General features: G+C 62.4%; 23 protein-coding genes and 1 pseudogene (2 of these 24 only partly in view). 5 read left to right on the plus strand and 19 right to left on the minus strand.

The window, feature by feature from the left end; genetic code table 11:
- Positions 1 to 2597 carry the 3' portion of a hypothetical protein gene (locus tag CS390_RS12910; protein ID WP_099774841.1) on the plus strand. It extends 919 nt beyond the left edge of the window, so only the last 2597 of its 3516 coding nucleotides appear in the window; its start codon lies beyond the left edge, outside the window; the stop codon is at positions 2595 to 2597.
- Positions 2598 to 2708: 111 nt separating this feature from the next.
- Positions 2709 to 3467 (plus strand): hypothetical protein, encoded by a 759-nt coding sequence (locus tag CS390_RS12915; protein ID WP_065761038.1) that lies wholly within the window; start codon positions 2709 to 2711, stop codon positions 3465 to 3467.
- Positions 3468 to 3550: 83 nt separating this feature from the next.
- On the opposite strand, the gene CS390_RS12920 is transcribed toward CS390_RS12915, so the two are convergent.
- Positions 3551 to 4990, minus strand: coding sequence for a tetratricopeptide repeat protein (locus CS390_RS12920; RefSeq protein ID WP_099774843.1), 1440 nt, complete (start codon positions 4988 to 4990; stop codon positions 3551 to 3553).
- Between the two features lie 2 nt (positions 4991 to 4992).
- Positions 4993 to 5577, minus strand: a complete 585-nt coding sequence (locus CS390_RS12925; RefSeq protein WP_065761040.1) for a hypothetical protein — start codon at positions 5575 to 5577, stop codon at positions 4993 to 4995.
- A 234-nt stretch (positions 5578 to 5811) separates the two neighbouring features.
- On the opposite strand from CS390_RS12925, the gene CS390_RS12930 reads away from it, so the two are divergent.
- The 3 genes from CS390_RS12930 to fhuB are packed head-to-tail and all read left to right on the plus strand — an operon-like array spanning position 5812 to position 9483.
- The gene (locus CS390_RS12930) at positions 5812 to 6579 is read left to right on the plus strand and encodes an ATP-binding cassette domain-containing protein (protein WP_065761041.1); all 768 of its coding nucleotides are present in this window, start codon (positions 5812 to 5814) and stop codon (positions 6577 to 6579) included.
- Between the two features lie 16 nt (positions 6580 to 6595).
- Positions 6596 to 7507 (plus strand): ABC transporter substrate-binding protein, encoded by a 912-nt coding sequence (locus CS390_RS12935; protein WP_157767140.1) that lies wholly within the window; start codon positions 6596 to 6598, stop codon positions 7505 to 7507.
- Positions 7504 to 9483, plus strand: coding sequence for a Fe(3+)-hydroxamate ABC transporter permease FhuB (fhuB, locus tag CS390_RS12940; RefSeq protein ID WP_099774847.1), 1980 nt, complete (start codon positions 7504 to 7506; stop codon positions 9481 to 9483). Before CS390_RS12935 ends, fhuB begins: the two co-directional genes overlap by 4 nt.
- A 9-nt stretch (positions 9484 to 9492) precedes the next feature.
- Here fhuB and fhuF read toward each other — a convergent pair whose 3' ends face one another.
- From fhuF to tssM, 17 genes and pseudogenes are all read right to left on the minus strand, one after another.
- Positions 9493 to 10263, minus strand: a complete 771-nt coding sequence (gene fhuF / locus CS390_RS12945) for a siderophore-iron reductase FhuF (RefSeq protein ID WP_099774849.1) — start codon at positions 10261 to 10263, stop codon at positions 9493 to 9495.
- Positions 10264 to 10312: 49 nt separating this feature from the next.
- Complete coding sequence (locus tag CS390_RS12950) at positions 10313 to 10810, minus strand: sigma-70 family RNA polymerase sigma factor (protein ID WP_065761045.1); 498 nt, start codon at positions 10808 to 10810, stop codon at positions 10313 to 10315.
- A gap of 232 nt (positions 10811 to 11042) precedes the next feature.
- Entirely contained in the window at positions 11043 to 19571 is an 8529-nt protein-coding gene (locus CS390_RS12955; protein WP_099774851.1) for a non-ribosomal peptide synthetase, read from the minus strand.
- Positions 19572 to 19586: 15 nt separating this feature from the next.
- The gene (locus tag CS390_RS12960; protein WP_099774853.1) at positions 19587 to 30527 is read right to left on the minus strand and encodes a non-ribosomal peptide synthetase; all 10941 of its coding nucleotides are present in this window, start codon (positions 30525 to 30527) and stop codon (positions 19587 to 19589) included.
- A 2-nt stretch (positions 30528 to 30529) separates the two neighbouring features.
- Positions 30530 to 43414: a non-ribosomal peptide synthetase gene (locus CS390_RS12965; protein WP_099774855.1), complete on the minus strand. Its 12885-nt coding sequence runs from the start codon at positions 43412 to 43414 to the stop codon at positions 30530 to 30532.
- 87 nt (positions 43415 to 43501) lie between these two features.
- Positions 43502 to 44479: a TauD/TfdA family dioxygenase gene (locus CS390_RS12970; RefSeq protein WP_099776674.1), complete on the minus strand. Its 978-nt coding sequence runs from the start codon at positions 44477 to 44479 to the stop codon at positions 43502 to 43504.
- A gap of 53 nt (positions 44480 to 44532) precedes the next feature.
- Positions 44533 to 45249, minus strand: coding sequence for a thioesterase II family protein (locus CS390_RS12975; RefSeq protein WP_099774857.1), 717 nt, complete (start codon positions 45247 to 45249; stop codon positions 44533 to 44535).
- A 118-nt stretch (positions 45250 to 45367) separates the two neighbouring features.
- Positions 45368 to 47770 carry a penicillin acylase family protein gene (locus CS390_RS12980; RefSeq protein ID WP_099774859.1) on the minus strand — a complete coding sequence of 801 codons (2403 nt, stop codon included), beginning with the start codon at positions 47768 to 47770 and terminating at the stop codon, positions 45368 to 45370.
- Between the two features lie 44 nt (positions 47771 to 47814).
- Positions 47815 to 49482 carry a multidrug ABC transporter permease/ATP-binding protein gene (locus CS390_RS12985; RefSeq protein WP_099774861.1) on the minus strand — a complete coding sequence of 556 codons (1668 nt, stop codon included), beginning with the start codon at positions 49480 to 49482 and terminating at the stop codon, positions 47815 to 47817.
- Positions 49479 to 51131, minus strand: coding sequence for a multidrug ABC transporter permease/ATP-binding protein (locus CS390_RS12990; RefSeq protein ID WP_099774863.1), 1653 nt, complete (start codon positions 51129 to 51131; stop codon positions 49479 to 49481). The genes CS390_RS12985 and CS390_RS12990 overlap by 4 nt, the downstream gene beginning before the upstream one ends.
- A gap of 65 nt (positions 51132 to 51196) precedes the next feature.
- Entirely contained in the window at positions 51197 to 52516 is a 1320-nt protein-coding gene (locus tag CS390_RS12995; RefSeq protein WP_099774865.1) for a lysine N(6)-hydroxylase/L-ornithine N(5)-oxygenase family protein, read from the minus strand.
- 114 nt (positions 52517 to 52630) lie between these two features.
- The gene (locus tag CS390_RS13000) at positions 52631 to 52834 is read right to left on the minus strand and encodes an MbtH family NRPS accessory protein (protein WP_099774866.1); all 204 of its coding nucleotides are present in this window, start codon (positions 52832 to 52834) and stop codon (positions 52631 to 52633) included.
- 103 nt (positions 52835 to 52937) lie between these two features.
- The gene (locus tag CS390_RS13005) at positions 52938 to 53978 is read right to left on the minus strand and encodes a GNAT family N-acetyltransferase (protein ID WP_099774868.1); all 1041 of its coding nucleotides are present in this window, start codon (positions 53976 to 53978) and stop codon (positions 52938 to 52940) included.
- A gap of 69 nt (positions 53979 to 54047) precedes the next feature.
- Positions 54048 to 56288: a TonB-dependent siderophore receptor gene (locus tag CS390_RS13010; RefSeq protein WP_099774870.1), complete on the minus strand. Its 2241-nt coding sequence runs from the start codon at positions 56286 to 56288 to the stop codon at positions 54048 to 54050.
- Positions 56289 to 56559: 271 nt separating this feature from the next.
- Positions 56560 to 56691: pseudogene (locus CS390_RS13015) on the minus strand (IS5/IS1182 family transposase); the annotation flags it as partial.
- Between the two features lie 3 nt (positions 56692 to 56694).
- Positions 56695 to 57297, minus strand: coding sequence for a hypothetical protein (locus CS390_RS24970; protein WP_157767141.1), 603 nt, complete (start codon positions 57295 to 57297; stop codon positions 56695 to 56697).
- 83 nt (positions 57298 to 57380) lie between these two features.
- Positions 57381 to 57671 carry the end of a type VI secretion system membrane subunit TssM gene (gene tssM, locus CS390_RS13025; RefSeq protein ID WP_099774874.1) on the minus strand. 2997 nt of this gene lie beyond the right edge of the window, so 291 of the gene's 3288 nt are visible here — the last part of the coding sequence; its start codon lies beyond the right edge, outside the window; its stop codon occupies positions 57381 to 57383.

Here is a 57671-nt window from a genome sequence, read left to right on the forward strand (position 1 = left end):
AGACCCTATCAATCGGCGATCTGTTCAGACAGTGCCTGGGTATCAAGCAGCCGCCCACCTCGCTGATAGACATCACCTTCAAGGCCGGCAGCCAACTCTATTACTGCGCAACCGCAGGCTCCGCGCCGCTGAGCCTGAATACGTTCGCCTGCCCGGCGTCGGGAGGGACAGGCGTGGTGCCCGTCGCACCACCGGCCAGCAGCATTCCGTACCTGCCCGGTTTCAATATTCAGGCTGTTTTTGACCTGACGCTCGTCAGCACCCTCGAAGTGATCGGTAACATTCAGATTGCCAAGGATGGCATTACTGCGTCCATTGCCCTGACCAAACCCATCGACATCTATATTCTGACCATCGCTGCACCGAAGGCGACCAGCGCCACAGGCGGGCCGACGCTGTACATTTCCACGGTCGGCGATAAAGCGTCCATGGGGTTCGCCGGCAGTCTGTGGTTCATGCAAGCGTCATTTGGCGTCGATATCACCGTGGCGGCAAGCAAGAACCAAAGCGGCAACCTGCAGATCGATGGAACGCTCACCGCCCTCTCCGATTACGCCCCCTTCCTGCCCAAGAACACGTCATTGGGGGTGCGCTACAGCAAGGATGGCGGGTTCCAGATTACCCACTGGCCAAACTTTGAATACCTGACCAAGGCCATCGACTTCATCAAGACCCTGCAGAAGCTGTCAAGTGAAGGCAAGCCTGGCTGCGGCCAACTGGCAGATTTCGCTTTCAATACGCTGCTCAAGTCCAGCTTCACCATCAGCGTGTCGTTCAGTACGCAGAGTAACGGCGTAAGCTTGCAACTTGACGGCAATTACACCCTTTTGATCGCCGACACCGCCCTCACTGCTGTGGCGATCCCCTTTCCCGGCATCGTTTCGATCCCCCTGCCCAACACTGCCAAGCTCTCTGAACTAGGCGCTTACATCGATAAAGCGCTTGAACAAGCGGCAGAGTCGTTCGTGCAGGGGCTACTCAAAAACAGCGAAGCCATTGCCACGCTGATCGCCCTGACAGCCGGCAAGGCGGCCGCCTCCTACGCCGCCACACTGGCGTGCCAACATCTGATCGAAGGTGCGGCCGCCGACGCAGTAGCGAGCACCGCAGCGGCGGCACTGGCGGCTGCCGAAGCCGCTGCCGCCGGTGCGGCGGGTGCTGCCGCCGCCGTAGCCGGTACGGTAACGGCTGTCGTGGCGATCCTGAACGGCACTGGCACTGGCACTGGCACTGGCACTGGCACTGGCACTGGCACTGGCACTGGCACTCAGAGTGCTCCTACCCATCCCGCCGTCAATATCAACAACACGGTGGTGACACTGACGTGGGGCGGAGGCCAGGGTAACAGTGGCTATCATGCACAACTGCTCGACAGTGCCGCAAAAGTTCTGCTTGACCAGCCCGGGCTGGCCATCGAGGCACGCCAGACCACTTTCGAGTTCGCCTCCAGTTGGCCTACCGGCACGTACAAGGCCCAGGTGCAGGGCACCAATGCGTCATCCGCCAGCGCCTGGGTTGAGGCGCCGTTTCAGCGCCTGCCGACACCCGCGGACCTGGCCGCTCATCCCGACGACAGCCTCACGCCCCCGAACACTGGCGTAACCTTGAGCTGGACGGCTGTGCAGAATGCCCTGTCATACGTGCTTTCCAGTACCCATGCAGGCAGCACCTGGACGCCGGATCAAACGCTCCAGCCGACGACGCCGGGGCAGGCGCCGCCCACTCGCTGCAATGTGTTGTTCGATACGGTCGCGCCGGCTGGCGACTTCAGCTTCACCCTTGTCGCCCACGGCAACTCTGCCACGGTGCCCAGCCTGCCGACCGAGGCTCTGGTGCTGACTCGCCTCGGCACGCCGGAGAACCTTCAGGCAACAAGCACAGGCGTCACCGCGACCCTTCGTTGGCAGCCAGTCACCGGTGCCTCCGGCTATCAAGCGCTGATCACCGACGCAGACAGCGCCCTTCAGGTCAGCCTGCTGAACGCGAGCACCCAGGGCGACAACCTGATTGCGTTACTGACGCTCAAGGGTGCCCCTGGAAAGTCGCTCGTCTACCAATTGGCCGTGCAGGCGCTACCCGTTGCGGGTCAGTCGAATGTCATTGCCGGGGCACCTTCGAACGCGGTAAACGTTACGATCACAGCGTTTTCGAGCGCCGCCGACATGGCCAAGGCCCTTATCGCCGAAGCAGTCGAGGGGGGGCGATGCGGCCAATTGCTGCTAGACGCGTTCCCGAACCTGAGCCTGGACACCCTGGCCAGCGCCATGGCCCAGGCCGGTTATGCAGCCGCCGACACCAGCAAAGGACTGCTCAGCGCCTGGCCAGACACACCGCCGGCTGCGTTGGCAGCGGCGTTGACCCAGGCCTATCCGGACCCGGTTCAAATCGCGCGGGATATGCGCCGTCAGGGAGCCCCTGGCGCAGATTGCGCTCAGGCCCTGATCAAGGCGTACCCTGTCCTGACCGCCAAGGAGATGGCAAGCGCCATGGCGCAAGCCGGGTATCTGGCCGATGACACGTCAAGCGGATTGAAGGCGGCCTTCCCTGCCCTGTCGCCACTGGAGATGTCCGTCGCGCTAGTGAGTGCTTATCACTGAGGCAAAGAGCATGCGGTCACGCAAAGTGTGCTGATCGCCCCAAGGTCGGGTGGCATTCGACCGCCCTGTACAAACGCACGACCTGCATTATCACTACAAAGGAGCGTCACCATGATGATGGACGTACAAGACATAGTCAGCCTCTTGGCCCCCTTGAAGCAGCAAGGCATGAGCCCGCTTCAGGCGGTGAATGCCCTGCTGTCGCAAGCATCGGCGGGCGACGGTTCGGTTGCGTTGGTAGTGCCCCATGAGGCGATCATCGCCAGCAGTGAAGCCGTCGCACGCGCCCTGACCCAGGTATTCGCGCCACTGAGTCCCGCAGAACTGGCCATGATCCTGCATGAAAGCTACCCCGCACTGTCGGCCCTCGACATCGGCAACGTCATACTTGCCGCCGAGGTTTTTCCAGACACGCCGGCAGCAGTGATGTTAAGCGCCCTGACCGGCGCCGGGTTCGATGCGAACACCGCAGCCGATGCGGTGAATGTGCTTTACCCCATCACAGTCTCGGTGCAATCCAATCAGCCCTGGCAAGCCACCGGGTTGCATGTCACAGGTCGCCAGGACACACAAATCAGCGCACAGGGCTCATGGACCGCCAACCCCGCAACCGGCATGGTGGGCCCCGCTGGCAACCGCGCATTCATCGCCAAACCCGGGTATACCCTGCCCGGTGCACCGGAAGGTGCGTTGGTCGCCAGGATTGGCGACAATGCGCCTTTCCTGGTAGGCACCCTGGGCCAGGCACCGGTCGGGCAGTCCGGGCAGATGCACCTGTGTATCAATGATGACGTCAATGGGATCTATGGCGCTGGGCTGAAGGATAACCACGGGACACTCGAGGTACATATCGTTACCCAACCCAGCTAGTACACAGCCACCAGGCAGCCGTTGCAGATAATCGGGCGGCTGTCTGGCAAACACCCGAGTGGGCTGATCGGGAGCCTGCGCGGTCATTCTGTGCCTGAGCGTTCCCGCTCGCCATAGAGCAAGGTTATGTTGACTCTTTTGTCAGCATAACCCGGTCGGAATCTGATCGGCGCCGTCGCATGAAACAGGTCCGAGTTGAAGATGATTGCCCGGTTGCAGCGATACGGTATGACAACAGGCTTCGCACCTGCGTCTCTCAAAAAGGCCGAGATCCTGTCCCCTTGTCGGTTGTAGGCCTCGAAATCCCAATCCATTGGTGCTTCCACATCATAGATCAGCAGCCCACCAGACGCCTGATCCAGATTCGCCTCATCTGGCGTAATCCAGAAGTTCACGTTCACCGCTGCAAAATCCGCATGAGGGTGCGTTGCAGGTTGGTCATGCCGGTACTTGAACCCCCACATCTGCAACAGCGGATGCCGGCGACCAATCACATTCGGGAATGCCTGCTGGATCTCTTCGGCAATCTGCAACAACAACGGGCAATTGAAGCCGTCCCTGAAGAACGCGCCCAGGCGGTCATAGGCATACCTGTTGGCATGCCAGACGGTGGATTCCAGGCAGAACGTCTGCAACTCCGAGAGTGCTTTCGGCGTCAGGAAATCATCGATTACCACGATACCCAGCGTGCTTGCCAGATAGGCCTTCTCAGCGTCCAGGTTTACCCCAGTGCGCGACAACGCGTTTTCAGGCAGCCTCGCCGCCGGATAATGATGAACGATGCGCCCGTAAGTGCTCTTCATGTGCACAGCGTCACCCACGCGCTGCCTCAACACAGCGTCGTTTTCGTTAAAACACTGAACCGCCTGGCCATAGCAGTCGATGATGCCATCGAAGACCTCGCCCAGCAGGCCGTGACTGCGTAAATACCGGTACTGTTCGAGGTCATGCTGCAGCTTGCCCGTCGATAACCTTGGCTCGGGTATCGTTACCAAGGGCGGATGGGCTGGCATCGGGTGATAAACACTGGCCCGGGTGACTGCGGCATACCGGGTCGCCCAGTAGCCCGCATCGACGAGATCGTTGGCCTTCAATGCCGTGCTGATCAGGTTGTCCAGTATTTCCGGGTCATGCGGGTAGCGCTCGACCAGCACCCGCCACATTGCCCTTGCTTCGTCGAACTTGCCAATGTGGACATACAAATGGGCAAGCAGGTAGGCAAGGTTCGCACGCGCCAGTTCAAATCTGGGGTCACGTTGCAAAGCCGTCTTGTAGCTGGCCAGAGCTTCTTCATTCTTGCCTTGCGCCTGCAAGGCCCAGCCCAGGTTGTTATGAGCCATAGGCCAGTCTGGCTGCTGTTTCGCAACAGCCCTGAAACAGACCTCGGCATCCTCGTAGCGAAGAGAGAGGCACAGCCGGTGCCCCTCTTCGATCTGTGCGAGCCCGTCACCGGCTGCAGGCTGCTCATGCGCAGCCCGACCAGTACCCACCGCTGTGCCATAGCGAGGTGTTTGTGGCGCCAATGCTAGACAAACCCTCGAAACTGCTCCAGATACAAGCTCAGTTGCCTGGCATCGTCTATCGCTTCGTTGACGGTGCTTTCTACTGCGTCATTCCACGCGTGTATTTGCTCCCTGGCGGTATGGGTGTCGTCAAGCGCGGCCCAACTGGACTCTTGAACCTCAGTAACATCGAGCGCCCTTCGCTGACCATTTTCAGAAGCATTGAGCACAAAGTCATAGTTGAACAGAAAGCTGCTTTCTATCAGTTTCGCCAGCATGCCGGTGCATCCAATAAACCCGACATAAACCTCGCCGTCGGTCGTGGCGATCGGAACCCCGGTGGTGGTCACTATCCCGCCAGGCGTCCTCATTTTGCTGATCTGGCCACCGGGCTGACTGTGCTCCTTGAGGCGAGTCTCCAGCGTGCGGGATGTATAGCCGCAATAGACCGGGAAGCACGCGCCGTCCGCGGTCGACGTGACGAAATAGAGAATATAGAGGCCAGCGCTTGTTACTGCCGGGGTATAGGTTCTGGTCATCTTGTAGGATGAGCCGCCATAGGCACGGATAATACCGGTTATGACCCGACTGTCCTGTTCTGCGTTCATGTGCACGTCCTTGTAGCCAGGGGTAGGAAATCATTCGTACAAGAGCATAGCTGACGATTATCCAGCGGCCAGTTCCGCCTCTTTCTGCGCCCTGCGTCAGGGCTGTGGTCGCGGCGACTCCTCACGAGCAGGTGCTCGATGAAAAGACAAATAATTGATAACCATTACCATTAGTGTTACTTTCAGCAGCCCTACTTCACGCGCCCTGACTGCCGGGGCTATTGCGAAAACACGATGTTTGAACTGCAATCGGTCAGCTTCAGTGTTCCCGGACGAACCCTGCTGCACCCGCTGAACCTGAGAATCCCCCACGGCCGCATGGTCGGCCTGATCGGGCATAACGGCTCGGGGAAGTCGACATTGATCAAGCTGCTGGCCCGTCAGCAACTGCCAGCCGAAGGGCAGATCACGCTGGACGGCAAACCCCTGTCAGGCTGGCAGAACCGTGAATTCGCGCGACAGGTCGCTTACCTGCCGCAGCAACTGCCACCTGCCGACAACCTCACCGTGCGAGAACTCGTCAGCCTTGGCCGCTACCCGTGGCACGGCGCCCTGGGGCGTTTTGGCAAAGAGGATCGCGAGCAGGTACAACGCGCCCTGGAGCTCACCCACACGCTCGTCTTTGCCGAGCGCATGGTCGACCATTTGTCCGGCGGCGAACGTCAACGTGTCTGGCTGGCGATGCTGCTTGCGCAAAACAGCCGCTACCTGCTCCTGGATGAACCCACCTCGGCCCTGGATATCGCCCATCAGGTAGAAGTGCTCGCGCTGGTCAAGAACCTGAGCGTTCAGTTAGGGCTTGGCGTGCTGGTGGTGCTCCACGACGTCAACATGGCTGCACGCTATTGCGACCATCTGCTCGCCCTGCATCAGGGGCGCCTGATGGCCGAAGGCAGCCCTGCCGAACTCATGCGCAGCGACACCCTGGAAAACATCTACGGCATCGCCATGGGCGTGCTGCCCCACCCTCAAGGCGGCTCACCCATCAGCTTCGTCTACTGACCCGGAGAGCATCCTGTTGCCTGCCATCGCGCTGCGTGCCGCTCTAACGATTGTGCTCTCTGTGTTGCTACCTGCCGCCTTCGCACAGCCTGTGACCTGGAACGATGATTTTGGTCCCGTCACCTTCAAGCAACCACCACGCCGGGTCGTCGTGCTCGACTGGGGGCTTGTGGAGCAACTGCTGGCCATCGGCGTCACTCCCGTAGGGGTTGGCGAACCAGACGGTTATCGCCGCTGGGTATCGACCCCGACGTTACCGACCAGCGTGGCCGATGTGGGGGCTCGTCGCGAACCTAATCTGGAAGCCATGAGCCAGTTGCGCCCGGACCTGATCCTGGCAACACCCGAGTACGCCTCGATCCTGCCGCTGTTGAACGCGGTGGCGCCGACCATGCTCCTGGCCACGTTCGATGACAGTGGCCAGCCGTTGCAACGCTCGCGGCAGATCACAACGCTGCTTGGGCGCATGCTCGATCACCAAGCGCAGGCGGATGCCCTGCTCAAGCGAGTCGACAATCACTTCGCCGAAGCCCGGGCCGCGCTCGCCGGGCAAGCCCTGGAACCCTTGTACCTGGTCACCTTTCTTGATGAGCGGCACTTGCGCGTCAACGGTGGGCAAGGCCTTTACCAGGCGGTGCTCGATGAGCTCGGTTTACGTAACGCCTGGCGCGGCCCCACCAGTTCCTGGGGGTTTGCGACCATTACCTTGGCGGCACTTGCCACCCCGTCCGATGCACGCCTGGTCCTGTTCGAGCCGTTGCCGGACGCCGCTGCGCTGAATCGCAACCCCATCTGGAAAGCCCTGAGCGCCGTGCGTGAGCAGCGCGTCGACAGCCTTCCTGCCGTCTGGCCCTACGGCGGCGTCAGCAGTGCCGAGCGCCTCGCCCTGCTGCTAAAGCAGCGTTTTGCCCCGAGCGCCCAGCCATGATCCTGCGTTACATCAATCGCCACCCCGCACCGCTACTGACCCTGATGCTACTCGCTGCATTGGCCCTGGCAACCGGCAACCTTGCCACGCACCTGCCCCCTGGCCTGTGGTGGCAAGCCGTCAGCGCCCCCCAGACAGAACAACTCGATCAACTGCTGGTGCATTACAGTTGGCTGCCGCGAATGGCCATGGCCTGGTTGTGTGGCGCAACCCTGGCGCTGACCGGCTGCATACTGCAGCAAGCGTTACGCAACCCATTGGCCGAGCCTGCCACCCTTGGCATTGCTTCAGGCGCGCAACTGGCGTTGAGCATGGCCACCCTGTGGGCACCCGGGCTGCTCGTCCATGGCCGCGAATGGCTGGCGCTGGCCGGTGGCGCGGTGGCGCTGCTGCTGGTGTTCGCCCTGGCCTGGCGCAGAGCCTTCAGCCCGTTGGCACTGATCTTGGGCGGCATTCTTGTGTCGTTGTACTTCGGTGCGGTCAATGCCGGGTTGATGATCATCCACGGCCAGGAGCTGGGGCCGCTGTTTATCTGGGGGGCCGGCTCACTCGTGCAACAGGACTGGCAGCAAGTAGCGTTTTTGCTGCCACGGCTGCTGCCGGCCCTGGGTGTGCTGCTGCTGATTCGTCCGCTGACCCTGCTTGGCCTGGAAGATTCCGGCGCCCGCGCACTGGGCCTTTCACTCAATGGCAGCCGTGTGATTGCCTTGGTGTTGGCCCTGTGGCTCAGCGGCTGCGTGGTGGCCAGCGTCGGCATGATCGGTTTTATTGGCCTTACAGCCCCCAGCCTGTGCAGCATGCTCGGTGCGCGCCGGCTGAAGGATCGACTGTTGTGGTCACCGGTGCTCGGTGCGCTGCTGCTATGGCTCACCGATCTGTTGGTGCAAAGCCTGGAAGGCTTTGACAGCGGCTTCCTGCCCACCGGCGCAGCGACGGCGCTGGCGGGTGCCCCACTGTTGATCTGGCTGGTACAAGGCTTGCGCTTGCGCGGCGATACGCCGCACTCAAGCGCCCACAGCAGCCGCCCCCGGTATTCAAACCGCGTACTGTTGTCGGGCCTGGCGCTGTTGCTGGTCGCCACGGTGATGGTAGCGCTGGCCGTGGGCGATGGCCCGCAAGGCTGGACCTGGAGCCACGGCCCGATGCTTCAGGCGTTGCTGGAATGGCGCACGCCACGGGTGTTCGCCGCACTGGGCTGCGGAGCCTTGCTGGCGCTGGCGGGTTGCCTGATCCAACGCCTCACCGGTAACCCACTGGCAAGCCCGGAACTGCTCGGCATCAGTTCAGGGGCAGCCATGGGCATGTTGCTCGCCTTGATCGCACTGCCCGCTGCCAGCAACGGTACGCTGGTCGGAGCCAGTACCGCAGGCGCCGTGCTCACCTTCGCCGCGTTGCTGGCCTTGAGCCGACGTGACAACTTCTCGCCAACCCAACTGTTGCTGGTGGGCATCGCCGTCGGCGCGTTGTTCGATGCCTTGCTGCAAATACTCCTGGCCAACGGCGACTCACGCGCACAACACATGCTCAACTGGATGGCAGGCTCCACCTACCGCGCCAATGAGCAGACGGCGTGGCTGCTTGGGGGGATGTTGATGCTGTTCGGCGGGCTGTGCCTGATGCTTCATCGCTGGCTGGACATTCTGCCACTGGGTGAGGCCGCAACCCGAGGCTTCGGTGTCAGCCTTCGTGGTAGCCGCCTGGCATTACTGGGCTTGAGTGCGTTGATGACAGCCTGCGCCACGGTGGTCATTGGCCCCTTGAGCTTCATTGGCCTGCTGGCTCCGCACTTGACCCGTATGCTCGGGCTGGTACGGGCACGAGCACAACTGATGGGCGCCATTCTGCTGGGGGCCTTGGTGATGGTCGCGGCAGACTGGCTGGGGCGCAATGTGCTCTACCCTTACCAGATGCCCGCCGGTTTGCTGGCGGCGCTGATCGCGGGGCCCTACCTGATGCTGCAGTTGTGGCGGCGCTGAGCCGTCGGCTCATTCGACGCTCAGGCCGCGCTCAGCCAAGGCATAGCGCAACAACAGCTCATCGCTGATCAGCGGGCAATCGCTACAGCATTCATAACCGGGTAGCCCGTCACGCAGGCAACACTGGCGGCGCTGGCGGATCTGCAGCGGGCCTTGTGGCCCTGGCATCTGCACATAGCGCACCGGCTCGAACAGCCGGTTGCGCTTGCCGTGCGGCCACTCGCGAACCCTGATCAGCGCCTCGCCATGGGCCAGGGTGTCGGTCGGAAAGCCACGCTCGGCCAACACACCGACAATGCTCTCCACATAGTTGCCGGCGTTGCTCCATAGCACCCGGGGCGACAGCTTGACCACGCGTGCCAGTGCATCGATGAAAGGCTCCAGGTTGCCCTCTATCAAGGGTGCAAATCGCTGCCAGGCATCATCAGGCGCTACCCGCTCACCAGGGTTCGGCAATACCAGGCGGGCAGGCAGCCCTTGCGCATCGATGACCACCTCGATGTCGTCCAGCGTGACGGGCAAGTGCCACCCCAGCACCAGGCTTGACGCCACCACCGCAGGCAGCACGATCAGGAAATAGTCCTTGGACCATAAGGAGGCCAAGGCGCGCCGGTCGGCACCGGGATACCCCACGGCATACAGGTCCAGGCACTGTTCAAGCTGCTCGGCTTCAACAAAGCGCCGCCCTGACACCACCGGCTGGTCGCGGGCACTCAGGCTCAGGCCTTCGGCGTATACCGCCAGTTCTCCACAAAACAGAGGGGCCAATACATCGATCAAGAGCTGTACATCCGTGTAAGAGGCGGGCCAAAAGTCATTTCAAAAGGCATTACTGTGCCCGGTTTGCAGGCACAACGCCCAGTCGCTGGCGACAATGACGCAGAGCATCACGCAGGAGAAAATTGATCAGGGTCGGCGAGGCGTCCTCACGGCGTGCGGCTTCGCGCTGGGTATGCCCTTGCAGTTGAGTCATTTCAAAAATGCGCCGGGTGCGCTCGGGCAACTCCAACAAGGCGCGGTGCACCTGCTCAAGCATTGCCCGATGGATAACGGCAGCCTCCGGCGAGGGTTTTGAACACAACAGGACATACGCCTGCTCTTCCCCAACGCTGTGGCAGTTCTCCCAGTGCTGACGCCGCAGGCGGTCGATGGACAGGTTGCGCACCATCCGGTAGAGATAACCCAGCGGATGGGCCACAGGCAGACAAACAGGCTGTTCACACAATTTGAGGTAGATATCCTGAGCAACATCTTCTGCCTGATAACGACAGCCCAGTATGGCGTTGGCTCTGTCGATCAATGCCTGGCGATTGTCCAGAAAAGCCATCAGTAGCTCCGGGTTGTTGTTCGTTCCATGAGTCGTCAAAGCGAAACACCTTCAGGTCAATAAGAAGGGGTGAGTCCGATCGCGAATAATGCTATTACAAACCATTATCATTAGCAATTAATGACAAAGTGTTACTACGCCGCGTTCGAGGCGAATCCGCCTGTGCGCTCATGAAGCCAAAACCACGTGCATGGACCCATCCAGGCACGTGGTTAAGTTGCGCTCAAACCATTCAGGCGCCAGGCAACACCTCAGCCAGGCTGCGCAGGAACGCTGGCTCCCGGACGATTCCGGCATGACTGCCCTCGATCTCCTGCCTGCTTTGCGCCTGCACGCCAATCCCCCGCTCCAATGCGGTCTGCGCAGCCATGGAAACCTCTGCCACTTCGCTTGACCACCAGCACTGCGGTGCCACATCGCAAGGCTTCAATGTGCAGTTAGCCGTCAGACCATTGAGGTGGCGCATCACGGCGAAACCTTGAGCGATATCCCCCTGCTCGATACGCGGCGCATCGCCACGTGATTGTGCGACCGCCCAGGCCAGTACGCCCTCGATCAACTCGGCATCGCTGCAGCCCTCGCGTCGCGCCTCAGCGATACGAGCCTGGACAGCGGCCAGCGGCACATCGCCGAACAACTCCACCAGGTAACGGGCAAAACCGCTGTCCAGGTCGGCGTGCTGCGCCTCACCCGTCGCAGCACCCACGCCAGGAACGAACGGGTCGACCAATCCAAGGAAGGCTACCGGTTCACCGGCCTCACGCAGCAACCGCGCCATCTCCACCGCGAGGGCGCCTCCCAGGGACCAGCCCAGCAGGTGATACGGCCCCTGCGGTTGAACCCGGCGAATCGCCTGTACATAGTCGTGGGCCATCTGCTCCAGAGAGCTGTCGCGCCAGCTCGGCTCTACAAAACTGCGGCACAACAAACCATCAACCTGCCAGGTCGCTTCCAATGCACGCGCCAGGGGGTAGTAACCAAACAGCGTGCCGCCGCCCGGGTGTACACAAAACAGCCGAGGGGCTCCTGCGCTGGCCTGATTGAGAGGCACACGCGGCGACACCTCGGCAGATGCCCCCTGCACCCGTTGCAACAGCTCACTCAAGCGCGGGTACTGCATCAGTTGATCGAGCCGGACCTTCAGGCCCAGTCGGTCTTGCAGTGCAGCGGTCAAGGTCAATGCCAACAGCGAATGGCCTCCGAGGTCGAAGAAGTTATCGTCAAGGCCCACACGCTCTACCTCCAGCACCTGCGCCCAGATACGGGCAACAGCCTGTTCGGTATCAGTCTGCGGCGCCCGATACTCGCGGCCTGCTGCAGCGTCCGGCTCGGGTAGCGCGCGACGGTCGAGCTTGCCGTTGGCGGTCAGTGGCAACGTTGGCAACACCACGATCTGTGCCGGGACCATGTACTCCGGCAGCCGTTCGTGCAGGTGGGCCTTGAGCTCGTCCTGAATCGCCAAGTCCGAGCTGGCGACATAGCCCACCAGCCGGGGGCCACCGGCGCCCTCCTTGACCAGCACCGCCGCTTCGTTGACCTGCGGATGGCTCTGCAACTGCGCTTCGATTTCACCCAGCTCGATGCGGAAGCCGCGAATTTTCACCTGCTGGTCGATACGCCCCAGGTATTCCAGGCTGCCATCGGACAGGCGCCGGGCCAGGTCGCCGCTGCGGTACAGGCGTTGGCTGGCATCGAACGGGCTGGCGATGAAACGTTCGCTGGTCAGTTCCGGGCGGTTCAGGTAGCCACGGGCCAGACCGGCACCACCGACGTACAGCTCACCCGCGATACCTACGGGTTGCGGATTCAGGTTGGCGTCCAGCACGTGCAGGCTGAGGTCGGCCAACGGCCGGCCAATCGGGCTCGGGCCTTTATGGGCAAGGTCTTGCGCGGTGATTTCCCGGTAGGTCACATGCACCGTGGTTTCGGTGATGCCATACATATTGATCAAGCGCGGCTGGCGATCACCGTAGCGCTCGAACCACGGCCGCAGGCTTTCCAGTTCCAGGGCTTCGCCGCCAAAAATCACGTAACGCAGGCTCAACGGCGCCGTGTTTTTCTGCGCCAGCGGGATCAACTGACGGAACGCCGACGGCGTCTGGTTCAACACCGTCACGCCCTCGTCGACCAGCAACGCCAGGAACTCTTCCGGTGACCGGCTGGTGAAATACGGCACGATCACCAAAGTGCCGCCATGCACCAGGGCGCCAAAGATTTCCCACACCGAGAAATCGAAGGCATAGGAATGGAACAGGGTCCAGACGTCGTCTTGGGTGAAACCGAAATCGCCCTGGGTGGCCTGGAACAGCCGCTCGACGTTGCGCTGGGTCAACTGCGCGCCTTTCGGTTGGCCGGTCGAGCCAGAGGTGTAGATCACATAGGCCAGTTGCTCCGGGTCGATGGTCACCTGTGGCGCGCTGCACGGCTCATGGGAAAGGTCCAGGGTGTCCAGCGCCAATATCTGTACCGGCAACTGCAGGTCCAGGCTGGACAGGCTGATGACCTGTTGCAGGCCGGAATCCTCGACCATGTAGGCCAAGCGCTCCACCGGGTAGTCCGGATCCAGCGGCACGTAGGCACCGCCGGCCTTGAGCACGGCCAACAGGGCGACGATCAGTTCCGCTGAACGAGGCAAGGCCACGCCGACCAGCACATCGCTGCCCACACCGAGGCTCACCAAGCGATGGGCCAGTTGATTGGCACGCTGCTCCAGCTCGGCGTAGCAGAAGCTGACGCCATGATGACGGATCGCCACGGCGTCAGGGCGCAGGGCAGCCTGTTCGGCAATACGGGACGATACCGGCACGAACGCCGGGAAATGCTGCTGCACTGCGCTCCACTGGGCCAACTGTCGCAACGCCACGGCATCGTTGAGCGGGATACGCCCCAACGCAACCTCGGCATCCTGGGCCATATTCAGCAAGATCTGCCGCAACTGCCCATCCAGGCGCATCAGTGTAGCTTGATCAAAGCATGAACAGTGGTAGCTGTAGCCGATCTCAAGGCGTTCACCGAGGTTGACGGTCAGGGCCAGCGGGTAGTTGGTCATCTCCAACTGTTCCATGGGGCCAAAGCGTGGGCCGCTGTCCGATGCCTGACGCAATGCCGCATCCACCGGGTAGTTCTCGAACACGATCAGCGTATCGAACAGGCCTTGGCCACCCTGCCCGGCCCAGCCCTGTATCGCGTACAGCGGTGTGTGTTCGTGCTCGCGCAGCGCCAGGTTGTCGGCCTGCAGCTTGCGCAAGTAGTCGCCCACTGCCTGCCCGGCGTCGAGCCGAACCAGTAGCGGCAAAGTATTGATGAACAGCCCCAGCCAGGATTCGGCGCCCTCCAGCTGTGTCGGACGCCCAGCCACGGTGACACCGGTGCACACGCTCTGCAGGCCGGTATAGCGTTGCAGCAACAGCAGCCATGCGCCCTGTACCAAGGTGTTGAGCGTAATCCGCTGGCGCTGGGCGAACGTTTGCAGAGCGGCCGTCTGCTCGACCGTCATTGCCTGTTTCCAGTTGCCCGAGCCCTCGCCGGCTGCAGGCGCGACCATGGTATTGGCCAGCAGGCATGGCTCATCGAGCAGGCTCAAGCGCTCACGCCAGAACGCCTCGCTGACGGTTGCATCCTGAGCCTGCAACCACTGGATGTATTGGCGATAACCGCCAGTGACTGGCCGCAGGCTGTGCGGGTCGGCATAGGCCTGCAGCACCTCACCGATCAGTTGGGCGCTACTCCAGCCATCAAGCAGCAAATGATGGCTGGTCCAGATCAGCCGGTAACGTTCGGGCTCGAAACGGATCAGGGTCAAACGTAGTAAAGGCGCCTCGTCCAGCTCAAAGCCACGGGCGTGATCGGCAGATGCGAATTGCTGCAACAACGACTGCACGTCACCCCGGTCACGGTAGTCAAGTACCTGCAATGGCACCGCGACCTGGCGCCGAACCAGTTGCAGCGGCTCAGGTAGATCACCGCGCCAGACAAAGCCCGTACGCAAGATGCCATGGCGTGCCAGCGCTAAATGCCAGGCGGCGCGAAAACGCTCGACGTCCAGATTGTCGACATCCACACAAAGCTGATTCACATAGGTTCCGGCCTCGGGTGCGTACAACGAATGGAACAGCAGGCCCTGCTGCATCGGTGCCAGCGGGTAGATATCCTCAAGTGCATCAGCGCCCAGCGGCAGGCCATCAAGTTGCGACTGGCTCAAACGCACCAGCGAAAAGTCACTCGGCGTCACGCCGCCAGTTCCGGCCTCCAGACAATGGTCGAGCAGTGCCTGCAAGGTGTCGCGGTAGTCATCCACCAGCGCTTGCATACGGGCAGCGCTATGGCGGGAGGTGTCAAAGCGCCAACTCAGGCTCAGCTCGCCGCCATAGACCTGGCCATTGATTTCCAGGCGCCGAGCCGGGCCGGATTGCGCGCCATGCTCACGACCGGCAGACTCAACGGCCAGTTGCAGCAAGCCGCCTTCAGCAAAGCTGCCATCGAACTGGCCGAGGTAGTTGAAGGTGATGTCAGCCCGCGGCAATGCCTGCATCGCGGCCCGGACCTGTGGCGTACCGAGGTAGCGGAGTGCGCCGAAACCGACGCCCTTGTGAGGTAGATTGCGCAGGGCCTCCTTGCAGCCCTTCAGTGTCGTTGCCGGATCGCTGTGAGCGCCAAGGCGCACCGGGTACAGGCTGGTGAACCAACCGACGGTACGGGTCAGGTCGAGGCCATCAAACAACGCCTCGCGGCCATGGCCTTCCAGATCAACCAGCACGCTAGGCTGCCCGCTCCAGGCGCACAGGGTCCGGGCCAGGGCCGTCAGCAGCAGTTCGTCAATGCGCGTGCGGTACGCCGCGTTCGCGGTTTTCAGCAACTGGGCGGTGCGGGCCTTGTCCAGGGTCAGGGTCAGGCTTTCGATACCGCCGCCGGGGGTGCCGTCCTCCGGGAACTGATCCATGGGCCCCGCAAGCTGCTGTTGCCAGTAGGCCACTTCCGTTTGCAGCACCTCGCCGTGGGCAAAGGCCTCCATGTGTTCGGCCCAGTACTTGTAGGCGCTGGTCTTGGCTGGCAACGGTAACCCGGCGTAGGCCTGCTGCAGATCCTCCAGCAGGATGCGCCACGACACCCCATCAACCACCAGATGATGCACCACCAGTAGCAAGCGGGCCGTCCCATCGGCCAGCCGAATATGCACGGCGCGCAGCAGTGGGCCGTCTTGCAGGTTCAGGCTGGCCTGAGCCTGGTCGCAATGGGCGGTGATGTCTTCCTCCGTGGTGGCTTCACGCTCCCAGAGCACGGTCTGCTGGCTAAAATCACGATGGCATTGAGTCCAGCAGTTCCCCTCCTGTTTCCAGCTCAGACGCAAGGCGTCATGGTGCGCCACCAAGGCCTGCAAGGCACGGCTCAGCGCCTGGCTGTCCAGCGGTTGCGCAGCCTTGAGCAGCACTGACTGGTTCCAGTGGTGCCGCTGCGGAATCGGCTGTTCAAAGAACCAGGCCTGAATCGGCGTCAGCGGCACTGCGCCACTGACCGGGCCCTGATCAATGGCCAGCGCACCTTCCAGCGGTTTGGCCGCACGCGCCAGGGCTTGCAGGGTCTGGTGTTGAAACAGGTCTTTGGGCGTCAGCGCCAAACCGGCCTGCCGCGCACGGCTAACCACCTGGATCGAGACGATGGAGTCGCCACCCAGCTCAAAGAAGTTGTCGTGCAGCCCGACCTGTTCCAGCCCCAGCACCTGTTGCCAGATCACGGCCAGTGCAAGTTCTTCCGGCGTGCTTGGCGCCTGATAAACCTGGCTTTCCCACACTGGCTCCGGCAGGGCCTTGCGGTCCACCTTGCCATTGGGGGTCAGCGGGAAGCGTTGCAGCACCAGGATTTTGCTCGGCACCATGTAGTCCGGCAACGCATCCTTGAGCTGTGCTTTAAGTTCATCGCCCAAGCCATCATCGCGGCTCGACACCACGTAACCCACCAGGCGCTTGTCGTGCAGCAGCACTACCGCCTCACCGACGTCGGCATGGGCCTGCAGTCGCGCTTCGATTTCGCCCAGTTCGATGCGGTAGCCGCGCAGCTTGACCTGTTGGTCGATACGCCCCAGGTATTCCAGATTGCCGTCGGCCAGCCAGCGCACGCGGTCGCCAGAGCGGTACAGCCGGCCACCGGTGGTGAAAAACGGGTCGGGCACAAAGCGCTCGGCGGTCAGGTCTGGGCGCTGGTGATAACCACGGGCCAGCCCTTCGCCGCCAATGTACAGCTCTCCCGCCACGCCCGGTGGCAACAGGTTAAGGTCGGCATCGAGCACGTACAGGGTGCGGTTGCCGACCGCACGGCCGATGGGGGCATAGGGTGTTTCGCACGGTACATCGCCGTCGGCCCGCCACAGGGTCGGGGTGACGATGGTTTCCGTCGGCCCGTAACCGTTGATGATGCGCGGCGCTTTCAGGCCACGGCGCAGCAGCTCGAAGGTCTCCCGCGACACCGCTTCGCCGCCGATGGTGCAGGAGCGCAGCCGCAACGACTGCGGATGCGCCAAGGCCCACTCGGCCAGTTGATGGGCATAGCTGGTGGGGAAATAGGCCACGGTAACGTCTTGGTCCACCAGCGTCTGGTAGCTCTGCTCTGCCGAGATCAGCCCCGGGCCACGCAGCACCAACCGGGCACCGAACATCATCGGCGACAACCACTGCTCCACCGCGCCGTCAAAACTGATCGAGGCAAAATGCAGGGCAATGTCGTCGGCGCTCATGCCGTACAGCTCTGCGGCGGCCCGACAGTGCATGCTCAGGGCACCGTGCTCGACGGTCACGCCCTTGGGTTGGCCGGTAGAGCCAGAGGTGTAGATCATGTAGGCGCGTTGCTGCGGGGTGACCGTCAACACGGGCGCCTGTGTTGGCGCGCGGCTCAGGTCCAGTTGGTCCAGGGCCACGACTTCGACACCTTCCGGCCACGTCAGTGCCAGCGCGGCATCGCTCAGCACCCACTTCAGGCCCGCGTCCTTGACCATGTAGGCCAGGCGCTCGGCCGGGTACTCTGGGTCCAGCGGCACGTAGGCGCCCCCGGCCTTGAGGATCGCCAACGGGGCGAGAATCAGTTCCAGCGAACGGTCCAGCGCGACGCCAACCAGGGTTTCCCGGCCCACGCCCAGGGCGATCAAGCGATGGGCCAGCTGGTTGGCACGCTGTTCCAGCTCAGCGAAGGTCAGCGAGCGATCGCCACACACCAGCGCCACGGCGTCGGGACGCAAGGCGGCTTGCTGGCTGATGGCCTCATGCACCAGCGGCAGGTGTGGCGTAACCTCCGCTGGCTGGCTCCAGGTGTGCAGTTGGCGATGCTCGTCATCGGTCAACCAGTCCAATACCCGCAACGGCTGTTGCGGTTGCTCCATGACTTGGCGCAGCACCGCCTCAAAACGCTGAGCAAAGCGCTCGATACTGGCAGGCAGGAACACATCCACGGCATAGGTGAACGACAGCACAATACGCCCGCTGTCGTCTTCGCTGCTGTCCAGCCCCAGGTCAAACTGGGCGGCGGTTTCCACCTGATCCAAGGCTTCCAGGGTCAGCCCCGGCAGGTGAGCCAATGCGCCAAAGCGCTGCCGCTGATGGTTGAACAGTACCTGGAACAACGGGTTGTGGCTCAGGCTGCGTTCTGGATGCAACGCCTCAACCAATTGTTCGAAGGGCAGGTCCTGATTGGCCTGGGCGCCAAGGGCCCGTTCGCGTACCTGCTCCAGCAGGTCGGCAAAGCCTGCGTGGCTATCGACCACGCAGCGCAGCACCTGAGTGTTGACGAACAGACCGATCAACCCCTCGATTTCCAGCCGATTGCGGTTGGCCGTCGGCACGCCGATACGCAGGTCGCACTGGCCACTGGCCCTGTGCAGGCAGACGGCAAAGGTCGCCAGCAGTACCTGGAAGGTCGTCGAGCCCTGTGCCTGAGCGAACTGGCGCAGGCGTTGACCGAAGGCTTCGTCAAGTACACGCCGCTGCTGGGCACCGCGATAGCTTTGCACCGCCGGGCGCGGGAAGTCCCCCGGTAGCTCCAGCACCGCTGAGGTATCCCCCAACTGAGCCGTCCAGTACTCGAGCTGGCGTTGCAGCTCGCCGGCTTCGAGCCACTCGCGCTGCCATTGCGCATAGTCGGCGTACTGCACCGGCAACCCCGGAAGGTCCAGCGCATGGCCTTGAACACTAGCGCTATAGGCGGCAGCAAACTCATCCACCAACACGTTCATAGACCAGCCATCGGCAATGATGTGGTGCAAGGTCAACAGCAGCGCGTACTCGTCATCGGCCAAGGTCAACAGGGTGACCCGAAGCAACGGACCGTTAGCCAGGTCGAAGGGTTGCAAGGCTTCGGCTTCAACGGCGGCAGCCAGGGCTTCCGGGCCCTGCCCGCGCAAATCAATCGACCTGATGGCCAGGGGCGTCGGCGCATCAATCACCTGCCGTGGCTGTCCATCGGCATCTGCGATAAAACGGGTGCGCAGGCTTTCGTGACGCGCCACTAGCCCATCAAAAGCGTTCTGCAGCGCGTTTTGATCAAGCTGACCGCGCAGGCGCAGCGCGCCCGGAATGTTGTAGGCACTGTTGGCCGGCGCCAGTTGCGTGAGAAACCACAACCGTTGCTGAGCATAAGACAAGGCCAGTGGCAGGGTGCGATCAGCCGGGCTGATAGGCATCTGCGCAAACAGGTCGATACCTTTCTTCTTCAAGAGTGCGGCCAGTGCCTTGCGTTTTTCAGGGGCAAGGTCTTTCAAGGATGCGATCAGGCTTTGCATAAATTCAGTTCTGTCCTATTCCGCCAGCAGGGCTTCAAGTTCTTCAGTCGAAAGACCGTCGAGTTCCGCCAATGCCGCATGGATATCGTCTTGCAGTTCTTGGCGCGCAGCCTCGGCGTAAGGGCGCAATGCCTCGACATAACGGGCGAAGGCCTCAAGCTGTGGGTGTTCGAACAGCTCGCGCACACCAACGTCGAGATCGAACTCACGCTTGAGGCGTGAAACGGTCTGTACCGCCAGCAAGGAATGCCCGCCCCGTTCGAAAAAGTGGTCATCAAGGCCTACACGCTCCACGTCCAGTACCTGCGCCCAGATACGGGCGATGGCCTGTTCGGTATCGGTCTGCGGCGCCCGGTACTCGCGGCCTGCAGCAGCGTCCGGCTCGGGTAGCGCGCGACGGTCGAGCTTGCCGTTGGCGGTCAGTGGCAACGTCGGCAACACCACGATCTGTGCCGGGACCATGTACTCCGGCAGCCGTTCGTGCAGGTGGGCCTTGAGCTCGTCCTGAATCGTCGGCGCCGAGCTGGCGACATAACCCACCAGCCGTGGGCCACCGGCGCCCTCCTTGACCAGCACCGCCGCTTCGTTGACCTGCGGGTGGCTTTGCAACTGCGCTTCTATTTCCCCCAGCTCGATGCGGAAACCGCGAATCTTCACCTGCTGGTCGATACGCCCCAGGTATTCCAGGCTGCCATCGGACAGTCGCCGGGCCAGGTCGCCGCTGCGGTACAGACGTTGGCTGGCATCGAACGGGCTGGCGATGAAACGCTCACTGGTCAGTTCCGGGCGGTTCAGGTAGCCGCGGGCCAAACCGGCACCACCGACGTACAGCTCACCGGCAATGCCGACCGGTTGCGGGTTGAGGGCCGCATCCAGCACGTGCAGGCTGAGGTCGGCCAACGGTCGGCCAATCGGGCTCGGTCCCTTGTGAGCAAGGTCTCGCTCGGTGATTTCGCGGTAGGTCACGTGCACCGTGGTTTCGGTGATGCCGTACATGTTGATCAAGCGCGGCTGGCGATCACCGTAGCGCTCGAACCATGGCCGTAGGCTTTCCAGTTCCAATGCCTCGCCGCCAAAAATCACGTAACGCAGGCTCAGCGGCGCCGTACTTTTCTGCGCCAGAGGGATCAACTGACGGAACGCCGATGGCGTCTGGTTCAGCACCGTCACGCCCTCTTCGCTCAGGAGCTTGAGGAAGTCTTCCGGTGAACGGCTGGTGAAATACGGCACGATCACCAAAGCACCGCCGTGCACCAGGGCGCCAAAAATCTCCCACACCGAGAAATCGAAGGCGTAGGAATGGAACAGGGTCCAGATGTCGTCGTGCTTGAAACCGAAATCGCCCTGGGTGGCCTGGAACAACCGCTCGACGTTGCGCTGGGTTAGCTGCGCGCCTTTCGGCTGGCCGGTCGAGCCCGAGGTGTAGATCACATAGGCCAGTTGTTCCGGGTCGATAGTCACCTGTGGTGCGCTGCATGGCTCTGCAGAAAGGTCCAGGGTGTCCAGCGCCAATGCCTGTACCGGCAACTGCAAGTCCAGGCTGGACAGGCTGATGACCTGGTGCAGGCCGGAATCCTCGACCATGTAGGCCAGCCGCTCCGCCGGGTAGTCCGGATCCAGCGGCACATAGGCACCACCCGCCTTGAGCACAGCCAACAGGGCGACGATCAGTTCAGGCGACCGTGGCAGGGCCACGCCGACCAGTACATCGCTGCCCACACCGAGGCTCACCAAGCGATGGGCCAGTTGATTGGCACGCTGTTCCAGCTCGGCGTAGCAGAGGCTGACGCCCTGATGACGGATCGCCACGGCGTCAGGGCGCAACGCCGCCTGCGCGGCAATACGGGCCGAGATCGGCACGAACGCCGGGAAGTGTTGCTGCACCGCGCTCCAGTGCACCAGTTGTTGACGCGCGGTGACATCATTCAGCTCCAGCCGCCCAAGCGGTTGCGCAGCATCACGGGCCATACCGAGCATCAAGCAGCACAGTTGTGCCATCAGCTGCTGCACGGTTGTGTCATCGAATGCTGCACGGTCATGGCTACAGGAAAACGCCAACGCTTCACCCAGGTTAACGGTCAGGGCCAATGGGTAGTTGGTCATCTCCAATTGATCGACAGGGCCGAACTGCAGGGCCTGGTCCTGATGCTGGCGCAACGCCTGATCCACCGGGTAGTTTTCGAACACCACCAGCGTATCGAACTGCGCTTGCCCGCCTTGCCCGGCCCAGCCCTGTATCACGTACAGCGGCGTGTGTTCATGCTCGCGCATGGCCAGGTTGTCGGTTTGCAGGGCGCGCAAGTAGTCGCCCACCGCCTGTTCGGCGAGCGGCTGCTGAATAACCGGCAATGTGTTGATGAACAGGCCCAGCCAGGACTCGACCCCTTCCAGCTGCGTGGGGCGACCCGCTACGGTGACGCCGGCGCACACATGCTCAAGACCGGTGTAGCGCTGCAGCAAAAGCAACCATGCGCCCTGTACCAAGGTGTTGAGCGTGATCCGCTGGCGCTGTGCAAATTCGCGCAGACGATGTGTTTCGTCTTTGGTAAGCCCCCGTGCGCATGCGCCATAACCGCTTTCCTGGCTCTGGGAGACAGCACTGGCCAACAGGCACGGTTCGTCCAGTGGCGCCAGCCGTGCACGCCAAAAGTGCTCACTGGCCTCAACATTCTGCTCTTGGAGCCAGTCGATGTAGTCACGGAAACCGCCTTTGACCGGTTTCAGTGCCAAGGGATCCGCGTAGTGGCGAAGTACCTCGCCAATCAGTTGGGCGTTGCTCCAGCCATCGAGTAACAGGTGATGGCTGGTCCAGATCAGTCGATGACGCTGGTCGCTAACGCGCACCAGGCACAAGCGCAGCAAGGGTGCGTGCTGCAAATCGAAGCCACGGGCGTGCTCTTCGCGTGCCACCTGTACCAGCGCCTTCTCGTCAACGGCGCGTTCACGCCAGTCGAGCACCTGCATCGGCACCTGTAAATGACGATGAACCACTTGTACCGGCGCAGGCAGGTCTTGCCAGGCAAAGCCCGTGCGCAGGATCGCGTGACGCTCCAGTGCAGCCTGCCAGGCGGCGCGGAAACGCTCGACATCCAGGCCGTCGATATCAACACACAGTTGGTTGATGTAAGTACCGGCGTGCGGTGCAAACAATGAGTGGAACAACAGCCCTTGCTGCATAGGCGACAGCGGGTAGATGTCTTCAATTTGACGTGGCGGGACGGCCAGGCTATCGAGTTGCGCCTGGGTCAGTTGCGCCAGTGGGAAATCACTGGGCGTCACACCGCAGGCCATTGGGCTCATGCAGTGATCAAGCAAGCGGATGAGTTCGCGCTGGTAATCGTCCAACAGCACCTGTAACCGGGCACGACTGAAACGGGCAGCGTCAAAGCGCCAACTCAAGCGCAACTCGCCGGCATACACCTGGCAGTTGATTTCCAGCGCAGCCAATGGGGGCGTACCTGCCCCCTGCTCCACCCCTGCCGATTCACTGGCGGGGTGCAGCAGGTCATCGGCGCCGAAGCTGGTGTCGAACTGCCCCAGGTAGTTGAAGGTGACCTGTGCCGCAGGCAACTCATGCAACTGCTCGGCCCTTGCCAAGTAACGCAGGGCACCATAACCAACACCTTTATGCGGCACCTGACGCAGGGTCTCTTTGCTCGCCTTCAGCGTCGTCGCCAGATCGCTGTGAGCGCCAAGGCGCACCGGGTACAGGCTGGTGAACCAACCGACGGTACGGGTCAGGTCGAGGCCATCAAACAACGCCTCGCGGCCATGCCCTTCCAGATCGATCAGCACGCTGGGCTGCCCACTCCAGTCACACAAGGTACGGGCCAGGGCCGTCAGCAGCAGTTCATCAATGCGCGTGCGGTACGCCGTGTTCGCGGTTTTCAGCAACTGGGCGGTTCGGGCCTTGTCCAGGGTCAGGGTCAGGCTTTCGATACCGCCGCCGGGGGTGCCGTCCTCCGGGAACTGATCCATGGGCCCCGCAAGCTGCTGTTGCCAGTAGGCCACTTCCGTTTGCAGTACCTCACCTTGAGCAAAGGCTTCCATATGTTCGGCCCAGTGCTTGTAGGCGCTGGTCTTGGCCGGCAACGGTAACCCGGCGTAGGCCTGCTGCAAGTCCTCCAGCAGGATGCGCCACGACACGCCATCAACCACCAGGTGATGCACCACCAGAAGCAAGCGGGCCGTTCCATCGGCCAGCCGCATATGCACGGCGCGCAACAGTGGGCCGTCTTGCAGGCTGAGGCTGCCTTGCGCTTCGTCGCAATGGGCGGTGATTTCTGCGGCAGAAGACGCTTCGCGCTCCCACAGCAAGGCCTGCTCGTTCGGGGCTCGATGGTGTTGAACCCAGCGGTTCCCCTCCTGCTGACAGCTCAGGCGCAAGGCATCATGGTGCGCCACCAAGGCCTGCAAGGCGCGGTTCAGCGCCTGGCTGTCCAGCGGTTGCGCGGCCTTGAGCAGCACCGACTGGTTCCAGTGGTGCCGCTGAGGAATCGGCTGTTCAAAGAACCAGGCCTGAATCGGCGTCAGCGGCACTGCGCCACTGACCGGGCCTTGGTCAATGGCCAACCCACCTTCCAGCGGTTTGGCCACACGCGCCAGGGTTTGCAGGGTCTGGTGTTGGAACAGGTCTTTGGGCGTCAGTGCCAAACCGGCCTGCCGCGCACGGCTAACCACCTGGATCGAAACGATAGAGTCGCCACCCAGTTCGAAGAAATTATCGTGCAACCCGACCTGCTCCAGCCCCAGCACCTGTTGCCAGATCACGGCCAGTGCGAGTTCTTCCGGCGTGCCCGGTGCCTGATAAACCAGGCTCTCCCATACCGGCTCCGGCAGGGCCTTGCGGTCCACCTTGCCATTGGGGGTCAGCGGGAAGCGTTCCAGCACCAGGATCTTGCTCGGCACCATGTAGTCCGGCAGTTGCTGCCTCAATTCAGCGAGCAAGGTTTCAGCCAGGCTGTCATCCGCCGCAGCGACCACATAGCCCAGCAGATGCTTGCCATTGACCACTACCAACGCTTCGCGAACCGCAGCATGGGCCAGCAGGCAGGCTTCGATTTCACCCAGTTCGATGCGGTAACCGCGCAACTTGATCTGCTGGTCGATACGGCACAGGTACTCCAGTTGCCCGTCATGACGACGGCACACACGGTCACCAGTACGGTACAGACGGCCACCGGTGTTCGAGAACGGGTCGGGGATAAAACGTTCGGCGGTCAGGTCCGGGCGCTGGTAGTAACCTCGCGCGAGCCCTTCGCCCCCTATATACAACTCGCCGATCACGCCCGTCGGAACCGGGTTGAGGTCGGCATCGAGAATATGCGCCTGACGCGCCCCGACCACATCACCCAATGGCGCATAGGCGCGCGTTGACGGCCGACCATCGGCCTGCCAGAGCATCGGCGTGATGACGCATTCGGTCGGGCCGTAGCCGTTGATCAACTGGCAACCCAGCGTCTGCTGGAGCAGGCTCAGGATTTGCGTTGGCACCGCTTCACCACCCAAGGTGCAGAGGCGAACCGCCAGCTTCCGCGGTTCACTGCGCAGGGTGTCGCCCAACTGCTGGGCATAGGACGGCGGCAGATCAAGCAGGCTGACCCGCTCGCTGTCCAGCACCTGCAACAAACGCTCGATGCCCCATACATCCTGCCCGCGCATCACCACCCGTGCCCCAGCGGCCAGCGGCAGCAACCACTGCTCGGCGGCGGCATCGAAGCCCAGCGAGGCGAACAGCAACATCGCATCATCCGGCGTCACCTGATAGATACCCTGCATCGCCGCCAAGTGACCGGCCAATGCACCATGGCTGACAGCCACGGACTTGGGTTTGCCGCTGGAACCGGAGGTATAGATCAGGTAGGCCAACTGCCCGGAATGCACCGTGACCTGGGGTTGGCTGTTGGATTCATGTTGCAGGTCCATCCGGTCCAGCACGTAGGCGCCAATACCCGTCGGCAGGCTCATCTCGGTCAGCGCTTCAGCCAGCACCCACTCAAGACCGGCTTCATGGGCCATAAGCGTCAGGCGCTCGACCGGCAATTCAGGGTCCAGCGGCAGGTAGGCAGCGCCGGCCTTGAGCACGGCCAGCATGGCGATCAAGGCGCGTGGCGTGCGCTGCAGCAACACGCCCACGGGCTGCTCCGGCTGCAGCCCGTCACGGAGCAAGCGCTGCGCCAACTGGTTGCTGTGCGCATCCAGTTCAGCAAAGCTCATGTGCAAGCGTTTACCGTGCTCATCCCAGACCAGTGCCACCGCATCCGGCCGCTCAACCGCGTGTTGCGCGATGCGCTGATGAATGGGCAGTGCACCGCTGTAGCGGCTGGCGACTGCCGGTAGCTGACGCTCGGCGGGCAGTAGCAGGTCCAGGCCTGCCAGCGGTGCGCGAGGCTGGGCCAGTAGTTGCCCAAGCAAGCGCTCGAAGCGCTCAGCAAGGCGGGCAATGCTCCGTGCTTCGAACAGTTCGACGGCGTAGGTAAAACTCAACTGCAATGAACCGTCCGCCGCCTCCAGGCTGTCCAGAATCAGTTCAAACTGCGCGTTACCCACGCGGTTAGGCAGCACTTCGGCGCTCAAGCCTGGCAACTGCCGTAAACCCTCTGCGATTTCACGCTGATGGTTGAACATCACCTGGAACAACGGCGTACGGCTCAGGCTGCGCTCCGGTTGCAGCGCGTCCACCAGCCGCTCAAAGGGCACGTCCTGGTTCGCCTGGGCTTCAAGGCCAAGGGCATTGACCTGCTGCAGCAGTTGCGCGAAGCCCTCGCGCCCATCGACCTGAATACGCAGCACCTGGGTGTTGACGAAAAAGCCGATCAGGCCTTCGAGTTCCAACCGGTTACGGTTGGCTTGAGGAATACCGATGCGCAGGTCACGCTGGCCACTGTGCCGATACAGCAGCCAGGCATAGGACGCCAGGAGCAGCTGAAACAGCGATGCCCCGTGCTGCCCGGCCAATGCGCGCAAGCGTGTGCCGAAGGCGGGTGGCAAGGTCAGTACATGCTTGGCACCGCGCAGACTCGGCATTGCCGGGCGCGGATGGTCCAGCGGCAACTCCAGCAACGGCTGCTCGCCGCCCAGCCTGTCACACCAGTACGCCAGTTGTTCGGCGACCTGTGGGCCGTCCAGCCGCTGCTGTTGCCACAGCGCGTAGTCGGCATACTGCAGAGAAAGCGCAGGCAAACGCGCGGCGCGGTGCTCCTTGGCGGCGCGATACAGTTCGGCAAACTCGTCGATCACAATGCCCATCGAGGCACCGTCGGTGATGATGTGATGCAGGGTCACCAGCAACACCCAGCGGTCGTCCGCACGTTCCAGCAGGGTAACGCGCAACAATGGCCCATTGCCCAGATCAAACGGGCGCAAGGCTTCACGCCGGGCTTCTTCGAGCACGGCGGTGAACGACTGCCCATGCATCGGTACACGGGTGATGGAAATAGGTCGAGGCTCATCAATCAGCTGCTGCGGTTGGCCAGCGGCGTCGAGCGCAAAGCGTGTGCGCAGGCTTTCATGACGCGCCACCAGCGCGTCGAACGCCTGCTGCAGCGCCTGATGATCAAGCGTGCCCTGCAGTTGCAGCGCAGCCGGAATGTTGTAGGCCGCGCTATCAGGCTCCATCTGCGCGAGGAACCACAGGCGTTGCTGTGCGGCCGATAACGGCAACACCGATGGCCGAGGTGCAACCCTTAACGGTGCCTGCGCCGCAACCTGTTCAGGCAACTGTGCGACAGCGCTGGCAAAGCCGGAAAGGTCAGCGGCTTCAAACAGGCAGCGCAACGGCACTTCACGCTTGAGTTGTCGACGAATGCGGCTGATCACCTGGGTTGCCAACAGCGAATGGCCACCCAGCTCAAAGAAATTGTCGTCCAGCCCTACCCGTTCAACACCCAGCACCTGCGCCCAGATCCCGGCCAGGCTGATCGCAGGCTCGCTGTCGGCGGCTCGCCATGCGCGGGCCTGCCATACCGGCTCAGGCAAGGCCAGCCGGTCGATCTTGCCATTGGGTGTCAGCGGCAGTTGCTCCAGCACCACGATCTGCACGGGCACCATGTACTCGGGCAGGCTGCGACGCAGTTCGGCTTTAAGGGTTTCGGCCAGCGTTTCCCCCGCTGAAGCCGCGACATAACCGACCAGGCGCGTGCCAGCGGCGGCTTCTCGGGCCAGCACCACGGCAGCACGCACCTCGGCGTTGGCCAGCAGTTGCGCTTCGATTTCACCCAATTCAATGCGGAAGCCGCGAACCTTGACCTGATGGTCGATACGTCCGAGGTATTCCAGGACGCCATCGCGCCGCCAGCGCACCAGATCGCCTGTGCGGTACAAACGCGCCCCCGGCTCACCGAACGGGTCTGGCACAAAGCGCTCGGCGGTCAGGTCCGGGCGTTGATGGTAACCACGGGCCAGGCCTGCGCCGCCGATGTACAACTCTCCGGTGATGCCGACTGCAACCGGCTCAAGACGCGCATCGAGTACATAGGTCGAGGTCGCGGCGATGGGCCGGCCAATGGGTTGGTTCGCCGGGCTGACGGCGCGCATCGCTTGCGCGGTGGACCAGATGGTGGTCTCGGTGGGACCGTACAGGTTCCATAGCCGGGCACCGTTACTGCCCAGCGCTTCGGCCAGATCGCGCGGCAAGGCCTCTCCCCCGCAGATCAGGGTGTGGCGCGATGACGGCTGCCACCCGCTTTCCAGCAGGATGCGCCATGTCGCCGGGGTTGCCTGCATGACGTCGGCCTTTTCCAGCGCGGCTTGCAGCGCCAGGCCATCGCGGGCCTGTTCGGCACTGGCCAGCAGCACGCAGGCGCCACGCGTCAGCGGCAGGTACAGCTCCAACGCGGCGATATCGAACGACAGCGAGGTCACCGCCAGCCAGGACTGACCGGCAGCGATGCCCGGTGCCTCGGCCATCGATTGCAGGAAGTTGCTCAATGCGCCATGACGGACCATCACCCCCTTGGGTTTGCCGGTGGAGCCCGAGGTGTAGATGACGTACGCCAACTGCTCCTCAGCCACGGCAATGTTCGGGGCCGTGCTCGGCTCTGCGCCAAGGTCCAGTGTGTCCAGATGCAAGGCCTGGATGCCTTGCGCCACGTTCAGGCGCTCTGCGACCACGGTGCTGGTCAGTAGCAGCTCCAGGCCAGAATCTTCGATCATGTAGGCCAGGCGCCCCGCCGGGAACTCCGGGTCCAGCGGCACATAGGCCGCACCGGCCTTGAGCACGGCGAGTAACGCCACTAGCAGATGGGGTGAACGCTCCAGCGAGACCCCCACCCGCGCATCGGGGCCAACGCCCAGCGCTAGCAGCCGATGCGCCAGACGATTGGCCCGTTGCTCCAACTCGACAAAGCTCAGGGTTGTGCCCTCGGCAACCAGCGCAGGTGCATCCCCCTGGCGTGCGGCGCAGGTTTCAATCAGGCGGTGCACCGCTGTCAGTTCCGGGAAGCTGCGGGTGTTATTGGCCAAGGCCACGATGCTGCGACGCTCGTCCTCGTCGAGCAATGGCACTGCGTCCAGTGCACAATCCGGGGTCTGCGGCAGCACCTGCAACAGGCGCAGGAAGTGTCGCGCGAGCTGCTCAATACTGGCCGCGTCAAACAGGTCAGTGGCGTAGCCGAAGGTCAGCCGCAAGACGCCAGCGCTGTCCTCCTCACTGTCCAGGTTGAGGTCGAACTGCGCGTTACGGCTTTCACGCTCGAACGGCTCGACACGCAGCCCCGGTAACCGAGCCAGGGCATCAAGGTCACGACGCTGATGGTTGAACATCACCTGGAACAGCGGGTTGTGGCTCAAGCTGCGCTCAGGTTGCAACGCTTCGACCAGTTGCTCAAACGGCAGGTCTTGATGTGCCTGTGCCCCAAGGGCGGCTTGCTTGACCTGTTCAAGCAAGTGGGCGAAGCCCTGTTCGCCGTCCACTTCACTGCGCAACACCTGGGTGTTGACGAAGAAACCGATCAACCCTTCACATTCCAGGCGCTGACGGTTGGCGATAGGCACGCCAATACGCAGGTCCCGCTGACCACTGTAGCGATACAACAGGACCTGAAACGCCCCGAGCAGCACCTGAAACAGCGTACAGCCGTGACGCTGGGCAAACTGACGCAGTTCATCGCTGAGCGCGGCCGGTACGACCAGCGCATGTTTGCTGCCACGGTAATCGCGCACTGCCGGGCGTGGGTGGTCGGCGGGCAGTTCGAGCATCGGCTGACGCTCACCCAGTTGTTGCCGCCAGTAGGCCAGTTGGCGATCCTGCTCCCCCGCTTCCAGCCAACTGCGCTGCCACAACGCGTAGTCACGGTACTGGATCGTCAAGGCCGGGAGCTCAGGCTCGCTGCCGGCGCTGAACGCCGCATAGGCCTTGGCGAACTCGTCGATCAGTACCTTCATTGACCAGCCATCGGCGATGATGTGGTGCAGGGTTACCAACAGCACATGCTCGTCATCGGCCAGACGCAGCAGGCCAACCCGCAGCAACGCGTCGTGTTGAAGGTCGAACGGCGTCAGGGCCTCGAGCATGGCCGCGTCTCGCGCAGCGCCTTCACGTTTAGCGGCCGGCAAATCGCACAGGTCCTGCTCGCGGATGTCCAGCGCTTGCTGGTTCAGCACGATCAACTGTGGCTGATCATCGTGACCACGCTGAATACGGCTGCGCAGTGTTTCATGACGCGCAACGATCCGCTCGAACGCACGCTGCAGGGCGGCACGGTCCAGTGTGCCGCTCAGGCGCAGCGAACCGGCGATGTTGTAGGCACTGCTCTGCGGCATCAATTGTGCGAGGAACCACAGGCGTTGCTGCGCGTATGACAGTACCCCACTGTGGGCACCGATCCCCGCAGGGATCGGCAGCAGGTTGAGGTTAAGGTTCTGTTCCCCCAAGCGTTGGAAAAACACCCGACGTTTCTCACCGGGCAGCGCCATGAAGCGCTGTGCCAGTTCTAGCGCGACAGTCTGGTCAAGCATGTTCAGTCAATCTCCAAATCGGTGAGAAGTGCTGCCATCCGGCGTGCGGTGTCGGCGTTCAACGCCTGGCTGTGGCAGGCATCGACCTGCGCGCAGAAACGCGTCAGGGTGGTGGCTTCAAAAAGCTCGCGCAGTGCAACCTGAGTACCCAACTGCTGTTGCACACGGGAAATCACCTGGGTTGCCAGCAGCGAGTGGCCGCCCAGTTCAAAGAAGTCATCGTCCAGGCCGACCCGCTCAACGCCTAACAGTTCGGCCCACAGGCTGGCTACAGCCCGCTCGGTATCGGTCTGCGGCGCCCGGTACTCGCGGCCTGCAGCAGCGTCCGGCTCGGGTAGCGCGCGACGGTCGAGCTTGCCGTTGGCGGTCAGTGGCAACGTCGGCAACACCACGATCTGTGCCGGGACCATGTACTCCGGCAGCCGTTCATGCAGGTGGGCCTTGAGCTCGTCCTGAATCGCCGGCGCCGGGCTGGCGACATAGCCCACCAGCCGGGGGCCACCGGCGCCCTCCTTGACCAGCACCGCCGCTTCGTTGACCTGCGGGTGGCTTTGCAACTGCGCTTCGATTTCACCCAGCTCGATGCGGAAACCGCGGATTTTCACCTGCTGGTCGATACGCCCCAGGTATTCCAGGCTGCCGTCGGACAGACGCCGGGCCAGGTCGCCGCTGCGGTACAGACGTTGGCTGGCATCGAACGGGCTGGCAATGAAACGTTCGCTGGTCAGCTCCGGGCGGTTCAGGTAGCCACGGGCCAAGCCGGCACCGCCGACGTACAGCTCACCGGCAATGCCGACCGGTTGCGGATTCAGGTTGGCGTCCAGTACGTGCAGGCTGAGGTCGGCCAACGGTCGGCCAATCGGGCTCGGGCCTTTATGGGCAAGGTCTCTCTCGGTGATTTCGCGGTAGGTCACGTGCACCGTGGTTTCGGTGATGCCATACATGTTGATCAAGCGCGGCTGGCGATCACCGTAGCGCTCGAACCACGGTCGCAGGCTTTCCAGTTCCAGGGCCTCGCCGCCAAAAATCACGTAACGCAGGCTCAACGGCGCCGTGCTTTTCTGCGCCAGCGGGATCAACTGACGGAACGCCGACGGCGTCTGGTTCAGCACCGTCACGCCCTCTTCGCTCAGGAGCTTGAGGAAGTCTTCCGGTGAACGGCTGTTGAAATACGGCACGATCACCAAAGAACCGCCGTGCACCAGGGCGCCAAAGATTTCCCACACCGAGAAGTCGAAGGCATAGGAATGGAACAGTGTCCAGACGTCGTCTTGGTTGAAACCAAACTCACCCTGGGTGGCCTGGAACAGGCGTTCGACGTTGCGCTGGGTTAACTGCGCGCCTTTCGGCTGGCCGGTCGAGCCCGAAGTGTAGATCACATAGGCCCGTTGTTCTGGGTCGATAGTCACCTGTGGTGCGCTCGACGATTCTGCAGAAAGGTCCAGGGTATCGAGCGCCAACACCTGTACCGGCAACTGCAAGTCCAGGCTGGACAGGCTGATCACCTGTTGCAGGCCGGAATCCTCGACCATGTAGGCCAAGCGCTCCACCGGGTAGTCCGGATCCAGCGGCACGTAGGCACCGCCAGCCTTGAGCACGGCCAACAGGGCGACGATCAGTTCCGCTGAACGAGGCAAGGCCACGCCGACCAGTACATCGCTGCCCACGCCCAGGCGTATCAGCCGATGGGCCAGTTGGTTCGCGCGCTGCTCCAGCTCGGCGTAGCAGAGGCTGACGCCTTGATGACGGATCGCCACCGCGTCAGGGCGCAACGCCGCCTGCGCGGCAATACGGGACGATACCGGCACGAACGCCGGGAAGTGTTGCTGCACCGCGCTCCATTGCGCCAACTGCTGCCGCTCGGTAGCGCTGTTGAGCTGCACCCCACCCAGCGCTGTGTCACTGCCAGCCACCAGGTGTTTGAGCACCTGCAGCCAATGTGCGCCCAACCGCTCAATGGTCGAGTGTTCGAAACGTTCGGCGGCATACAACAGGCGTACGTGAACCACACCGTCAGTGTTTTCTTCGGTGTCCAGCACCAGGTCAAATTGAGCACTGCGCTCTGTCAGTTCCAGGCGTTCAAAGCCGAGCCCGCTGCGTTGCGCCAGGCCGGCGATATCGCGGCGCTGGTGGTTGAACAACACCTGAAACAGCGGGTGCGTCCCGGGTGTGCGCTGGCTGACCAGCGTCTCCACCAACTGCTCGAACGGCACGTCTGCGTGGGCCTGGGCGTTGAGGGTGACATCCCGGGCCTGGCCCAGCAGTTCGCCAACCGTCTGCACAGCAGCCAATTGCAGGCGCAGTACCAGCGTGTTGATCAAACAACCCACCAGCCCCTGGCTTTCGCCCTGCTCGCGGCCACTGACCGGCAAGCCGATGCGCACATCGTGTTGCCCGCTGTACCGTTGCAGCAGCAGACCGAAACCGGCCAGCAGCACATGGAACAAGGTACAGCCATTGGTTTGCGCGGTGTGGCGCAGATCCGCGAGCAATGCCCCGTCCAGCGTAAAGCCATGGCAGGCGCCACGCCCCTGCGACAGTTCCGGGCGGGCACGGTCATACGGCAGGGCCAGCGGTTCGCCCGCGTCCTCCAGTTGCGCAGTCCAGTAACCCAGTTGGCGTTGCATTTCGGCGCCATCCAGACGCTCACGCTGCCAGGCGACGTAATCGACGTAGTCCCACGCCAACACAGGCAACTGCGCAGTCCGCCCAGCCTTGGCGGCGGCGTAGCACTCACCCAGTTCGTCCATCAACAATGCCATGGACCAGCCATCGGCGATCAGGTGATGCAGGCACACCAGCACGACGTGGCGGTCCTGTTCAAGCTGCATCAGCGTGACCCGCAGCAACGACGCATGCTCCAGATCGAATGGACGGGCGATCTCGTCGGCGGCTATCTGATGCACTGCAGCAAGGCGTTGCCCCGGCGCTACATGATTCACGTCGACATCGCGCCACTGCGGTCGGCGCCCAGCGACGATCCTGAGTCGCGGTTGCCCGGCGTCATCGAAAAACGCGGCGCGCAGCATTTCATGGCGTTCCGCCAATTGGGCAAAGGCCTGGCGCAAGGCGTCATGCTGCAGTTCGCCGCTCAGTTGCAAGGCACCGGCAATGGTGTAGGCACTGCTTTGTGGGTCCAGTTGCGCCAGGAACCACAGCCGTTGTTGCGCCGCGGACAGCGGCAAGACGCCCGTGCGTGGCAGCCGGGGAATAGCCGGCGTCTCGGGTGCGGCCAAGGCCGCCGGCGCCGGTTGCAATGCCGCCAGGGCAGCAATGGTCGGCATGGCGAACAACTGTTTCGGTGTCAGCTTAAAGCCACGTTTTCTGGCACGGGCAATAATCTGCAGGCTCAGGATCGAGTCGCCGCCCAGTTCAAAGAAATTGTCGTCACGACCGACCTTGTCGCACTTGAGTACCGCCTGCCAGATCTCGGCCAGGAGGGTTTCATGCTCGCCTTGCGGGGCCGCGAAGTGCTGCGCGGAGCTGGCCTCGGCCGGTGCAGTCGGCAAGGGCAAGGCGTTTCGATCGAGCTTGCCATTGGCATTCAACGGCAAACGTTCGAGCAGGATCAGTCGGGCCGGCACCAGATAGTCCGGCAGGTGCTGTGCAAGGCGCTCGCGCAGGCTGTCCAGGTGCAGGTGCGTGCCTGTTTCTGCCACCAGATAGCCCAGTAATTGCGGATGTTCATCGGCGTTCAGGCTGGCCAGTCGCACCGCAGCGGCCGCGACCCCCGGCAATGCACTCAAGCAGGCGGTGATGTCGCCCAGTTCGACGCGGTTACCGCGAATCTTCACCTGATCGTCAGTGCGGCCGAGAAACTCCAGTTGCCCCTCACGCAGGCACACGCGATCCCCCGTACGGTACAGCCGCTCGCCCGGGAATGCAGGCGCGAAGACAAAGCGCTCAGCGGTCTGCCCGGCTTGCCCCAGGTACCCACGCGCCAGGCAGCGACCGCTGAGGTACAGCTCTCCCGGCTGCCCGGCGGGCAACAACCGTTGCTCGGCATCCAGCACCCGCGCAACCACGTTGGCCAGCGGCCGGCCCAGCGGCAGGCGATCGGGTATCGAGTGATCGGCGCCCAGTGCCCAGGTCAGCACGCCCACCGTGGTTTCACTCGGGCCATAGTGGTTGATGATCCGGCAATCCGGACGCAATGCGCGAATGCGCTCCAACAGCGCCCGGTCGCAGGCTTCGCCCCCCACGATCAGGGTATGGCCGGGCAGCACATCGGCTGCGCGCTCGGCGTGCAACAGGCCACGCAAATGGCTTGGCACGATTTTCAATACCTCAACCTGATGGCGCGTCATGTACTCGGCGAAGCGATCGGGGTCAAAGCGCCGCTCCTGCCCGGGCACATGCAGCAGGCCGCCATTACACAAAGCGCCGAACAGCTGGGTATGGCCCAGGTCCGCAGCACTGGTCGACACCAGCGCCATGCTTGCCCCGGAGGGCAATTGCAGGCGCTCGAGAATGGCCTGTACATAGTTGGCCAATGCGCCATGCTCGACCAGAACGCCTTTAGGCTGCCCGGTAGAGCCCGAGGTGTAGATCAGGTAGGCGCCCTGCTCGGCGGACACGCTCAGTGCAGGGGCTTCGGCGCTCTGGCCACTCAGCTCAGCGCTGTCCAGCGCCAACAGCGGATGCGCGCAGGCCTCGGCCAACGTTTGGGTGGCTGCATGGCACAGCAGCAACGCCGCACCACTACCGTCAAGCAGCCTGCCAAGGCGTTCAGCGGGCTGGCGACAGTCCAGCGGCAGGTACACCGCACCGGCCTTGAGGATGCCGAGCAAACCGATGACCAGGTCAACCGATGGCTCGACACACAGGCCAACCGGCGTTTCCGGGCATACACCGCGCTGGATCAGCGCATGGGCCAGGCGGTTGGCGGCCGCTTCGACCTCGGCCCGACTCAGCCGTTGCTGTTCGTCCTGTAGCGCAGGGGCATCGGGGTTCAAGGCCAACTGTTCGGCCCAGCCATCAAGCACCGTCACCCACGGGAACTCACGTGTATCGCCGCGCAGTTCACTCAGCGCGTGCGCTGCATCGCCTGGCAGCGCCAGCGGCAGTTGCTGCACACGCAGCTCAGGTTGGTTGGCCATGGCCATCAGCACCTGCCGCACTTGCAGCAGCAAGCGTTCGATCTGCTGGGCGGTGAACGCAGCGCGTTGGAACGAGAACGTCAGGTGCAGTTGCTCGTCGAGGCTGGCGATCAGGCTCAACGGGTAGTTGTTACGCCCACGTGCCGCTGCCTCGGCCGCCTGATCGTCGAGCAGGCTCAGTTTCAGGCCCGCCGGTTGCTGGCGCAGCACCTCGTCCAGCGGGTAGTTCTCGAACACCAGAATGCTCTCGAACAGTGCGCCGCTCTGCACGCCGTCGCCGGGACGGGCCACGCGCTGCACGTCGGCCAGTGGGCTGTGCTCCAGCGCACGCAAGTCCAGGTTGGTGCGCTGCAAGGCTTGCAACCAGGTCGCCACCGATTGCTCCGTCGGCAGTTGGACCCGCAGCGGCAAGGTGTTGATGAACAGCCCGACCATTTCCTCGACCCCGGCCAGCGGCAAGCCGCGACCAGAAACCGTGATGCCGAACAGCACATCGCTGCTGTTGGCATAGTGCCCCAGCAACACGGCCCAGGCGCCCTGCAACAGGGTGTTGATGGTAACCCCCAGACGCTGCGCCGCAGCACGCAGATGCGCGGTTTCACTGTTTGCAAAGGTGCTGCCGAGTTCGGCATACCCCCGTTGCCCGGATGCCGTTGAAAGGCGACCCGGCAGCGGCGTTGGCGCCGTCCAGTTGGCCAATTGCCCGTGCCAGAAGTCCTGGCGAGCCGCTACGGATTGCCGTTGCAGCCAACCGATATAGTCGGCGTACGGCCGTGAACCGATCGCGCCCGCCCCGGCTGCATGGCCATGATAATGGCCCAGCACATCGCGCAGGATCAGGCCCATGCTCCAGCCATCAAGGGCGATATGGTGGTTGCTCCAGATCATCCACCATTGATCTTCAGCAACACGTAACAGGCCCAGGCGTATTTCACCGGCACGGCGGAACTCGAAACCGGCACGGCGCTCCCCGTCCAGCAGGTCCTGACGACGTTGGCGCTGTTCACTCAGGCTCAGGCCGCGCCAGTCATGGGCCTGCAGAGTGACCCGGGCATGGCGCTGCACCACCTGCAACGGCATGCCGACTTCTTCCCAGTAATAGGCGGTACGCAATACCGGATAGCGCTCGGCAACCCGGGTCCAGGCCGCAATCAATGCCTCCTGGTCCAGCAGGCCTTCGATGAGGAAGCCACGCTGGTAGAAGTAGGCATCCTCGACGCCGTCTTGCAGAGCGTGGAACAGCATGCCCTGTTGCAGCGGCGATAACGGATAGACGTCTTCGATTTCGCGAGCCGCCAACGGCAAGCTGTCCAGTTGCTCCTGACTCAGGCGGGTCAGCGGGAAATCGCTTGGCGTCACCCCGCCCGCCTCGGCGCTCAGGCAATGTTCGAGGACTTCGTGCAACGCCTCGGCGTAGCCGTCCAGCAAGGCCTGCACACTGGCAACACTGTGCTGCGTCGTGTCGAAGCGCCAGTTCAGGCTCAGCTCGGCGCCATGCACTTGGGCATTGATTTCCAGGCGCTTGAGCGAGGGGGCTTGCGCGCTCTGTACTTGCCCGCACGACTCTGTCGCCAAGACGAACAGCCCCTGCGCCGCGAAGCTGGCGTCCAGTTGGCCAAGGTAGTTGAAGGTCACCTGCGCAGCAGGCAACTCAGCCAGTTGGGACGCCCCCGCCAGATAACGCAGGGCGCCATAACCGACGCCTTTGCTGGGCACCTGACGCAAGGCTTCCTTGATTGCCTTCAGGTTCTCGCCGATGCCTTCGAAACGCATCAGGCGTTGTGGGGACAGGCTGGTGAACCAGCCAACGGTGCGGGTCAGGTCGAGGTCTGCGAACAACGCCTCGCGGCCATGCCCTTCCAGATCGATCAGCACGCTAGGCTGCCCGCTCCAGGCGCACAAGGTCCGGGCCAGGGCCGTAAGCAGCAGTTCGTCAATGCGTGTGCGGTACGCTGTGTTCGCGGTTTTCAGCAACTGGGCGGTGCGGGCCTTGTCCAGGGTCAGGGTCAGGCTTTCGATACCGCCACCGGGGGCGCCATCTTCGGGGAACTGATCCACGGGGCCGGCCAACTGCTGTTGCCAGTAGGCCACTTCCGTTTGCAGCACCTCGCCGTGGGCAAAGGCTTCCATGTGTTCGGCCCAGTGCTTGTAGGCGCTGGTCTTGGCCGGCAATGGCTGCCCGGCGTAGGCCTGCTGCAGATCCTCCAGCAGGATGCGCCACGACACGCCATCAACCACCAGGTGATGCACCACCAGCAGCAAGCGGGCCGTCCCATCGGCCAGTCGAATATGCACGGCACGCAGCAGTGGGCCGTCTTGCAGGCTGAGGCTGGCTTGCGCTTCGTCGCAATGGGCGGTGATTTCAGCAGCAGAAGACGCTTCGCGCTCCCACAACACACCCTGTTCGCTCGGAGTTCGATGGTGTTGAACCCAGCGGTTCCCCTGCTGCTGCCAGTTCAGGCGCAAGGCGTCATGGTGCGCCACCAAGGCCTGCAAGGCACGGTTCAGCGCCTGGCTGTCCAGCGGTTGCGCGGCCTTGAGCAGCACCGACTGGTTCCAGTGGTGCCGCTGCGGAATCGGCTGTTCAAAGAACCAGGCCTGGATCGGCGCTAGCGGCACCGCGCCACTGACCGGGCCTTGGTCAATAGCCAACCCACCTTCCAGCGGTTTGGCCGCACGCGCCAGGGCTTGCAGGGTCTGGTGTTGAAACAGGTCTTTGGGCGTCAGCGCCAAACCGGCCTGCCGCGCACGGCTGACCACCTGGATCGAGACGATCGAGTCGCCACCCAGCTCGAAGAAGTTGTCGTGCAACCCTACCTGTTCCAGCCCCAGCACCTGTTGCCAGATCGCAGCCAAGGCCAACTCTTCGACAGAAGTCGGCGCTTGGAAGGTCTGGCTTTCCCACACTGGCTCCGGCAGGGCCTTGCGGTCCACCTTGCCATTGGGGGTCAGCGGGAAGCGTTGCAGAACCAGGATCTTGCTCGGCACCATGTAGTCCGGCAGTTGCTGTTTCAGCTCGCTCAGCAGGGTTTCAATCAGGCCATCATCGCGGTTCGACACCACGTAACCCACCAGGCGTTTGTCGCGCAGCAGCACTACCGCCTCACCGACGTCGGCATGGGCCTGCAGCCGCGCTTCGATCTCGCCCAATTCGATGCGGTAGCCGCGCAGCTTGACCTGTTGGTCGATACGCCCCAGGTATTCCAGATTGCCGTCGGCCAGCCAGCGTACGCGGTCGCCAGAGCGGTACAGCCGGCCACCGGTGGCGGAAAACGGGTCCGGTACAAAGCGCTCGGCGGTCAGGTCTGGGCGCTGGTGATAACCACGGGCCAGCCCTTCACCGCCAATGTACAGCTCGCCTGCCACACCCGGTGGCAACAGGTTAAGGTCGGCATCGAGCACATACAGGGTGCGGTTGCCGACCGCACGGCCGATGGGGGCGTAGGGTGTTTCGCACGGTACATCGCCGTCGGCCCGCCACAAGGTCGGGGTGACGATGGTTTCCGTCGGCCCGTAACCGTTGATGATGCGCGGCGCTTTCAGGCCACGGCGCAGCAGCTCGAAGGTCTCCCGCGACACCGCTTCACCGCCGATGGTGCATGAGCGCAACGTTAAAGGCTGCGGATGCGACAAAGCCCACTCGGCCAGTTGATGGGCATAGCTGGTGGGGAAATAGGCCACGGTAACGTCTTGGTCCACCAGCGTCTGGTAGCTCTGCTCTGCCGAGATCAGCCCCGGGCCACGCAGCACCAACCGGGCACCGAACATCATCGGCGACAACCACTGCTCCACCGCGCCGTCAAAACTGATCGAGGCGAAATGCAGGGCAATGTCGTCGGCGCTCATGCCGTACAGTTCCCCAGCAGCACGACAGTGCATGCTCAGGGCACCGTGCTCGACGGTCACGCCCTTGGGTTGGCCGGTCGAGCCAGAGGTGTAGATCATGTAGGCGCGTTGCTGCGGGGCGACCGTCAACACGGGCGCCTGTGTTGGCGCGCAGCTCAGGTCCAACTGGTCCAGGGCCACGACTTCGACGCCTTCAGGCCACGCCAGTGCCAGCGCGGCATCGCTCAGCACCCACTTCAGGCCCGCGTCCTTGACCATGTAGGCCAGGCGCTCGGCCGGGTACTCCGGGTCCAGCGGCACGTAGGCGCCCCCGGCCTTGAGGATCGCCAACGGGGCGAGAATCAGTTCCAGCGAACGGTCCAGCGCGACGCCAACCAGGGTTTCCCGGCCCACGCCCAGATCGATCAAGCGATGGGCCAACTGATTGGCACGCTGCTCCAGCTCGGCGAAGGTCAGCGAGCGCTCGCCGCACACCAGCGCCACGGCGTCGGGACGCAAGGCGGCTTGCTGGCTGATGGCTTCATGCACCAGCGGCAGGTGTGGCGTAACGCCCGCTGGCTGGCTCCAGGTGTGCAGTTGGCGATGCTCGTCGGCATTCAACAGGGCCAGCTCGGCCAGCGGTCGAGACGCCCGCTCAGGCAACTGCGCCAGCAGGGCCAGTAATCGCTCGGCGATACGCACAACGCTGCGCTCATCGAAGCGCTTGTGCGCGTAGCTGAAGGTCAACACAAGGCTGCCGTCGGCCTGTTCTTCACTGTCCAGGCTGAGGTCAAACGGGGCATCCCCGAGCAGCCGTTGCAGGCCCAGCAATTGCAGGCCCGGCAAGGCGTGCAAGGCACTGTGATCCTGTTGCTGGTGGTTGAATGCCACCTGGAACAACGGGTTGTGGCCCAGGCTGCGCTCAGGCGCCAAGGCGTCCACCAGTTGCTCGAACGGCAGATCCTGATGGGCCTGGGCATCCAGCACCTCGCTGCGCGACTGGCGCAACAGCGCAACAAAGCTTTGCTGTGGATCGACATCGGCACGCAGTACCAGTGTGTTGACGAAGAAGCCGACCACGCCTTGCAGTTCCCGACGCGGACGATTGGCCACTGGCACGCCGAGACGAATGTCACGCTGCCCACTCAAGCGTTGCAGCAAGGCCTGGAACGCGGCCAGCAGTAGCATGAACAGGGTGCTGCCTTCGCCCAGCGCCAGGCGCCTTAACAGTGCAACCCGCGTGGCCGGCACGACCACACTGTAACGGGATGCCAACTGGGATGACTGCTCGCCGGTAACGCTATCGACAGGCAATTCCAGGACCGGCTGTTCGCCGCCCAGGCGCGACGTCCAGTAGTTCAATTGCCGCTGCTGTTCGTCGTCACGCTCAAGGCGCAAGCGCTGCCAATCGGCAAAGTCGACGTAGCCCACCGGCAGCGCTGGCAAGGTCAACGGCGTGCGGTCGCAGGGCTGCTCGCAGAAATGCGTGTAGAGCCGGGCGAACTCGTCGATCAGCACGTGCATCGAGCTACCGTCAGCGATGATGTGGTGCAGGTTGACCAGCAACAACGCCTCATCGTCGGCGCGCTGAAGCACCTGTACACGGATCAATGGCCCGCACTGCAGATCGAACGGCTCACGCATTGCCTGATCGGCTCGTCGGCGCAGTTGCTCCAGGCTGTCGGCAGGCCAATGGTTGAAGGTCACCTGCAAGGCATCGACAGGCAGCAGGCGCAACCAGGGTTGGCCATCGCGCTGCGGGAACTCACTGCGCAGGCTTTCATGACGGGCGAACAATTGGCCAAAGGCCTGCTGTAGCGCGAGGCGGTTCAATACGCCACGCAGGTGCAAGGTCGCGGCGATGTGATACGCGCTACTGTGCGGTTCCAGCTGAGCAAGGAACCACAATCGGCGCTGACCGAGGGACAACGGCAGCGCGCCGCTGCGCGGCAACCGGCTGATCACCTCCAAGGCCGGTCGACCGCTGGCCAGCACGGTGTCCAGCACCGCAGCGAACGCACGCAGGGTGGGCGCTTCAAACAGCAGGCGCGGCGCCAACTGGATGCCGAGTTCATCCTGCAGGCGGGCCAGGCCCTGCATGGCAAGAATGGAGGTGCCGCCCAGGGCAAAGAAGCTGTCTTCGGGTAACACCTGCTCGACCTTCAGCACGTCCTGCCACAGCGCGGCGACATGCGCTTCCCGTGGGCTCAAGGCGGCGGCTGGCGCGTTGCCCGGCTCGCGCACCTGATCGGTCGGGTAAGACGCGTACACGTCATCGCTGCCGGCCAACCACAAGTGGCGGCAGGTCGAGCGCTGCACTTTGCCACTGGTGGTCTTCGGCAATGTCCCCGGCTGCAACAACAGAATCACACTGGCCGGTTCTTGATGGGCCAGCGCCACGCACTCGCGAATCGCGCTGAACAAGGCGGACGGCGTGACCTGCTTCTGAACCGCACGGCTGACTTCCACGGCAATGCCGATACCCTCGCGGCCATCGACCTGCACCGCAAATGCCGCAACACGGCCTTTGCGCAGCAGGTCGATTTGATCCTCGAGGTTTTTTTCGATGTCCTGTGGGTACAGGTTATGCCCGCGAATGATGATCAGGTCTTTGCTTCGACCGCTGATAAACAGCGTGCCATCATGCACAAAGCCCAGGTCGCCGGTGCGCAGGAATGTCTGCTGGCCGTCGCTCACGAAGGCTGCTGACGTGGCCTCGGGATTGCGCCAGTAGCCGTGGGTAACACTCGGCCCGGCAAAGCAGACTTCGCCAACCTGCCCGTCGGCCAGCGCGTGCAGTGAGCCCGGCGCGGCGATGCGCACCTCGTGCTCGGCCACCGGCCCGCCACACCCCACCAGGCAATCGCCCTGCTCTGCGGCAACGGCCTGCCCCTGCGCCAGTTGATCGCGCACGAAGTGCTCGGCGCGCAAGCCCTGGCCTCGTTGACCGGCACTGACGAACAGCGTCGCTTCGGCCAGGCCGTAGCACGGGAACAGCGCTTGTGGGTCGAACCCATAAGGCTCGAACTTCTCGCAGAACGCTTGCAGGGTGTCATGACGCACGGGCTCGGAGCCCGAGAACGCCAGGCGCCAACCGCTAAGGTCAAGGCCGGCCATGGCACTGTCACGCCCCCGCTCGACGCACAGGCGAAAGGCGAAATCCGGCCCGCCGCTGACGCTGCCGCCAAAGCGCGACACCGCTTGCAGCCAGCGCAACGGGCGCTCAAGGAAGTGCCGGGGCGACATCAACACCACTTCGATGCCGCTGTAGATCCCTTGCAGCAGGCTGCCGATCAGGCCCATGTCGTGATACAGCGGCAACCAACTGACGATCACGTCGCGGTCATGAATGCCGAAACCGCTGCGAATCGCCCGCGCGTTGGCAATCAGGTTGTCGTGACCGACCATCACGCCTTTGGGCGTCGAGGTAGAGCCGGAGGTGTACTGCAAAAAGGCCAGGCCGTCAGGATCAATGCACGGCGGCTGCCACAGCGAAGCCAGGGCCGGGTCGAGTACATCGACCGCCATCAGTTCAATGCCGGCCAGTGCCGGCAGATCGCGCTGTAGCGCTTGCAGGCCCGGCAGCAAGGCACTGTCGGTGAGGATGAAGCGTGGCTCGGCGTCGCCGATGATCGCCAGCAAACGCTCAAGGTGCTGTGGCTTGAGCGATTCGGGTGGGTAAGCCGGCACAGCGACACAACCGGCGTACAGGCAGCCGAAGAACGCCCCGACATAGTCGAGGCCGCTGGGGAACAGCAAGACCGCCCGCTCACCGGCCCCTGCACTGCCCTGCAGGGCTGCGCCGACGGTACGGGCGCGTACATCCAGCTGGGCGAAACTGCAGGTCTGGCTGGTTTCGTCGCCATCGACCAGCCAGCGCAGCGCGGTACGGGTAGGTTGCCGCGCGGCGAGGTATTGCAGGCGTTCGACGAAAGTGCTGTCCGCGGGAATTTGCACGCTCATTACATCACTCGCTAAGAAAGAGTAGAAAAGCAGCGCCCGGCTGGGCGGCTGCACAATGCGAAGTCATCAAGAGGCCATCGACCCGTTTCAATCAGCGCGGTGGCCTTGAGCCATTGCTACCACCACCTTGCGCGGCCCTTCGAACGGGTGACGGGCGTGGGCGGTGAGCATGTTGTCGAGCATGAGGATGTCGCCGTTTTGCCAGGGGAAGCTGATCTCCTGTTCGGCGAGTACGCCGCGCACTTCATCGAGCAGGCTGTCCTCGATCGGCGAGCCGTCGGCGTAGTACACGTTGCGTGGCAGGTCGTGCGGTTCGACCACTTCCAGCAGCGACGCACGCACCTCAGCCGGCAAGTTGGAGACGTGGAACAGGTGCGCCTGGTTGAACCAGACGTTGTCGCCGGTGCGTGGGTGCACCGCCGTTACCTGGCATACCTGGCTGGTACGCAGCTCACCGTCCTCCTTCCACTCACAGGTCACGCCGTGGCTGCGGCAATAGGCTTCGACATAGGCCTTGTCGGTACTGCCGAAGACATCTTCCCAGGCCACATCCAGGCCGTTGCCAAAGTTGCGCACATAGCGCAGGCCACGGCGGACAAGGTGTTCGCGCAGGCGCGCATCGATACGCCGGTACACTTCGCGGCTGTCGGCAATCGGCGTGGCGCCGCCAACCGTTGCGGCTTGGGCACAGTAGAACCAGATGCGCATCGGCCATTCGCGGGTGTAAGCCTGCTCGTTGTGCAAAGGGATGTGCTGGTGCTTGGGGTATTCGGTCGAGGTGTAGACGCCGCTCGACACCTTGCTGCGGGGTGTCGAGCCGAATTCGTAGCTGAGCAGCGGATGGCCGAACGCCGCCGCGAAGCCCTGGAATTCATCGATGCCGTTGACGTCGAAACCGCGGAACAGTAGCCCCCCGGCCTGCTCCAGGCGCACACCGGCCAGGTCGCTGAGGGCGGCGAAGTTGGCCATCAGGGGCGCCCGCTCCTGCTGCGGGGTAATCAATAGCGGCAGGCTCTGGCCGGGAATCAATGCCTGGACGTCGACGCCCCAATCGGTGCAACTCATGCGTTCGTGCATCTGTGTAATCCTCCTGAACGCCGCCTCGGCGGCCTGCTGATTCATCCGCACACCCGTTCGCTGCGGCGCAATCGCGCAAGGTGTGCGCGCAGGTGGTCGAGCACCTGGGCTTCACGCGCATGCAAAAAGAAGTGATCACCGACGAATGAGGTGCAACTGAAGGTGCCGAGGGTTTCCCCACGCCAGGCTTGCAGGGCGGCCGCGCCTATCGCGTCGCCATCACCGCCCAGCACGTGCACTGCACACGTCAGGGGTGGCCGGGGTACCGGGGCATAGTTGGCACACAGGCGAAAATCGGCGCGCAGCACTGGCAACACCATCGCCATCAGCTCAGGGCTGTGAATGACCGCTGCAGCCGTGCCGCCAAGCCGCTGCAACTCGTCGATCAGGTCAGCGTCGGCATCCAGCCGCGTGTAACGCTCATCGTCCCGATGACCGGGCGCGCTGGCACCAGAGAGGAACAGTTGCTCAGGTTGCGGCAACCCGCCGTGGCGCAAGGCATGCGCCACCTCGAAGGCAATCAATGCGCCCAGGCTGTGACCGAAAAAGGCGTAGGGCGCATGAAGATCGGCACGCAACTCGGTGACCAGTTGCGCGACCAAAGGCGCCAGTTGCTCGTGCAACGGCTCGCCGAAGCGAGCACCACGGCCCGGCAGCTCGACCGGTCGAACATCGAGCCAGGCCGGCAAGCCGCGGCGCCAGCGTGCATAGCACTGGGCGCTGGCCCCGGCGTAGGGGAAACAGAAGAGTTTTACCACGAGGTCTTCTCCACCAATCGTCTACAACGCACCACAGAACCTGATGCGTGTATGGAACGTTATGCAGAGAAGACGAATGACAATGAGAATAGTTTACAACAAGTACTTCAGACCCTGATCAAGGCCTCGGAGCCAGTTCCAGGGTGTGATGTGCCTGCTGCTCAAGCCGTTTACGCTCGCTGATCATTGGCACCAGGCGACCGTTGGCCCAGCCCTCCAGCATGTCGCTGTAGTGCGCTGAAAAGGGATTGCCTGACTGACCGCTACTGAGGATGAAACCGGACGCTTGCGGATCATTGAGGTCATACACCGCACGCAGGCCTGGCCCGACATCGTCGAGGTACTGCCTACTGACCGGGTCGTAGTAGTAACCGGCATAGTTCACCGTATCCCGACCACCATCGTTGGCAATACTCAGGTTGAACAGCCGCGACAACACCGGTACATCGCCGAACACGGCATGGCGGGAAACGGCCTTATGCGCATCGCCCCACTGCCATCCGCTCATGGCATCGCCGTACTGCTGGCTCAAATTATCCAGCGTTTGAGCCAGGGAATCGCCCAGCATACGTCGGCAGGCCGTGACGCCGTCTGCCTCACCCAGGGCTTCGCCACACCAGCGACTCGCCCCCGCGCGATCCCACAGCACCGAAGCGATAAAGGCAGGGTTGTGTGCGCCAACCTGCTCAAACAGGTCCCCCAGGCGTTCGCCATACAGGCGCTCGGTGAACAGGCGCAACCACTCGGCATAGATCAGCGGCTCGGCGCGCTCACGCAGCATCGCGCCATCCCAGTTGGCCAGGCGTTGCACGGCTTCGCGGGTGCGGGCATCGTGCGCAGGAACCTGCAACATCAACGGCAGCAACTGGCGAGCGACCGGATTGCTGGCGTCCATTTGCATGCGCTGCATGCCGTCGCGCGAATGGTTGGCGCCTTCAGCCAGCAGTTCATGAATACGCTCAGCGCGATACGGCAGTACCCAGTTGGAGGTAATCCAGCGGTTGTAGCCCGGTGGCGTGATTTTCTGGTTTGCGGTGACCAGCTCGCCATTGGCCGGGTCGCGCTGTTGCGGCAAGTCGTCAAACGGTATGAACCCTTGCCAGTCATAGCGGGCCTCCCAACCGGGTGACGGCGCGCGGCCCATAAGGTCGTTATCGGCTTGACGCTGCGGCACCCGGCCGGCAGCAATAAAACCGATGCTCCCGGCCGTATCGGCATAAACGATGTTCTGTTGTGGCGAGTGAAAGTCCCGCGTTGCGGCCAGCAACCCCGAACCATCGACTGCCAGCGCGGCCTTCAACGGGAATTGCAGGGAAAGGTCGTCATCACGCAGCCCGACCCACGACAGTGCCATCACCCCACCCTCGCCCGCCAGGTGCCCGGCGCGCTCCAGCACATCGGAAATCACCGGGCCATGGCGTGTGCTGCGTACACGCAGCAGAACATCGTCGCCATCCTTGACCCGAATACGCTCCTCACGCACGGCAAACGCAGCACTGCCCTCAGGCGTCAGGTAATGGCTGCTGTCGCCGGGCAACTGCTTTTCCAGAAACAGATCGACGACATCCGAATGGGTGTTGGTGAATGACCAGGCGACGTGCTGATTACGGCCCAGAATGACCCCAGGCATGCCCGGCAATGTCGCACCGATGACATCCAGCCCCGGCGCATGAAGTTGCGCCAGGTACCATAAAGTGGGCGCACTGAGCATCAGGTGCGGATCGTTGGCCAACAGTGGCTTGCCACTGTCGGTACGGCTCCCGGCCAGCGCCCAGCTGTTGGAGCCGATGCCCACCGGCTGCCGCTCGGGCAAGGCGGCCAACAGCCCTGCCCATGGGCTGCCAGTGCCGGCATAGCGTTGCTTGAGGTCAGGCAGCGCGGGGCGTTGATCGCCGGGATAGGCGGGCATCAGCTCGGCCACCTGCGCCGGGCTGAACTGTTGGCTCAGTTCTGCCGTGGCCAACTCATCCCAGAGATTGCCGGCCATGCGCCAGGCCATGAGCCGGAAAAACGCCAGCGAGTCGCTTGGCTGCCAGGGCCCTGGGCGAAAGCCGGCAATCACGAACTCTGGCGCCAATACCGGGTGCCCGGCCAGGTAGGCGTTGACGCCTTGGCTGTAGGCGTCCAGGGTGGCCCGGGTATTGGCATCCAGTGCGGCCAGGTTGCGTTCGGCGATGGCCTGCAACCCCAGGGTGCGGAACACCCGGTCACTGGGCAACGCCTGGGCGCCGAATACCTCGGCCAAGGTGCCGGTGGCCATGCGCCGGTTCATCTCCATTTGCCACATCCGGTCCTGGGCATGCACATAGCCAAGGGCGTAATAGGCATCAGCCGGGGTTTTCGCGAACAGGTGTGCGATGCCATCGGCATCACGCAGCACATCGACAGCGGCAGACAAGCCGCTCACCGACACCTTGCCCTCGGTTTGCGGCAACGAGCGCCAGGCGTAGACCGCCATGGTACCTGCCAGCAGCAGTAACGCCGCCAGCAGGAGGATGGCCAAGCGTTTCAGATAGATCATCGGGCTTCCGTTTCAACTGATCGATAGGCAATCACCGGGCGCCCTCAGTCGCTTGCACTGAGGGCTGCCACGGCATCAAGAGAGGCGCGAGCCCGGGAAGGCCCCTGGAGCTCGACAAGTTGGCCGCCGTCCATCTTCAGCAAGCGATCGGCGAGGTGGAAATAGCGCTCGTCATGGGTAATGGCAAACACCGTTTTACCGGTACTGCGCAAGTACTCCAGCACGCCGAGGTAGAACAGCTGACGGTATGCCGGGTCCTGGTCTGCGGCCCATTCATCCAGCAGTAATACGGGACGCTCTTCCAGCGCGGCCAGCATCAGTGCCAGACGCTTACGCTGGCCCTGGGAATAGGCCGTGCTCGGCAATCGCCCGTTGCTGGGCGTCACCTTGTCGCTGAGGGCCAGGCGCTCCAGCCATTGCGCCACCAGCGTCGAATCGGCCGCGGCGCCCTTGCCATCAAGCAACTGGGCAAACAGATGGAAGTCGGAGAACACCGCCGCGAACAATTGCCGGTAGGCAGGAAGTTGCTCTACCGCCAATGGCTGACCATCAAGCAGAATTCGGCCGCTGTCGGGGACGCTCAAGCCACACAGCAGGCGTGCCATGCTCGACTTTCCGCTGCCGTTGCCGCCGATCAGGAACACCACTTCGCCGCGCTTCAGGGTCAGGTTCAACGGCCCTAGCGCAAACCCGCCTTCACCGTCACGCTCGGCGTACCGGTAGCACACGTCTTCCAGCACAAGGTGCTCCCAGTCCGCTGGCAGCGCCTCAGGCAAGGCAAACCCCGCCTGATAGGGTGCCAGCGCCAGGCTGTCGAGTTTGGCCAGCGCGACATTGCCGGCAATCAGCCCAGGCATCGCCCCGACCAACAGCCCCAGCGGTGTACTGAGGTACAACAGGCTGATCGCGAACGTGGTGGCGACGGCACGGTCAGCCCAACCAAAGTGGCTGGCGAGAAAGAAACTCACGCCGATGGCCACCAGCAGCATGACGCTGATCCAGTTGCTGTAGGCACTGTAGAACAGGTCGGCGCGGCTCTGGTGATAACGGTCCGCCTGGGCACTGCGCTCAAACTCCTCCTCATAGACCCGCCGCGCGCGGTGCCGATTGAGGCGCAATTCCTTACGCCCTTGCAGCACGGCAAGGTAACTGCCGTACAACTGATCGGCGGCCTCGCGGGCACTGGCCACTTCCCGGTTGGTGATCCCGAGCAAGCGCCAGGCCACCAACAGTGCCGCCCCGATCAGGGCCAGCGTCGCCAGAAACAAGGGCCAGGACAACCAGGCCAGGTAAGCACTGGCGGCGACGGTCAGTAGTGCGCCGTGAACCACCGCCGGCAGGCGTACGAAGGCTACCGACAAGGCTTGTACATCGACACTGAGGCTGGCCTGGAGTCGCGGCGCCCCCAAGGCGCCGAGACGCTCCAGGGGAGTGTCGAGCATTCGCTTGAGCACGGTATTGCGCAGCGCCAGCACGCCGCGATGACCCAGTGTGGTCATGCCGATCTGCGCAATCACCCCCGAAACCATGACGGCAAGCAAGAGCACCGTGAACTGTGCCAATGCAGGCCCCAGTGCCGTACCGGGTTGAGCCAGACGCTGGTTGATGAACGCGATCACGCCAACACCGATGCCGGCATTCACGATGCTCAGCAGCGTAATGAACAGCGCGAGCCCGGGGTGGCGCCCAAAGAGCATTCGCATCAATCTCATGGCAATGCCCTCCCACGTTGTGCTTCACCCGGGGCAGGCACCGGTAACGCGTAGAGCTGCCCGCCCTCCATTTTCAGAAGCCGGTCAGCGAGGTGAAAGTAATGATCGTCATGGGTAATCGCAATGACGGTCACACCCTGCTCGCTCAACTGCGGCAGCAACTGCTGATAGAAGGCACGGCGATACGCCGGGTCCTGATCGGCGGCCCATTCGTCAAGCAGCAACACACCCCGCCCCTCAAGCACCGCAAGCAGCAGGCCCAAGCGTTTGCGCTGGCCTTGAGACAGTTCCAGATCAAGCAAGCGCGCCTGCTCGATACGAACTTTGTGCGCCATGCGCAGCAGTGCCAGCCAAGCCTGGACAACATCACGCGGGGCATCCTCACCCGCCACGCCAAGGAGCTGGCGAAACAGGTGAAAATCGCTGAACACGGTACTGAACAACTGCTGGTAGGCAGCAAGGTCATGCTCGCCCACGGCTCGACCATCGACCCGCAGGCAACCGGTATCGGGCTGGTAAAGCCCTGTGATCAAGCGTGCCAAGGTGGACTTGCCGCTACCATTGCCACCGACCAGGAACACTCGCTCGCCACGTTGCAGGGTCAGGTCCAGGGGGCCGACAACAAAACCCGAACCGTCCTCGGAGCGGTAGCGGTACGTCACAGCATCCAGTTGCAAGCGCTGCCAACCCTCGAACGCCGTGGCAGCGGGCAGGTCGAAGTCTTCCCGGTAGGGCTGAAGTTGCAAGGCATTCAGCTTCTCCAGCGCCACGTTGGCCCCCAGCAGATTGGGAATCGCGCCCATGCTCGACACCAGCGGTGCGCGCACGAACAGGATCACCACGGCAAAGGTCGACGCCACGGTGTAATCGGCCCAACCGTAGCCACCGACCAAGGCAAACACTAGCGCGAGGCTGGCCAGGATCATGCAGTTGACCCAGTTGCTGTTGGACCAATGGAAGGTATCGGCACGCACCACGTGATGAAAGTAGTCACCGGCACTGGCCAGGTACTCCTGCTCGTACAGGTGCTGCGCCCGGGTGCGGTTCAGTGCCAGCTCCTGTCGCCCCTCGATAACTGCGCGGTAATGCGCGTGCAGTGCATCATCCGCCTCGCGCAACTGGCGCATGTGCGCCTGGGTACGGCGCATCAGCTGCTGGCTGACGACCACCATCAACGCCAGCCAGGCCAGGGTCGCGCCAAACAAGGGCAACGACAACCAGGCCAGGTAGCCAAAAGCGGCCAAGGTGAGGATCGAGCCATAGACGATCTCCGGCAGGTTGATGAACCCGATGGTGATCTTCTGCACGTCGCCGCTCAGGCTGGCCAACAGACGTGCACTGCCCAGGCTTTCGAGACGATCCACATCCGAGTCCAGCACTTGCTTGACCAACCTGCGGCGCAGACCATGAACAAATCGATGCCCAAGGCTGGCGATGAAGGCCTGCACGCCGAAACTCAACGCGAACAGCAATGCCAGCAAACCCGCGAACGCAAGCATCGCACCTTCGACAGCCCCCTCGGCGTCCATCAGGCGGTTCTTGATGAAGGCGATGACGCCAACATTCAGCACCGCGCTGGCCGCACTCAACAGCAACACCCCTAGCAACGGCCAGCGATACTGCCGGTAGATCAAGCCAAGCACCCCCATTCGTCCTCCCTTGGTTTAAACAGGTTGCGAAAAACAGCCTTTGCAACGGCCACTGCCAGCAGCGGTTATGCCCGCGCCTGTCGACCGCCCTCTTCACGCGCATGGCTCCAGGTCAGCGGTGGTGGCACGGGCGTTGTCGCATACAGCGGCTTTTCCGCGATGCTGTTGATGATCACTGCCGATCGCCACGCGGCCAGACTGAGTTGCGGGTCTGCAATGCCATGGGTGTATCGGCCCGCGTTCTGGACGTAAATCCGGTTACTCGCGGGGCCATCCCACTGCGCGGAGTAGTCCTGATTGAGCACCAGGCCACCTTCCTGATCATGGACCAGCCGCGGAATCAAGGCGGCGATGCACTTGGGCAAGGTCTGCTGATAGCCCGTGGCGAGAATCACCTCATCGGCATCGAGGCGTTCGCGGGCACCGTTGAAACCGTTGTGGTTCGTGAGCTGGAAATGGCCGCCGTGGCGCTGCATGGCCACCACTTCACGCTGCGGCAAAATGCGTGCAGGCACCGCTTGCGTGTTCAAGAACTCGTTCTCGTACAGCGCCTGGGACAATTCGCGCAAGGTCACCGGCGATACACCGTCGCCCGCCAGTTTCTGTTGAACCACCAAGCGGCGCTTGTCGGCTTCCGGCAGCGCATAGAATTCACGCACGTAGTCCGGAGAAAAGTATTCGTTGGTGAACGGGGTCTCATCCAGCGGTTCAAGGTTGGCACGGCGCGTGATCCAGTTCAGCTCGGACACCACCCCTCGACGCCCGGAGAGCACATCAAGGAAGATCTCCGCGCCACTCTGCCCGCCGCCCACCACGGTCACCCGCTTACCGGCCAGCGAATGCTGCGCATGCATGTAGCCATGGCTGTGCTGACAATGTTCACCGCCCAGCACGCGCCCCCACTCGGGAATGTGCGGCAGCAAACCGGTCGCGACCACGATATGCCGGGCTTTCAAGGACGGACGATTGGCGAAGCCGATGACAAAATCATGGCCATCGAACGTTACCTCCTGAACGTCGCTGGAAAACGCGACATTGGTCAACTGCTCAGACACCCAGCGCATGTAGTCCGCGTATTCGACGCGGCGCACATTCGTGTATTCCGCATTGATGAATCGGTAGAAGCGGCCTTTGTCGACCAGATAGTTCAGGAAACCATAGCGGCTGGCCGGGTCGACCGGCGTGACCATGTCCTTGAGGTAGGACGTCTGCATGTAGGTGCCGGGCAACATCATCCCGGCGTGCCAGTCGAAACGCGGCCTGCGCTCGAAGAAGCAACTGTTGAGCTGTGCCTGGGGGACCATAAGCGCGGCCAGACTCAGGTTGAACGGGCCGACGCCGATTCCGGCGACATCCAGACGCTTGGCCATTTGCAGCAGTTCCATCACGCGCTCCCTCTTGGTGCCCCCGCGCTACCGACTTCGGTCAGACAAGGAGGCATTGATACATGGGGCGGAGCAAACGCATCCGCCCTTCAATTCCCGGCAGTCGCCGGCCTGTCAGTGGGCCAATTGCTGTTGCAGGCTCAAGGGCCGCATGTCGGTCCAGACGCTGGCGATGTAAGCCAGGCACTCCTGCCGCAGGCCGCGCTTGCCGGCCTCCTGCCAACCTTCGGGAATCGCCTTGTATTCGGGCCATATGGAGTATTGCTGCTCACCATTGACGACCACGACGAAGACTGCGTTTTCACTGTCAAAACTCATAGTGTTCCTTCCTGTCGAACGGAATCATCGAAATGATTCGTAGGCACATGCCTACAACCTGTTTGGGCTTGTCGAGGAAGTGACGAATGAGAATGATTTTAATTTAAGAACAAGCAACCAGCGCCTGTTCGCCGTGGTTCGGGGCATCGGCGAAGAACACTTCACGCGGCAAGATCATCATGGCTGCGCGCTTGTGCGGGAAGTCGAATTCCTTCTCGCGATAGAAACCGGCCCGCTGCAGATAGTTGATCATCTTCGCGTTGTCGGCACGCGGCTCGGCCACCACGCGCTGGGTGCGGGCGTCATCAAGAAACAGGAAGTGCGCCAACGACGACAGCCAGGCACTCACCCGGTGAGCGCCCCGGTAGCGCTGCTCCCCGACCAGCATATGCACGCCACGGTCGTAATCTTGCACGTCGTAGTACGGCGCGATGCGGTCTTCGCGGGCCCAATAGGCCTCGAAGTACGCAAAAGGCTCATCATTGAAGCAGGCGATCAAGGGGTGCACCTTGGGGTCTGCCAGCAAAGCGTCCAGGTACTCGCGATGCGCCTGCTGGCTGCCGGTCATTTCCCAGAACGCAGCTACGCGCGGGTCATTCTGCCAACGGCTGAACACCTCCAGATCCTGCTGTGGATCGAGCGTGCGCAACGAAATCGTCTCAGCGATTTCCGCCACGTAACGTCGATACACTGTGCCAGGCTGACGCGGTGCACGTTGCGGATGGCGCTTGCCATTGCTCAGACGGTACTGCAACGGATACTGGCTGGACGGTGGATAGGCCAGCCAGGGTTGCGGATGCTGGCGGAACAGGTGCTGCGGGCAAATCAATACTTCGCTGTCGGGCGCATGAACCGCCAGGCCTTCGCGCAACAAAAGGCTGACCTGAGCCTGCCCAGTAACCGACAGTGCAAGCTCACGTACCGGGTGCACCAGGAAGGCCGCATGCAAGGCGGCCAGTGTCAGGTCCTTGACCTGCTCGACCTCGCACGGCCGCAGCATCAACCGGGCACGTTGGCCCCCCGTAGCCACGACGAGCGAGCCCACAAAGCGACCTTCGAGGTCGATGTTCAATTGATCACCCTGCTGCTCGATGGACAGTCGGCGGCCATCTACCTGCAGGAGGGATAAAGGAGAAAAAATCATGACAACACCTTGCTTGGCGGATGGGTTCACCCCCTCGATCCTGGAGGGGGCGAAGATGGCTACAGACGCTTACCAGTTGTAGGACACAGAGGTGGAGAGCATGCGCGGGTAACCGTAGTTGCAACGGAACTCCGTGCCTTGGCAGGTGGCATAGTTGTTGTCGAGCAGGTTCTTGGCGTTCAACTGCACACGCCAGTTTTCCAGGTCGTAATGCACCATGGCATCCACCAGGGCATAGGCCGGAATATCCAGTTTGTTGGCATCGTCACCGTAGCTGGAGCCGACATAGCGCACGCCAGCGCCAAAGCCCAGGCCTTTGATATCACCGTTCCTGAAGGTGTAATCCGCCCAGATCGAGGCCATTTTCTCCGGCACGTTGTACGGCCGGTTGCCTTCATAGTTGGTGTCCTTGGTGATCTCGACCTTGTTGTAGGTCAGGCTGGTAATCACGTTGAACGATTCGGTGATGCTGGCAACCGCTTCCAGCTCGACGCCGCGAGACTGGACCTCGCCAATCTGGACCTGCCGCTGGCCGCTCGGGTCGGTTGGATCGGGGGTCGGGACGTCCTTCTTGCGCAGGTCGAACAACGACAGCGTCACCGAGCTGTTGGAGCCCTTGGGCTGGTACTTGATACCCAGCTCATGTTGCTCGCCGGTGGTCGGCTTCATGAGGTCGGTGGTCAGGCCCACGTTGGGGGCGAATGATTGAGAATAGCTGTAGTACGGCGCCAGGCCATTGTCAGCCAGATACACCACACCTGCGCGGTAGGTCGCCTTGCGGTCGTTACGCTGGTTGGTACCCGCTGCGTTGCGCGCAGTCGCGTAGGCACCGGTACCACCGTCGCTGTCCTGGTTCACACGTGCCCAGTCAACCCGGCCACCCAAGGTAAAGGCAAACTTGTCGATCTTGAACTGATCCTGGGTGTAGATACCCAGCTGACGCACCTTGCTGACCACGTCGTTGGACGTCGCCAGGTCGCTCGGTGTCCAGTTGCCGTAGGTTGGGTTATAGAGATCGAAGGGGTTCGGGTCACCGCCCGGGCTGCCCTGGTTGAAGATGTCGTAGGTGGTGTACTGCATGTCACCGCCCAGGGTGACGTTATGCTCGACAGGGCCGGTGTTGAAATTCGCATGGGCCTGGTTATCCAATGCCCAGCCAGTGACGGTGGTCTTGGAGGTCAACGCACCACGGTAACCCTGGCCAAAGTCGCCTGGTGCCAGGTCTGCCGTTGGTGCAGGGTTGTAATAACCCAGGCCATAAATGGACTTGTAGTCCAGGGTCAAATGGCGGTAGCGGAAATTCTGCTTGAAGCTCCAGACATCGTTGAACACATGATCGAAGGTGTAGCCGATGCTTTCCTGATCGCGATCGAAGTGGTCGAAGTCCGGCTCGCCAGCGAACAGGTCGGTGTCATAGCGGCCCAATGGGTTGGTTTTGACCGTGCCCTCGTACGGCAGGTACTGGAACACCGAGCCCAGGCGCTCGTGCTGAACCTGCGCAAGGACTGTCAGCGAGGTGTTGTCATCGATGTTCCAGGTCAGTGCCGGAGCGATGAACCAGCTCTCTTCGTCGACATGATCGATCTGCGTGGAGCCGTCCTTTATCTGCGCAGTCAGACGCCCCAGGAAACGGCCATCGTCATCCAGCTTGCCGCCAATATCGAACGCACCGACTTTCTTGTCGTAACTGCCGTACTCGGCCCGGATCTCACGGATCGGCGCCGCGGTCGGGCGCTTGCTGACCTGGTTGACCAGACCGCCCGGCGAGCTTTGGCCGAACAGCACCGAGCTGGGGCCACGCACCACTTCAACACTTTCAAGGCTGTAAGGGTCGACACGCCACATGCCGTAGTTGCGGTTCAGCAGGTTCAGGCCATCGAGAAACAGGCCATCGTTGGACTGATCGAAACCGCGGATGTAAATGTAGTCGTTGCGGTTATCGGCGCCGAACGGCTCGGCGTTTACCCCTGCGGTGTAACGCAGGGCTTCGCTGAGGGTTTGCGCATCCTGTGCGTTCATTTGCTTGCGCGTGACCACCGTAACCGACTGCGGGTTTTCGATCAGCGGCACGTTGCTCTTGGTGATGCCCTGCGCTTGAGTGGCGACGTAACCGGTGTCTTCCACCGCCTTGGCCTCCACTGCCGAAGGCGCCAACTCCACATACGTCCCGGAGCCGGTATCGGCTGCGTTCTGTGCGTACGCCACGCCCATCGGCAGCAGCGAGCTCAACGCCGTCACAGCCCCTAGCCCCAGCCACTGTGACGAGAACGCACCGGCCCCGAATTTCCCTGCACTAAACCCCAATTTCATGACGCTCCCCGCTCCCTGTAGACGTTGTTGACTGTCGCTATTGAGAATAGTTTACAGTTGCGAACGCTAACAGGAAACACTCTCCCTACACAAACGTAGGAAACGCCTGAGACGAAGCCGCCACCTTGAAGGTGGCGGTCTAGAGTGGAATTTTTGGGGAGGCCAGCGCGTAGCGACGGCCTTTCAGCGTCGCCTGGATGAAGCGCCCACACGACTTAGACGTGACGGCGAGCGCACTTCCTCTAGTTCGAAATCAAGCATCAACTTATGTGCCTCGGTATTTTGGATAATAGGGCTCGATCAGCACAATAAAGCCCTTCCAGGGTACCACCTGATCCATCTCGATCAGGAAGCGTTCGCGGCGGAGCGACTTACATTTGCCGGCATATAAGGCGTTAAAAATCCGTCAGCTCATATATTTTTTCATATAAGACGGTACATCTCTTTTGACCCGACGTGATTTATTTTCAGTCGTCCAAAATGGCAGAAATTGTACAACCAAGACATCATTCTGCCTTAGATAATTTTCGGTATAAGCCAAGTGACTGACACTTGGCTGAAAATGTCCAGATGAACCTGATAGAACTTGCACAATGCCATTTGTAGCAACAATTGTTCCTGCAGAGATTGGCCAGGAGCTCCCCAGTAGCGATGAGTGCTTGATTCCATCTGGATCATCAACTGTCTCAACGCCAAACATATCGCCACTTTGATCCTGTATGAACTTAAATCTACCATCCTCCCTTGTTGTTAGTGGAAAATTCTTATAGTAAAGCCTTCCATTTATTATGGTGATGCGGTATTGGTCTCTTACGGCAGTAAGATTCAAAAATTTACGATTTTTATTTTGAAGCATGTCCTCTAAAGCTTCTTGCTTTACCATTCGGAGTGGAGATAATGCAGATAGCGGGATTGGGATTCTTTCTGTTGAATCGGTTCTATATAGATCAGCGCCTATCGCTCCCCGCTTGTTTTGCAGCCTATTCAAAATAAACACTCCTTTTTTCATTTAACAACTGATTGACATCTAAAAACAGAACAGTAAATTTCATAGCCGCTGCCTAGCGCGAAATGCGCATCACATATGTGCCATTAAGATTTGGACTGCTCAATTAAACTATTAATGACAGCACAATCAAACCGCCTCACCCCCTGACTATCAAACGGAGCCCCCGCCCGGCCCACACGTAACTGCAAGCGCACTTCTTCGCCCTCGAAATCAAACACCAGCTGACGTGCCTCGGGATCTTCGGTCGGGATTTGCCGTGCCTGGTCGATCAGGCGAAACCACGCCCAGGGCCCGGTGCTTTTGCGGATGAGGGTGCGGCCGTCAAGCAGTGTCACGCTGGCCCGGATTTCACTGCCCAGGGCTTTGCCGGGCCA

This window comes from Pseudomonas sp. HLS-6 (assembly GCF_002753995.1).
Classification (GTDB): Bacteria; Pseudomonadota; Gammaproteobacteria; order Pseudomonadales; family Pseudomonadaceae; genus Aquipseudomonas; species Aquipseudomonas defluvii.

Excerpts from the sequence above, each read along its gene's own strand:
- CS390_RS12995 (WP_099774865.1), bottom strand. The coding sequence starts at position 52,516 with ATGGAACTGCTGCAAATGGCCAAGCGTCTGGATGTCGCCGGAATCGGC.
- CS390_RS13005 (WP_099774868.1), bottom strand. The coding sequence starts at position 53,978 with ATGATTTTTTCTCCTTTATCCCTCCTGCAGGTAGATGGCCGCCGACTG.
- CS390_RS12960 (WP_099774853.1), bottom strand. The coding sequence starts at position 30,527 with ATGCTTGACCAGACTGTCGCGCTAGAACTGGCACAGCGCTTCATGGCG.
- CS390_RS12955 (WP_099774851.1), bottom strand. The coding sequence starts at position 19,571 with ATGCAAAGCCTGATCGCATCCTTGAAAGACCTTGCCCCTGAAAAACGC.
- CS390_RS12985 (WP_099774861.1), bottom strand. The coding sequence starts at position 49,482 with ATGAGATTGATGCGAATGCTCTTTGGGCGCCACCCCGGGCTCGCGCTG.
- CS390_RS12925 (WP_065761040.1), bottom strand. The coding sequence starts at position 5,577 with ATGAACGCAGAACAGGACAGTCGGGTCATAACCGGTATTATCCGTGCC.
- CS390_RS12990 (WP_099774863.1), bottom strand. The coding sequence starts at position 51,131 with ATGGGGGTGCTTGGCTTGATCTACCGGCAGTATCGCTGGCCGTTGCTA.
- CS390_RS12970 (WP_099776674.1), bottom strand. The coding sequence starts at position 44,479 with ATGAGTTGCACCGATTGGGGCGTCGACGTCCAGGCATTGATTCCCGGC.
- CS390_RS12980 (WP_099774859.1), bottom strand. The coding sequence starts at position 47,770 with ATGATCTATCTGAAACGCTTGGCCATCCTCCTGCTGGCGGCGTTACTG.
- fhuB (WP_099774847.1), top strand. The coding sequence starts at position 7,504 with ATGATCCTGCGTTACATCAATCGCCACCCCGCACCGCTACTGACCCTG.
- CS390_RS13000 (WP_099774866.1), bottom strand. The coding sequence starts at position 52,834 with ATGAGTTTTGACAGTGAAAACGCAGTCTTCGTCGTGGTCGTCAATGGT.
- CS390_RS24970 (WP_157767141.1), bottom strand. The coding sequence starts at position 57,297 with ATGAAAAAAGGAGTGTTTATTTTGAATAGGCTGCAAAACAAGCGGGGA.
- CS390_RS12965 (WP_099774855.1), bottom strand. The coding sequence starts at position 43,414 with ATGAGCGTGCAAATTCCCGCGGACAGCACTTTCGTCGAACGCCTGCAA.
- CS390_RS13010 (WP_099774870.1), bottom strand. The coding sequence starts at position 56,288 with ATGAAATTGGGGTTTAGTGCAGGGAAATTCGGGGCCGGTGCGTTCTCG.
- CS390_RS12930 (WP_065761041.1), top strand. The coding sequence starts at position 5,812 with ATGTTTGAACTGCAATCGGTCAGCTTCAGTGTTCCCGGACGAACCCTG.
- CS390_RS12915 (WP_065761038.1), top strand. The coding sequence starts at position 2,709 with ATGATGATGGACGTACAAGACATAGTCAGCCTCTTGGCCCCCTTGAAG.
- CS390_RS12950 (WP_065761045.1), bottom strand. The coding sequence starts at position 10,810 with ATGGCTTTTCTGGACAATCGCCAGGCATTGATCGACAGAGCCAACGCC.